Source organism: Alcanivorax sp. IL2 (assembly GCF_047495475.1).
Taxonomy (GTDB): Bacteria; Pseudomonadota; Gammaproteobacteria; order Pseudomonadales; family Alcanivoracaceae; genus Alcanivorax.
In genome coordinates this window covers 3139562-3197232 of record NZ_CP179932.1, presented here as the reverse complement: position 1 = coordinate 3197232, position 57671 = coordinate 3139562, and the positions used below count along the sequence as shown (strand labels likewise).

Annotated in this window: 43 protein-coding genes (2 of these 43 running past the window's edge); 17 read left to right on the top strand and 26 right to left on the bottom strand. The window is 59.8% G+C overall.

Features of this window, described 5'->3' with window-relative positions:
• From ACMG4N_RS14715 to ACMG4N_RS14690, 6 genes are all read left to right on the top strand, one after another.
• On the top strand, positions 1 to 843 hold the 3' portion of the coding sequence (locus ACMG4N_RS14715; RefSeq protein ID WP_414432220.1) for an aminopeptidase. Its footprint begins 168 nt before the window's first position; 843 of the gene's 1011 nt are visible here — the last part of the coding sequence; its start codon lies beyond the left edge, outside the window; it ends in the stop codon at positions 841 to 843.
• Entirely contained in the window at positions 834 to 1655 is an 822-nt protein-coding gene (locus tag ACMG4N_RS14710) for a rhomboid family intramembrane serine protease (RefSeq protein WP_414432218.1), read from the top strand. Before ACMG4N_RS14715 ends, ACMG4N_RS14710 begins: the two co-directional genes overlap by 10 nt.
• A gap of 72 nt (positions 1656 to 1727) precedes the next feature.
• The gene (locus ACMG4N_RS14705; protein ID WP_414432217.1) at positions 1728 to 2579 is read left to right on the top strand and encodes a TRAP transporter TatT component family protein; all 852 of its coding nucleotides are present in this window, start codon (positions 1728 to 1730) and stop codon (positions 2577 to 2579) included.
• Between the two features lie 8 nt (positions 2580 to 2587).
• Positions 2588 to 3577, top strand: coding sequence for a TRAP transporter substrate-binding protein DctP (gene dctP / locus ACMG4N_RS14700; protein WP_414432215.1), 990 nt, complete (start codon positions 2588 to 2590; stop codon positions 3575 to 3577).
• Between the two features lie 59 nt (positions 3578 to 3636).
• A complete protein-coding gene (locus ACMG4N_RS14695) occupies positions 3637 to 4083 on the top strand; it encodes a TRAP transporter small permease (RefSeq protein WP_414432213.1) in 447 nt (148 codons plus the stop codon).
• Entirely contained in the window at positions 4080 to 5369 is a 1290-nt protein-coding gene (locus ACMG4N_RS14690; protein ID WP_414432212.1) for a TRAP transporter large permease, read from the top strand. Before ACMG4N_RS14695 ends, ACMG4N_RS14690 begins: the two co-directional genes overlap by 4 nt.
• 127 nt (positions 5370 to 5496) lie before the next feature.
• On the opposite strand, the gene ACMG4N_RS14685 is transcribed toward ACMG4N_RS14690, so the two are convergent.
• From ACMG4N_RS14685 to ACMG4N_RS14650, 8 genes are all read right to left on the bottom strand, one after another.
• Positions 5497 to 6261 carry an NYN domain-containing protein gene (locus tag ACMG4N_RS14685; RefSeq protein WP_414432210.1) on the bottom strand — a complete coding sequence of 255 codons (765 nt, stop codon included), beginning with the start codon at positions 6259 to 6261 and terminating at the stop codon, positions 5497 to 5499.
• A gap of 254 nt (positions 6262 to 6515) precedes the next feature.
• Positions 6516 to 7322: an SDR family NAD(P)-dependent oxidoreductase gene (locus ACMG4N_RS14680; protein WP_414432208.1), complete on the bottom strand. Its 807-nt coding sequence runs from the start codon at positions 7320 to 7322 to the stop codon at positions 6516 to 6518.
• A 13-nt stretch (positions 7323 to 7335) separates the two neighbouring features.
• Positions 7336 to 8217, bottom strand: coding sequence for a fatty acid desaturase (locus ACMG4N_RS14675; RefSeq protein ID WP_414432205.1), 882 nt, complete (start codon positions 8215 to 8217; stop codon positions 7336 to 7338).
• Positions 8218 to 8346: 129 nt separating this feature from the next.
• Positions 8347 to 9348 (bottom strand): AraC family transcriptional regulator, encoded by a 1002-nt coding sequence (locus ACMG4N_RS14670; protein ID WP_414432204.1) that lies wholly within the window; start codon positions 9346 to 9348, stop codon positions 8347 to 8349.
• A 343-nt stretch (positions 9349 to 9691) separates the two neighbouring features.
• On the bottom strand, positions 9692 to 10120 hold the full coding sequence (locus ACMG4N_RS14665; RefSeq protein WP_414432202.1) for a GNAT family N-acetyltransferase: 429 nt from the start codon (positions 10118 to 10120) through the stop codon (positions 9692 to 9694).
• A 173-nt stretch (positions 10121 to 10293) separates the two neighbouring features.
• On the bottom strand, positions 10294 to 10572 hold the full coding sequence (locus ACMG4N_RS14660) for a hypothetical protein (protein WP_297768186.1): 279 nt from the start codon (positions 10570 to 10572) through the stop codon (positions 10294 to 10296).
• Positions 10573 to 11057: 485 nt separating this feature from the next.
• On the bottom strand, positions 11058 to 13802 hold the full coding sequence (acnA, locus tag ACMG4N_RS14655) for an aconitate hydratase AcnA (RefSeq protein WP_414432200.1): 2745 nt from the start codon (positions 13800 to 13802) through the stop codon (positions 11058 to 11060).
• Between the two features lie 313 nt (positions 13803 to 14115).
• Positions 14116 to 14613, bottom strand: a complete 498-nt coding sequence (locus ACMG4N_RS14650; protein WP_414432199.1) for a M48 family metallopeptidase — start codon at positions 14611 to 14613, stop codon at positions 14116 to 14118.
• Positions 14614 to 14712: 99 nt separating this feature from the next.
• Between ACMG4N_RS14650 and ACMG4N_RS14645 the strand changes: the two genes are divergently transcribed.
• On the top strand, positions 14713 to 15327 hold the full coding sequence (locus tag ACMG4N_RS14645) for a lysophospholipid acyltransferase family protein (RefSeq protein ID WP_414432197.1): 615 nt from the start codon (positions 14713 to 14715) through the stop codon (positions 15325 to 15327).
• 209 nt (positions 15328 to 15536) lie between these two features.
• On the opposite strand, the gene ACMG4N_RS14640 is transcribed toward ACMG4N_RS14645, so the two are convergent.
• The 3 genes from ACMG4N_RS14640 to ACMG4N_RS14630 all read right to left on the bottom strand — a co-directional run bounded on the left by ACMG4N_RS14640 (position 15537) and on the right by ACMG4N_RS14630 (position 23020).
• The gene (locus ACMG4N_RS14640; protein ID WP_414432196.1) at positions 15537 to 18551 is read right to left on the bottom strand and encodes a parallel beta-helix domain-containing protein; all 3015 of its coding nucleotides are present in this window, start codon (positions 18549 to 18551) and stop codon (positions 15537 to 15539) included.
• A gap of 38 nt (positions 18552 to 18589) precedes the next feature.
• Positions 18590 to 21082 (bottom strand): hypothetical protein, encoded by a 2493-nt coding sequence (locus ACMG4N_RS14635; RefSeq protein WP_414432195.1) that lies wholly within the window; start codon positions 21080 to 21082, stop codon positions 18590 to 18592.
• 345 nt (positions 21083 to 21427) lie between these two features.
• On the bottom strand, positions 21428 to 23020 hold the full coding sequence (locus tag ACMG4N_RS14630) for an ABC1 kinase family protein (RefSeq protein ID WP_414432193.1): 1593 nt from the start codon (positions 23018 to 23020) through the stop codon (positions 21428 to 21430).
• 359 nt (positions 23021 to 23379) lie between these two features.
• Here ACMG4N_RS14630 and ACMG4N_RS14625 point away from each other — a divergent pair, with 359 nt between their 5' ends.
• Entirely contained in the window at positions 23380 to 24639 is a 1260-nt protein-coding gene (locus ACMG4N_RS14625; protein ID WP_414432191.1) for a hypothetical protein, read from the top strand.
• 12 nt (positions 24640 to 24651) lie between these two features.
• Positions 24652 to 25068: a hypothetical protein gene (locus ACMG4N_RS14620; protein WP_414432190.1), complete on the top strand. Its 417-nt coding sequence runs from the start codon at positions 24652 to 24654 to the stop codon at positions 25066 to 25068.
• Between the two features lie 177 nt (positions 25069 to 25245).
• On the opposite strand, the gene ACMG4N_RS14615 is transcribed toward ACMG4N_RS14620, so the two are convergent.
• The 9 genes from ACMG4N_RS14615 to ACMG4N_RS14575 form a co-directional block, all read right to left on the bottom strand.
• A complete protein-coding gene (locus ACMG4N_RS14615; protein ID WP_414432188.1) occupies positions 25246 to 27198 on the bottom strand; it encodes a monovalent cation:proton antiporter-2 (CPA2) family protein in 1953 nt (650 codons plus the stop codon).
• Between the two features lie 102 nt (positions 27199 to 27300).
• Entirely contained in the window at positions 27301 to 28092 is a 792-nt protein-coding gene (locus ACMG4N_RS14610) for an endo alpha-1,4 polygalactosaminidase (protein ID WP_414432187.1), read from the bottom strand.
• A gap of 120 nt (positions 28093 to 28212) precedes the next feature.
• A complete protein-coding gene (locus ACMG4N_RS14605) occupies positions 28213 to 29301 on the bottom strand; it encodes an OmpA family protein (protein ID WP_414432185.1) in 1089 nt (362 codons plus the stop codon).
• A 56-nt stretch (positions 29302 to 29357) separates the two neighbouring features.
• Complete coding sequence (locus ACMG4N_RS14600; protein ID WP_414432184.1) at positions 29358 to 29834, bottom strand: spore coat U domain-containing protein; 477 nt, start codon at positions 29832 to 29834, stop codon at positions 29358 to 29360.
• Between the two features lie 14 nt (positions 29835 to 29848).
• A complete protein-coding gene (locus ACMG4N_RS14595; protein ID WP_414432182.1) occupies positions 29849 to 32113 on the bottom strand; it encodes a fimbria/pilus outer membrane usher protein in 2265 nt (754 codons plus the stop codon).
• A 131-nt stretch (positions 32114 to 32244) separates the two neighbouring features.
• Positions 32245 to 33039 (bottom strand): molecular chaperone, encoded by a 795-nt coding sequence (locus ACMG4N_RS14590; protein WP_414432181.1) that lies wholly within the window; start codon positions 33037 to 33039, stop codon positions 32245 to 32247.
• A gap of 11 nt (positions 33040 to 33050) precedes the next feature.
• The gene (locus ACMG4N_RS14585) at positions 33051 to 33761 is read right to left on the bottom strand and encodes a hypothetical protein (RefSeq protein WP_335626484.1); all 711 of its coding nucleotides are present in this window, start codon (positions 33759 to 33761) and stop codon (positions 33051 to 33053) included.
• 340 nt (positions 33762 to 34101) lie between these two features.
• Positions 34102 to 35535, bottom strand: a complete 1434-nt coding sequence (locus ACMG4N_RS14580; protein WP_414432180.1) for an aldehyde dehydrogenase family protein — start codon at positions 35533 to 35535, stop codon at positions 34102 to 34104.
• Positions 35536 to 35652: 117 nt separating this feature from the next.
• Complete coding sequence (locus ACMG4N_RS14575; RefSeq protein WP_297768244.1) at positions 35653 to 37293, bottom strand: acetolactate synthase large subunit; 1641 nt, start codon at positions 37291 to 37293, stop codon at positions 35653 to 35655.
• Between the two features lie 293 nt (positions 37294 to 37586).
• On the opposite strand from ACMG4N_RS14575, the gene ACMG4N_RS14570 reads away from it, so the two are divergent.
• Complete coding sequence (locus ACMG4N_RS14570; protein ID WP_414432179.1) at positions 37587 to 39296, top strand: amidohydrolase; 1710 nt, start codon at positions 37587 to 37589, stop codon at positions 39294 to 39296.
• A 50-nt stretch (positions 39297 to 39346) separates the two neighbouring features.
• Here ACMG4N_RS14570 and ACMG4N_RS14565 read toward each other — a convergent pair whose 3' ends face one another.
• The 3 genes from ACMG4N_RS14565 to ACMG4N_RS14555 all read right to left on the bottom strand — a co-directional run bounded on the left by ACMG4N_RS14565 (position 39347) and on the right by ACMG4N_RS14555 (position 44169).
• Positions 39347 to 39559, bottom strand: coding sequence for a hypothetical protein (locus ACMG4N_RS14565; RefSeq protein ID WP_035248960.1), 213 nt, complete (start codon positions 39557 to 39559; stop codon positions 39347 to 39349).
• A 302-nt stretch (positions 39560 to 39861) separates the two neighbouring features.
• The gene (locus ACMG4N_RS14560) at positions 39862 to 41151 is read right to left on the bottom strand and encodes a ribonucleotide-diphosphate reductase subunit beta (RefSeq protein ID WP_414432177.1); all 1290 of its coding nucleotides are present in this window, start codon (positions 41149 to 41151) and stop codon (positions 39862 to 39864) included.
• 135 nt (positions 41152 to 41286) lie between these two features.
• A complete protein-coding gene (locus tag ACMG4N_RS14555; protein ID WP_414432176.1) occupies positions 41287 to 44169 on the bottom strand; it encodes a ribonucleoside-diphosphate reductase subunit alpha in 2883 nt (960 codons plus the stop codon).
• A gap of 646 nt (positions 44170 to 44815) precedes the next feature.
• Here ACMG4N_RS14555 and ACMG4N_RS14550 point away from each other — a divergent pair.
• The 5 genes from ACMG4N_RS14550 (at position 44816) to ACMG4N_RS14530 (ending at position 51306) form a co-directional block, all read left to right on the top strand.
• Positions 44816 to 45538, top strand: coding sequence for a response regulator (locus ACMG4N_RS14550; RefSeq protein ID WP_062816885.1), 723 nt, complete (start codon positions 44816 to 44818; stop codon positions 45536 to 45538).
• Between the two features lie 35 nt (positions 45539 to 45573).
• Entirely contained in the window at positions 45574 to 47190 is a 1617-nt protein-coding gene (locus ACMG4N_RS14545; RefSeq protein WP_414432173.1) for an ATP-binding protein, read from the top strand.
• A gap of 221 nt (positions 47191 to 47411) precedes the next feature.
• Positions 47412 to 48902 carry a glycerol kinase GlpK gene (gene glpK / locus ACMG4N_RS14540; protein WP_414432172.1) on the top strand — a complete coding sequence of 497 codons (1491 nt, stop codon included), beginning with the start codon at positions 47412 to 47414 and terminating at the stop codon, positions 48900 to 48902.
• Positions 48903 to 49075: 173 nt separating this feature from the next.
• Complete coding sequence (locus ACMG4N_RS14535; RefSeq protein WP_297768273.1) at positions 49076 to 50206, top strand: sensor domain-containing diguanylate cyclase; 1131 nt, start codon at positions 49076 to 49078, stop codon at positions 50204 to 50206.
• Complete coding sequence (locus ACMG4N_RS14530) at positions 50203 to 51306, top strand: GGDEF domain-containing protein (RefSeq protein ID WP_297768276.1); 1104 nt, start codon at positions 50203 to 50205, stop codon at positions 51304 to 51306. The genes ACMG4N_RS14535 and ACMG4N_RS14530 overlap by 4 nt, the downstream gene beginning before the upstream one ends.
• A 156-nt stretch (positions 51307 to 51462) precedes the next feature.
• On the opposite strand, the gene ACMG4N_RS14525 is transcribed toward ACMG4N_RS14530, so the two are convergent.
• From ACMG4N_RS14525 to ACMG4N_RS14515, 3 genes are all read right to left on the bottom strand, one after another.
• Entirely contained in the window at positions 51463 to 52515 is a 1053-nt protein-coding gene (locus tag ACMG4N_RS14525) for an ABC transporter ATP-binding protein (RefSeq protein ID WP_414432170.1), read from the bottom strand.
• 100 nt (positions 52516 to 52615) lie between these two features.
• The gene (gene argF / locus ACMG4N_RS14520; RefSeq protein ID WP_297768283.1) at positions 52616 to 53524 is read right to left on the bottom strand and encodes an ornithine carbamoyltransferase; all 909 of its coding nucleotides are present in this window, start codon (positions 53522 to 53524) and stop codon (positions 52616 to 52618) included.
• A complete protein-coding gene (locus ACMG4N_RS14515) occupies positions 53521 to 54702 on the bottom strand; it encodes an aspartate aminotransferase family protein (RefSeq protein ID WP_414432168.1) in 1182 nt (393 codons plus the stop codon). Before ACMG4N_RS14515 ends, argF begins: the two co-directional genes overlap by 4 nt.
• A 226-nt stretch (positions 54703 to 54928) precedes the next feature.
• Between ACMG4N_RS14515 and ACMG4N_RS14510 the strand changes: the two genes are divergently transcribed.
• On the top strand, positions 54929 to 56479 hold the full coding sequence (locus ACMG4N_RS14510) for a hydantoinase B/oxoprolinase family protein (RefSeq protein WP_297768289.1): 1551 nt from the start codon (positions 54929 to 54931) through the stop codon (positions 56477 to 56479).
• Positions 56480 to 56575: 96 nt separating this feature from the next.
• Positions 56576 to 57671: the 5' end (the start) of a TonB-dependent receptor family protein gene (locus ACMG4N_RS14505; protein ID WP_414432166.1), read on the top strand. Its footprint extends 1121 nt past the window's final position; the window shows 1096 of its 2217 coding nt (coding positions 1-1096); its start codon is at positions 56576 to 56578; the stop codon falls past the right edge of the window.

The window sequence follows — 57671 nt, the reverse complement described above, 5'->3', positions numbered from 1 at the left end:
GGGGACCAGCTGGCCCTGCCCGCCGAGGATGTCTATCACCAGTACGTGGCCCTGGAGCAGGACGCGGTGGTGTGGAATGTGCTGGCGGCCCCGGCCTGGTCACTGACCCCCAAGACCTGGTGTTACCCCCTGATCGGCTGCGTCAGCTACCGGGGTTACTTCCGGCGTCCGGCGGCGGAAAAGGCCGCCACAAGGCTGGCCGATCAGGGGCTGGATACCTACGTGGGCGGTGCCATTGCCTATTCCACCCTGGGCTGGTTTGCCGACCCGCTGACCACGCCCATGCTGCAACGCTCCCAGCCGGCGCTGGCGGAACTGCTGATCCACGAGCTGGCCCACCGGCGCCTGTATATCAAGAATGACACCCGTTTCAATGAATCCTTGGCTACCCTGGTGGGCCGTGAAGGCGCGGTGGATTTCTTCGCCGCCAGTGGCGAGCCGTTGCCGACGGATTTCTGGCAGCGCCGCGAGCAGGTCCGCCAGGCCTTTATGGCCATCGTCACCGATACCCGTGAAGCGCTGAAAAAGCTCTACACTGCTGAGCAGGGTATGATGGTGCTGGCCCGGGAAAAGGCCCGCATCCAGCAGCAGGCCCGAGAGCGCTTTGCCCGTGAGCAACAAAGCCTGCCGGCCCTGGCCGGTTACCAGGGCTTCTTTGACGGGCCGCTGAACAATGCCCAGTTAAACGGTGTCAGTGACTACAATGATCATGTGCCGGCCTTTGCCCGCCTGCTGGAACAATGTCGGCGGGACTGGGACTGTTTCTGGCAGCAGGTGGAAAACCTGGCTGCGCTGACGCCGGCACAACGTAACAACGCCCTGGAGGGCCTCGTATGGAACTGATCCGCACCCCGCAACCGGAACTGGCCGAGCTGTTTGAGCATACCCTCAAGCGCAATGGCTTTGCGGTGGCGCGCCGGGAGGAGGGCAGTGAGCAGATCATCGAGCTGCAGGACCCGGCGCAGTACAACCATGCCAAGGCCCTGCTGGAAGAGCTGATCACTGATCTCAAACATCAGCAGGGTCGCCAGCCGGTGGAGCCCCTCACCGGGCGTCCCCAGCCGTTGATGTCCGGGGGCTGGTTCGCCAGCCTGGGCTGGGTCACCCGCATCGTGCTGATTGTCAGCGTTCTGGTGTATCTGACGCCGTATCTGATGGGCGATGGCGTCTACCGGGCGCTGCTGTTCCCGGCGGCACTGGACGGGCTGGAGAACCAGCCTTGGCGGCTCGTGACCCCCATGTTGCTGCACTTTTCCCTGCTGCACCTGCTTTTCAACCTGCTCTGGTGGTCGGATCTGGGCCGCCTGATCGAACGCTTCCAATCCAGCGGGCAGCTGGTGCTGGTTACCCTAGTCACCGGTATTACCGCCAATGTGGCCCAGTTTTTCCATACCGGGCCCATGTTCGGTGGCCTGTCCGGGGTGGTTTATGGGCTGCTCGGTTACCTGTGGATTTACGGCAAGGTGAATCCCGAGTCTGGTTACCCCCTGCGCCGGGAAATCGTTATCTTCATGCTGGCCTGGATGGTGATCTGCTTTGTGGGGCTGTCCAGTGTGGTGGCCAATGCGGCGCATCTGGCGGGGCTGGTCAGTGGTTGTCTGCTGGGGGCCGGTTTCGGCCTCTGGCGGCGGGCCCAAGGGGCCGGGGGCGTTTGAGTTACCCCGGTCGTACTGCTATAAAGACTGCCAAAACAAATGATCACAATCATGAAAGGATACCGGCGACCTATGCAGTGGCGCTTCCTACCCGGGTTTGTCCCCTCACTCCTTGTTGCAGCGGTGGTTTCCTTGCAGGGCTGTTCCCTGGCCAGCATCGACGACAACCTGCCCTATGGCGTACTCAACAACAATGACCTTGAGCTGGTGGCTGAGGGCCTGCCCACCTATCTGTTGATGGTGGATGGGCTGATCGAAAACTGGCCTGACAGTGCCTCCATGCTGGCCAGTGGGGCAGACCTTTATGGCGCCTATGCCGGCCTGTTCGTGGAAGACCCGAAACGGGCCCGCAAGCTCAGCGACAAGGCGCTGGGTTATGCCTTCCGTTCCGCCTGTGCCCACGATAGCGATTACTGCGACCTGCGTGATTTGTCCGTGCCCGAGTTCGAGGAATTGCTGGAAGATGCGGACAAGGGCGATGTGCCCATGCTTTTCACCCTGGGCAGCGCCTGGGCCGGTTACATTCAGCAGAACACCAGCGACTGGAATGCGGTGGCTGAACTGGGCCGCGTGGAAGCCATCATGGAGCGCGTAGTGGTGTTGGATGAGGGTTACCAGTATGGCCAGGCGCACATGTACCTGGGCGTGCTGAGCAGCATTCTGCCCGCTTCCCTGGGTGGCAAGCCGGATCAGGCGAAGGCCCATTTTGAGCAGGCCATGACCCTGTCAGAAGGCAAGAACCTGCTGGCGCCGGTGCTTTATGCCGAAAAGTACGCCCGTTTGGTGTTTGACCGTGAGCTGCATGATAGCCTGCTTGAGGATGTCCTTGCCGCTGATCCGCAGGTGCACGGTCTGACCCTGCAGAACACCTATGCGCAGGAGCAGGCCGAAGCCCTGCTCGCCGACGCTGACGATTATTTCTAGGAGTACTTATGCTGCGTCTTGCCACGATTCTGGTCGCGTTGTTGCCGGTCTGGGCTTCGGCCGCCAACACCCTGAAAATTTCCACCCTGTACCCGGACGGCACCACCATCGTCACCGGCCTGAAGGATGCAGGCAAAGAGATCGCTGAAAAGACCGAAGGGCGAGTCAAGCTCAAGGTGTATCCCGGCGGGGTGATGGGCGATGACCGGGCGGTACAGCGCAAGATTCGCATCGGTCAGCTCCACGGTCAGGTGGCCCAGGGCGGCGCCTTTGCCTCCGCCTACAAGGACAGCCAGATTCTCAACGTGCCACTGGCCTTCAACAACTACGACGAAGTGGACGCGGTACGCGCCGAACTGGACCCGGTGATTCAGCAGGGCCTGGAAGAGGGCGGCTGGGTCAGCTTCGGCCTGATCGACGGCGGCTTTGCCTATGTGATGTCGGAGAAGCCGGTGAAAAGCATTACGGATCTGCGCGATCAGAAGCTGTGGCTGCCGGCCAACGATGAAGGCTCCGCCAAGGCCGCCAAGGCGTTTGAGTTGTCGCCCATTCTGCTCAATATCGGTTCGGTGCTGACCTCCCTGCAGACCGGTGCGGTCAATGCCTTCGCGGCCCCGCCGGTGGCGGCCCTGACGTTGCAATGGTACTCGCGGGTGAACTACCTCACCGATATGCCATTGCTGTATACCTTCGGCACCCTGGGCATCCACGAAAAATTCTTCAAGCGACTCAGCGCCGAGGACCAGCAGGTAGTGCGTCAGGTGCTGGACAGCACCTTTGCCAAGCTGGATGCGCAAAGCCGTGAGGAAAACCTGAGTGCCTTCCAGGCGGTGAAACAGCAGGGCCTGGAAGTGGTCGAGCCCTCCCCGGAACAGCTGGCCGAATGGCGGGACTACGCCAAGCGCGCCACCGCAGAACTGGTGGAAGAGGGTGAAATTTCCCAGGGCATGCTGGACCGGCTTAACGCCATTCTGGCCCGGCAGCGCGAAGGGCAGTGATGGCAGCCTTGTTACACAGGCTCCACCGTACCCTTCACCAAATCGAGGACGGCCTGATCGTGGCCGTCCTTTTGTTTATGGTGCTGCTGGCGGTGGCGCAGATCGTGCTGCGGAATTTCTTTGGTACCAGCCTGGTGTGGATCGAGCCGCTGCTGCAAAACGCGGTGCTGTGGATCGGCCTGCTTGGTGCCATGATCGCCTCGCGCAATGATGAACACATCCGTATCGATGTGGCCTCGTCGCTGCTGCCGGAAAAATACCATCCTTTCCTGACCACCGTTGTGGACCTGTTCACCGCCTTTATCTGTGTACTGGTGGCCTGGTACAGCGTGGGGTTCGTGATCGAGGAATACGACTACGCCGGTGCCGCCTTTTCCAATGTGCCGAGCTGGCTGCTGCAGAGCATTATCCCGGTGGGTTTCTCGGTGATGGCAGTGCGTTACGTGGTGCTGTTCGTGCTGGGGTTGCTGGGTAAGCGGCCGAAGATGCAGGAGCCGGTGCCATGATACCCATTGCGATTGTCCTGCTGGTATTGCTGGCGCTGATGGGCGCCCCCCTGTTCGCGATTATTCTCGGCGCGGCGGCCTTGGGGTTTTATACCCTGGGCATCGAAATGTCGGTGTTGCACATCGACATCTACCAGCTGAGCAATTCGGTGGTGCTGATGGCGCTGCCGCTGTTCACCTTTGCCGGTTTCCTGCTCAGCGAATCGAAAACGGCGGACCGCATGTTACGCCTCAGCCAGGCGGCCTTTGGCTGGATGCCCGGCGGTATGGCCTTTGTGTCGCTGATTGCCTGTGCTTTTTTTACTGCCCTGACCGGTGGCTCCGGGGTCACTATCGTGGCGCTGGGTGCGCTGCTGTTGCCGGCGCTGGTAAAAGGCAATTACCCGGAAAAATTCAGCCTGGGTCTGGTGACGTCATCAGGGAGCCTGGGCCTGCTGCTGGTGCCTTCCGTGCCGCTGCTGATCTACGGCATTATTGCCCAGCAGATGTCCCAGCAGCTGGACATGCCGTCGGTGGAAATCGTCGATTTGTATCTGGCCGGCCTGGTGCCGGCGCTGCTGATGGTCGTGCTGATGTACGGCTATTGTGTGTGGGCGACGCGCGGCACCGAGGTGCCACGTCAGAGTTTCGATTTCCGTGAACTGGTGGATGCCCTCTGGGAAGCCCGCTGGGAGCTGCCGCTGCCGCTGGTGGTGCTGGGCGGGATCTTCTCCGGCTTTCTGGTGATCAGTGAGGCGGCAGCGGTGACGGCACTCTATGTGCTGGTGGCGGAAGTGTTCCTGTATCGGGAAATTACCCTGCGCCGGCTGCCAGGCATCATGCGTGATTCCATGATCATGGTGGGGGGGATCCTGCTGATTTTGGCGGTGGCCCTGGCCTTTACCGATTACCTGGTTTACGCCGGGGTGCCGGAGAAGTTGTTCACCCTTATCCAGACCCACGTGGAGAGCAAGATCACCTTCCTGATCCTGCTCAACATCCTGCTGCTGTTGCTGGGGGCGGTGCTGGATATCTTTGCGGCCCTGGTGATCATGGTGCCGCTGATCCTGCCGGTGGCGCTGCGCTACGGGATCGACCCGGTGCATCTGGGGATCATCTTCGTCGCCAACATGCAGATCGGCTATATCACCCCGCCGGTGGGTATGAACCTGTTCATCGCCAGCTACCGGTTCAAGAAGAAAGTCACCGAGCTGTTCGCAGCCACGCTTCCCTTCATGATGGTGCTGATTATCGCCTTGTTGATGATTACCTATATCCCGCAGCTCAGTCTCTGGTTAGTGCGGTAAAAGGCAGTTAATAGTTAACAGTGAATAGTTGCGCGATCAACTGCGTTGAGAGTCGGATAGGCAAGAGGCCGCGTCCATTGTTTGGGTGCGGCCTCTTGCGTTTCAGCTGGTTGGTGAAGGAAAAACGTTATTTTCGTAGCGTTTTTACCTGAATGCTCTTGCCTTGTCCTTTCTGGATCTGGAACCACTTGGGGTAGGCGCGGATCATGTCGCTGAGTTTCTTGTGGCCAAACAGGCGGGTATCAAAGTCCGGTTTGCGCTTGCTCAGGTGCTGGCCCACGGTGCCCAGGTTGGCCCAGTCGTCTTCGTCGGAAATGTCGTCGATCACGTTGGCAATCAGCTGCAGCGGTGGCGGTTCCTTGCTCACCGGTTCGCTGGGGGCGGGCTCGTCGGTTTTACCGGCGGTGTCTTGCGGGGTGTGATCCGCACGCAATACCTCGGTGTAGATGAACTTGTCGCAGGCGGCTACAAAGGGGCCCGGGGTTTTGCGTTCCCCGAAGCCGTAAACGGTCTGCCCCTCTTCGCGCAATCTGGCCGCCAGGCGAGTGAAGTCGCTGTCGCTGGATACCAGACAGAACCCGGACAGTTGTTTCGTGTACAGCAGATCCATGGCATCGATGATCATGCTGCAGTCCGTGGCGTTCTTGCCTTGGGTGTAGGCGAATTGCTGAATGGGCTGTACGGAGTGCTTCAGCAGCACATTTTTCCAGCCACCCAGGTTGGGTTTGGTCCAGTCGCCATAGATGCGCTTGACGCTGGCAGTGCCGAATTTGGCAATTTCCTCGAACAGGCCATCGACGATTTTCGGGGGCGTATTGTCCGCGTCGATAAGCACCGCCAGCGAGGTGCTGCTGATAACGGAAGAGTCCGTGTCACTGTTGCTGCCTGCCATGATGCATTCCTTTTGCGTGGGATACCGCCAACATAACGGATTCGGTGGGGAGTGGACAGGCGCGGATGGGGCGGCTGTAGGAGCGGCGCTTGAGCCGCGAACCGAGCGTAGCGAGGCTGCAGAGATGTCTGCGTCTCGTGACCTTTCTGGATAGACGTGACTTGAACTGAATCGCCTGATCGCCCGCTGGGCGATTCCTCCCCTTGAAGGGGAGGTTCGCGGCTCAAGCGCCGCTCCTACAGCGGCTTCGTCGATCAGCTTTCCATTTCTTTCACCGATTTTTTGTACACAAAATTGGCCATGGCACGCAAAGGCATTATTCGGATCCAGATGCTTTGCAGGGTCACGGACAGGCCGGGGAGGGCGTAGCGCTTGCCCTTGTTGAGGGCCGCGTAGCCGGCTTTGGCTACCTGTTCCGGGGTGGCAATTTGTGCCGAGACAAACTCTCTGATGCCGCTGGAAGAGGTGTGTTGGCTCTGGGCGGTATCCAGAAAGGCGGTCTTGGTGGTGCTGGGACAGAAGCAGGTGACCTGCACGCCATGGGGTTTCAGCTCTTCGTGCAGGGAGGCGCTGAAGTTGATCACGAAAGCCTTGCTGGCGCTGTAGGCAGCGAAGAAGGGCATGGGGCAGAAGCCGGCCAGTGAACCGATGTTCATGATCTTGCCGTGGCCACGGGCTTTCATGCGCGCGCCCACCAGCATGCACAGCTTGCTGAGCAGGATGTTGTTGAGGGTGAGCATGCGTTCCAGCGTCTGGCTGTCCTGTTCCACGTGTTCGCCCATCATGCCGAAGCCCACATTATTGACCAGTACGTCCACGTCCAGCTGTTGCTGGTCCAGCCACTGCATGATCGCTTCGGCGGCACCGGGTTGGGACAGGTCCATCTGCACGGCATGGTATTCCACATCAGGGCGTTGCGCCTTCAGATCGTTGCCAAGCGCGTCCAGTTCCTCCTGCAGCAGGCTGAACACCACGATGCGATAGCCGTCCGCGTTGAACAGCTTGCAGAATTCCCGACCAATGCCGCCGGCGCCGCCGGTGATCAGAACGGTTCTTGTCATGGAGGTTCTCCTGTCAGGCGTTGCCGGGTTTGTCGTCGGGGCCAAGCTGGAACGGGCGGATAATCATGCTGCCGGAATGCGCGCGGTGATATTGCTCACGGGCCTTCCAGGCCTTGCCGTAGCGGTAGAAGGGAATGGTCGGGTAGAGGTGATGGATCAGGTGATAGTTCTGATACATCAATACCGGCGTTAGCAGCCATTCCTTGCCCATGCGCATCAGCGCGGTGGTGTGCGGGTCCACGTCCTGGCGACCGGTGTGCGGGTAGTGGGGCAATACCATGAACACCAGGCACATCAGGTAGAAGGAAAAATAGGACGGGATTAGCCACAGCATCATGGCTTCATAGGGGCGCCAGAGAAACAGGGCGGTGAGCGCCACGCCGGCTACGGCCAGTTCCCGCCAGATTTCTGCGGGTTTCACATTGGGCAGCACCTGCGGATTGCGCAGGAAGTTGATCAGATAGAGGAAGGGCCAGAAGCCCCACAAGGGCATGGTCCACAGGCTGCTGGCCATCCAGTGATCCGGATCTTTCTGCGGATCATTGGCAAAGCGGTGATGGCGCATGTGCATCAGCCGGAACATCTTGCCCTTGCCGAACGGCACCGCCACAAAGGTGGCAATGGCGAGGACCAGGTCGTTGTGCTCCGGTTTGCGGGCGGCACAGCGGTGGATGGCTTCATGGGCCGGGGTGAACATCACATAGCCGGCGATGCTGTTGATGATCAGTCCCACCCAGGCGGGCCAGAGGCCGTTGAGCACCATCACCCAACTGAGGATGTTGGCCCCGTGGGACAGCACCATGAGGGTCACGGTGGGCCAGGCGATCCGGGGGGATACCTTGAGCCGGCTCAGGGTCTTCAGTTCGTCGTGTTGCGGGGCGGTTGTCGTTGTCATGGGCGCTCTCCTGCAAGATGCTGAAACAGAGTGTTTACTTTTTGCAGGGCGAAGATAAGAGCGGAAAATGCCAAAAGGGGGGATAAATAATGACAACTATCAGGCGCAGAGGTGAGTAACTACGGAACCCTATTGCTCCCCACTGCGAAAGCGGCCGGGGCTGGTGCCAAACCAGCGCTGGAAGGCCCGGCGGAAGCTGGCCACGTCGGTATACCCCAGCTCCTCGGCCACCATGCTGACGGTGTAGTGGGGCAGGCTGAGTAACTGAGTGGCCCGGCGGCTGAGGGTCTGGTCCCGCAATTGCTGGAAGCGGGTGTCTTCCCGTTTCAGTTTACGGATCAGGGTGCGCGGGCTGAGATGCAGGCGCTCGGCCATGGCGTCCAGACTAGACTGGCCACGGCACTGATGCAGCAGGGCGAGCACCTGATCGCTGAGAGTGCCCTGTCGCCGCAGGCTTTCCTGGCGGGCTTCACATTGCTGCACGGCCATCCACATCAGGTCGCGGTCATGGCCGGGCAAGGGCTCGTCGCCATAACAGGATGGCAGGCAGAGCGCCACGGCCGGGGCATCAAAGACGATGCGGGTGCCCTTGAAGGTTTGCGGATAGAAGTCGGCGTGGGGTGGCGCCGGGTAATTGAAATGGGCCTCGCCTTCCTCGATGGGCTTGCCGCGCAGCACCAGATGGCAGGCATAGGCGGAGGCCATGGCGGACTCGGTGAGAAAGCGCACCACCTCATCCTGCGGGTAGGCGAATGACAGCACCAGCTTGAGGCGGTCATCGGTTTCCTGCATCTCGGAGCTGAATACCCGGGTGCGGGTGTTGTTGAAGCGGGCAAACAGCTGCATGGCGTCACGCAGGGTGGGGCTGGCCATGGCAGCAATGCCCATGGGGCCGTGCATGGCGGGCAGGGCGCGCAGGCCGGTTTGCAGGGCGATATCCGGGTGCTTGCTGAGCTGCAGGGCGTTACGGATCAACTGACAGGCACCGGGCCAGTCGATAAAGCCGTCGCTGTGCTGCAGGGTCTCCACATCCACCCCGGTCCCCGCGACCAGTGACTGCAGCCCGGCCTGATCCAGCCCCAGGGTCTGGGCGATCATACGGCAGTAGGTCATTGCCAGGTCCGGAGTCATGGTCGAGCGGGTCCTGTGCGGCGGTGATGATGCGGATCTGAGGAGAAATAGATAGTCGCACCTGGGTTTCGGGCAGGCAATGACAGAACCGCGTGGCTCATTGAGCGGCAGATCAAGGCAGACAAAAAAACGGCCGTCAGGGGTGACGGCCTAAGGGGGGGAAGCATGAACCCTCACGGGTTCCGGGTATCTCTATCTCAGAATCAACGCATGGATGTCTGTTCGGACGGCGATGGCGCCATCCGATAGATACACAATAGCGACAGGCGCGGGGAGAACCCAGAAGGCTGGATTGAGCGATGTGATCAGATTTTTCGATCAATTAGAGGGTTTGGGGCGGATTTCAGACCAGAGACTTGCGCATGGCATGGCGAGTGAGCGTGATGCCGTCCCGGTCTGCCTGCTCCTGGCCTTCGCTGGCGAAGCCCATATAGGCAAAGAAATCGTGGGCGGTGAGGCTGGCGTGGGTGGTCAGTTCGGTGATGCCCTCGATGCGGGCGCCGTCTTCCAGGTGCTGGTAGAGGAGGGTGGCGATGCCCACCCGGGAGGCCTCCGGGTGCACGAACACCATGTTGATGTAATCGCGAATGCGGTGGGCAAACCCCACCAGCTTGTCGTCCCATTCCGCCACCACGGTATCGCCTTCGCTGAGTACCGAGATCAGGCTGTCGTAGCTTTGAGCCCGGCTCCAGGCATCCCGTTGCTGCTGGTCATAATCATCCGCCGCACTGACCTGGATGGCCTCGCGGAACACGCCCAGGAGCTCAGACATATCGCTGCTGTGCAAGGGGCGGATCTGGAAGGGCATCAGTGCGGCAATGGGATCTGCCTCTGAAACGGGGGCGGCCGTGCTGACCACGTCAGGCTGCTGCCGGTTTTCCGGTTTATGGGGGGCCGGCTTTGAGGGTGTCCGGCGGTGAAAAAGCTGGCGTAGCCATTGCAACATCACTGATCTGCCTGGGCAGTGTTATCTGCCTCTTCTGAGAGTTTTTTGAGTGCCTGGATTTCTTGCTGTAGCGCGTCCAGGTACTGGTCCTGTTGGCGGAGAAGTTGTTGCGCTGTGTCCTGGCGATCTTGTAATTCTGCCGCCCGCTCTGACAATTCCTGCTGTTCACGCAGGCGAGCGTCGCGCTCCTCTTCCGTGAGCAGACGGGCGTTGCTGTCCTGCTCGGCAAACAAAGTGCCGGACAGGATCAGCGCGGTAGCAGCAAACAGGTAACGCACGGACTTCCCCCAAACTGGCCGTGAAGGGAATCAGCATAGCAAAAACGGGGCGCCAAGGGGGAGGGCTAGCTACGCTCGACAGGATAGGGAAAGGGTGGAGGGTTCCCCGGATCCCGTCATTTCTACGAAGCCGCTTGTAGGAGCTATGCTTGTCCCCCAGGGGATCTGCGACATGCGAACCGCGCTTGCGCGGAAATCGCCCGCAGGGCGATCAGGAATCTCAGAGCTCGACAGGTTCCAGAAAGAACGGCGGACAGACCTTTGCCTCTGTCGCCTCGCGACGCTCGGTTCGCACCTCAAGCGGTGCTCTTACGGGGGAGGGGGTAGAGCGGTGCAGTTCGCCTGAGGCTCAGTGCACCCTACGGTGGGGCCACAAATGCAGGAGGCCGCGTCCGGTGTTCGGGCGCGGCCTCCTGGGTCAGAGCAAGCGACACGGCTTGCCCGCGTTCCTGCTCGCAGCTAGCAGCTCGAAGCTAGCCGCTTCTCTACATCATCTGCCGCAGCACATAGTGCAGGATGCCTCCGTTCTTGTAGTACTCCACTTCGGCGGCGGTATCCAGCCGTGACAGGGCCTCGACTTTCTGTTCCTTGCCGTCCTTGCGGAATACCACGGTGACGGTGTCACTGGGCTTCAGGCCATTGGTCAGGTCGGGAATGTCCACTTCCTCGCTGCCGTCCAGGTTCAACGTCTTGCGGTCGGTGCCCTCCGGGAACTGCAGTGGCAGCACACCCATGCCGATCAGGTTGGAGCGGTGAATGCGCTCGTAGCTTTCCGCGATCACCGCTTTCACGCCCAGCAGATTGGTGCCCTTGGCGGCCCAGTCACGGCTGGAGCCGGTGCCGTATTCCTTGCCGGCTACGACGACCGTGGGCACGCCATCCTTCTGGTAGCGCATGGCGGCGCCGTAAATGGAAATCTCCTCGCCGCCGGGCAGGTGCCGGGTGAAGCCACCTTCGATATCCGGGGTCATCTCGTTGCGGATGCGGATATTGGCGAAGGTGCCACGCATCATTACTTCGTGGTTGCCCCGGCGTGAACCGTAGGAGTTGAAGTCGAGGGGCTCCACGTCGTGCCCCTGCAGGTAATGGCCGGCTGGGGAATCCGCCTTGATTGCCCCGGCGGGGGAGATGTGGTCGGTGGTGATGGAATCACCCAGCAGCGCCAGGATGCGGGCATCCTTCACGGGTGTTACATCGTCCACTTTTTTGGTCAGCCCATCGAAGAAGGGCGGGTTCTGGATGTAAGTGGAGCTGCTGTCCCAGTCGTAGGTTTCGGAATCCGGGATCGGCAGGCTTTGCCAGACCTCGTCGCCTTCAAACACGCTGGCGTACTGGTTGCGGAACATGGTGTTGTTGATCTTCACCAGTTCTTTCTGGATTTCCTCTGAGCTTGGCCAGATGTCTTTCAGGTAGACTGGCTTGCCATCCTGGTCCTTGCCGATGGGGTCCTTGTCCAGATCGATTTTCACGGTGCCCGCCAGAGCATAGGCCACCACCAGCGGCGGCGAGGCCAGCCAGTTGGTGCGTACGCTCTGGTGTACCCGGCCTTCGAAGTTACGGTTACCGGAGAGGACCGAGGCCACCACCAGGTCGCCGTCGCTAATGGCCTTGTCGATTTCTTCGGGCAGCGGGCCAGAGTTGCCGATACAGGTGGTACAGCCGTAGCCCACCAGATCAAAGCCGATATCGTTGAGCGGTTTTTGCAGTCCGGTCACGTCCAGGTAATCGGTGACTACCTTGGAACCCGGCGCCAGGGATGTCTTCACCCAGGGCTTGCGGTTCATGCCTTTCTCGGCGGCTTTCTTCGCCACCAGACCGGCGGCCAGCATCACGCTGGGGTTGGAGGTGTTGGTGCAAGAGGTGATGGCGGCGATTACCACGTCGCCGTGGCTCATGAAGTGTTTCTGGCCGTCGATCACCACCGGCACCTGGCTGCCGCTGGGTTCGTGGTTACCTACCGCGGTCTGGCCGCCTTCGCCTTCCAGCTTGCTGATTTCGTCGTCGTTGAGCTTGAGGGTCTCGGTGACCACATCAATGAAGGTGCGCTTCACGGCGGTGAGCGGCACCCGATCCTGGGGCCGTTTGGGGCCGGCCAGGCTGGGCACTACATCGCCCAGATCCAGTTCCAGCACGTCGGTGAATTCCGGGTCCGGGTCGCTACTGGAGCGCCACAGGCCCTGGGCCTTGCAGTAGGCTTCGACCAGGGCAATGGTGTCCGCGTCGCGGCCGGACAGCTCCATATACTCGGTGGTGCGCTCATCAATGGGGAAGAAGCCACAAGTGGCGCCATATTCCGGCGCCATGTTGGCGATGGTGGCGCGGTCGGCCAGGGTCAGGTCGGCCAGGCCGTCGCCGAAGAATTCCACGAACTTGCCCACCACGCCGCGGCGACGCAGCATCTCGGTGACGGTGAGTACCAGGTCGGTGGCAGTGATGCCCTCGCGCAGTTTGCCGTTGATCTTGAAGCCGATTACCTCGGGAATCAGCATGGCAATGGGCTGGCCGAGCATGGCTGCCTCTGCCTCGATACCGCCCACACCCCAGCCCAGCACGCCCAGGCCGTTGATCATGGTGGTGTGAGAGTCGGTACCTACCAGGGTGTCCGGGTAGGCGTAGGTATTGCCGTCCTCGGCCTCGGCGGACCACACGCCCTTGGCCAGGTATTCCAGGTTCACCTGGTGGCAGATGCCGGTGCCCGGTGGCACCACGCGGAAGTTGTTGAAGGCTTTCTGACCCCAGCGCAGGAACTGGTAGCGTTCCCGGTTACGCTGGTATTCGATGTCCACGTTTTCGGAGAACGCCTGGGGATTACCAAACTTGTCCACCATTACCGAGTGGTCGATGACCAGATCCACCGGCGTCAGCGGGTTAATGCGCGAGGGATCGCCACCGGCCTTTTTGATGGCATCGCGCATGGCAGCCAAGTCGACCACACCGGGGACACCGGTGAAATCCTGCATCAGTACACGGGCCGGGCGATAGTTGATCTCTTTGTCAGAGCGCTTGTTTTCCAGCCAGCGCACTACGGCTTCCACGTCAGCGCTGGTGACGCTGTCGCCGTCTTCAAAACGGAGCAGGTTTTCAAGAAGGACTTTCAGGGAGAAAGGGAGCTTGCTGAGATCACCCCAGCCTTTGTCGGCGACCGTATTGATATCGAAGTAATGATAGGTCTTGCCGTTGGCTTCCAGCGTTTTCTTGCTGTTCAGGGTGTCCTGGCCAATCCGTGTCACTACACACCTCCTGGGCTCTGATTGGAGTCCCGCGCAGGCGGATAGAGCGACCGCCAGCGGGAACACTGGCGCAGGATCAGTACAGCATTGCCACAAACCGAGGCACTGATGACCCTGCGTTATGACGTTAAGTCATTTCATACTACGCCCTTATGGCGGGGACATGAAACTGCCGGGCAAGGTCTTTGGCGATATCCTGGATTTGGAATGTAACGGCTTGTTGAATAAAGGGGTTTTGACGTTGCGGGGGGTGTTGCCTTGCCTGGGTAAGGGGCGGAAAGAGCCCTTGCCGGCGTTGAGAAAAGCAGGGTTGTCAGCCGCTTGCGATGTCCTGCCAGAGTAGCCAGAGGCGGGTGTCCAGCTCCAACTGGTGGTAGTCCGGCGCCATGTGCGAGCAGAGCTGGTAAAACGCCTTGTTATGCTCCGTTTCTTTGAGGTGGGCCAGTTCGTGGACCACGATCATGCGCAGAAAGGCTTCCGGCGCCGCCTTGAATTGGCTGGCGATGCGCAGGCTGTTATGGCTTCGCAGTTTGCTGCCGTGGATACGGGTTTGCCGGGTGTGCATGCCCAGCGCCTGACTCAGCGTCTTCAGCTTGGCGTCGTAATGGGCCTTGCCCAGCGGCGGTGCCTTGCGCAGGTACTGTTGCTTCAGGCTGTTGGCATACTGGAACAGGGCCTTGTCGCCCTGAATATCATGTTTGTCAGGGTAGCGCTGTTGCAGATAATCACCCAGCTGCCCGCGGTCAACCAGGGTTTGGGCCTGCTGCTGGATCTGGGTGGGGTAGCCGGTCAGGTAATGCAGGGGATTCATGGGCCGGTTATCGCTTCATGGATGCGTTGGGCGTTAGTGCCAATGTGATCATTGAGCCGCGTGGGTATGATCGCCGCTCTCTTTGCAATGGACAATCCCATGTCGTCACCCCAGGACTCTGATTATCCCCGTCGCGGCAATGCCTTTTCCCGGGCGCTGGCCCGTGGTTTTTTGCGCCTGGCAGGCTGGCGGGTGACCAATTCGATGCCGGCAGTGCCCAAGGCAGTCATCATCGGCGGGCCGCATACGTCCAACTGGGATGGTATCTATACCCTGGCGGCGATGATGCAGCTGGGGCTGGATGCTCACGTGATGATCAAGGATAGCGCCTTCAAGGGGCCGTTTGGGGCAATGCTGCGCTGGATGGGAGCGTTGCCCATTGCCCGCCACAAGGCGGGAGGGGTCGTCGAGCAGACCGTGGCGCAGTTCAACAGCCGCGACAAGCTGGTCATGGTGGTGGCGCCGGAAGGCACCCGGGGTGGGGCCACACAATGGAAAACCGGTTTCTACCGTATCGCCGAGCAGGCCGGTGTGCCCATCGTGTTGGCCACAGCGGACTACCAGAAAAAAGAGATTACCTTTGCCCGGGTGATTGAACCCTGTGGGGATGTGGAAAAGGATCTGGAGCATATTTTTCAGTGTTATGCCCAGGTCGAACCCCGTCACCCGGAAAAGCTGTCAGCGCCGTTGAAGGCGATTAGAGACAAGCGCTGAAAACCGCCGGGGGAGTCTGGGAAAATAAAAACCCTCCCCTTGCGGGGAGGGGCCAAACGCTCCTCCCGGAGACAAGGGGAGGAGGGAGGGGGAACTGATGTTGATGCGCCAGGCGGACTACTAAAAGCCCCTCTCCCTGTCCCTCTCCCGCAAGCGGGAGAGGGGACCTTTCTGGAAAGGTTCGGGCGTCATCGCTTTTCGGCGCTTTGCTAGTTGCAGGCGCTGCCGTTGGTGTAGCTACTATCCACGACCTGATTGATCCACTGATCCAGTAGCGTGGTGGCTTCGTCGTGGGCCACGCTGCGGGCGATGGGGGGCATCATCCGTTGCGGGTCGTTTTCCGCGGCCAGGCGGCAGGAAACGATGGAGCTGTTCGCGCTGCCCGGGACCACCACATGCTGGCGACCACAGGAGCCGCCGCCGGTGGCGGTGGGTTTCTTGCAGATGCCGTAGCTGGCGTCCACTTCACGGAAATGATCCAGGTAGTAGCCCGTGTTGGAGGCGGCGCCCTTGTCGTTGTGACAGTGCTGGCAGTTCACTTCCAGGTAGGCTTTTACCCGACTTTCAATATCCGCATCGGAGTTGGCGGTGTTGCCGCTGTCGCCGGGCACGTTCCAATGCGGCAGGCGCTCGATGTTGCTGGCCACGCCGTTGCTGATCTGCAGCTCCGGAGTGCCACTGAGGATGCCCACGTCAGTCCAGTACTGCAGCTGGTTGAGGCGCGGGAAGCCGGCCTGTCCAGTGTTGCCTATGAAGGCGGATTCCGGTTTGTAGGCACGGTTCAGGTTGCGCGGCTTGGGACCGATAGGGGCGCTGCCGCCGGCCTGGTCGTCGTTGCCATGACAGGTGATGCACTGGTTGGCGTTGGGTACGGAGTAGTTGTCAGTGCTGCCGGTGAGCAGGGCGCCTGAGTCGCTGTCGCGGTAATGCCAGCTGGCCGGAGTGCTGCCACCGCCCATGCTCAGAAGTGCTACCGGTTTGCCATCTTCTTCGCCCCAGATATAGGGGAGTCCTTCCCAGAAAGGTTTGCCGCTACTGCTGGTGCGTTTGATCAACAGGCGGGTCTCCACCAGCGTTTCATTGCTGTTGGCCTCATCGGTGAAGGCGAAGCTCTTGGCAAGCACGGTGCCGGTGGGGAAGTGAATGCCGCCATTGGGGTTGCTGCCGCCCTGGCCGTCCCGGTACACCGCCTTGGTGCCGGGAGGAACAAAGGCTACACGGTATTTGGTGGCGTAGTCGGAGAACAGTTTGGTGTTCAGCACATAGGGCACGCCGCCTTCATTGGGCAAGCTGCGTGGGTCGCTGGCATCGGCAAACAGGTTGTACTGTTCCAGGCGCGGGCAATTTACTGCCAGGGCGTCGCGATTGATTTCACCGCTGGCCACGTCGGTGTTGCAGAGTGCTTCCACCACTTCCGGTGACGGCGCAGGATCGAAATCACCGCTGGGTTCGAAGGGGGGGATTTCCACCCGTGGCAGTGACGGTAACAGTTTGCCGAAACGGGCCTGACAGTCGTGGTCGGACAGGTTGGTATCCGAAGGCATATTGAGTAGACCCTCCAGGGCATCAAGCAGACCACCGGGGGAGAGAATCGAGAAATCCTGCTCTGCCAGCGCCAAGACCAACTCCAGTCCATCGGTACCGTGGAAGTTCAGGTAGGGTTCGCTGTCCTCGGAAAAATCGTTGTCGTGGAAACAGGAGCCCCAGGTGGGCTGGATACGTGCATTGTTTTCATCGAATTTGTAGGCGTTGTAATGACAGGCCGGGTTGGGGTGCTCATTGGTGTGCAGCGGCTTGCCGTTGCTGTCCATGGGCACCGGGTCGCCGTTACTGTCCACCGGGTAGGGGCAGTCCGCATCCAGGCCATCACGAAGGCCGTCCCAGACTATGTGGGCGCCTTTGCCCAGGTTGAGGATGTTGTCCAGGCTGCCCAGCAATTGGGTGGGATCATTGATGATGGGCAGGTTCTTCAGGCCGATCAGGGTGGGTAGTACGCTTTCCACTTCACCGTTGGCCAGTTTTTCCAGGTCGGGTGGCGGAAGGTCGTAACCGGAGTTTTTCATCACATTGTTGTGGATGTGCAGCCCTTCGGTATAAGGGTCCAGTTTCTTGTCGGCGGTGTTGTCTTTGCCATCAATCAGCTCATAGCTGGTATAGATGACGGCGGCGGTGCTGTGGTCTTCAAAGGTGTTGTTGAAGACCTCAATGTTGTCGTAGCCCAGGGTGATAAAACCGGTGCCGCGCGGCACCGCTGAGACCAGCCCGCTCTGGGCAAAGTTGTAGGTATTGTTGTTGCGGGCCAGGTTGTTGAGCATCACCGAGGTGTCGCCGTACTGGGTGATATTTTCCAGATCGTAGATCAGGAAGCCGCCGGTATTACATTCGGCCACGTTGTTGTCGTATTCCCCGCCTTGCACATTTTCGATTTCGAAACCCATGACGTTATAGATGGCACGGCTGTCGCGAATGATGGCGGTGTTGGTCTGGCCCACGTAGATGCCGGCATCGGAGGCGCCCACGGATTCACTGCCTTCCACCAGAATGTTTTCCGATTCCACCGGGTAGATACCGTAGCGGCCGCTGGTGGCACTGGGTACGTAGTCGGGGGTAGGGTCACCTTCGTTGAAGGGCGGGTTGGTACAGGCCACATGCAGCCGGTCGCCGTAGTTGTCGGCGGTGATCGGCTCGCCGCCACCAGACCACATGGCGCGCACATTGCGCAGGGTGCCCCATTTCACGCCCTTGAGTTTGAAGGCGTCGCCGGGGGAATCCAGGATGGTCAGGTCTTCCACGGTAATGCCGCGAATGTTGAGCGCTTCCAGGCCGGTGACGTTGGCGCTGTTCTTGAAGGACAGTACGGTTTCGTCTTTGCCGCAGCCTTCAATAAGTACATCTTCGGTGGCCTGGATCAGCAGCCCCTGATCCAGATCGAAGTAGCCGCAGTCGAATTGCAGTGTGTCGCCGGGGCGCAGCTGAATCATGGCGTTGACCATGTCTTCAGTGGCGCTGTCGCCGGGGGAAATTATAAAGGTGCGGCCTTCCCCGGTGGGCGGGGTAATCGGGTCGCCACCGTCATCGCCGCCATCACTTCCTCCCCCGCCATCATCGCCGCTGTTGGCGGTGGGGGTGTTGGCTGGGGCGCTGCTGCCGCCACCACCGCAGCCGACGACGACGGTGGTGGTCAGTAACAGCAGAAAGAGTGACCGGGCTGTTAGTGTTTTCATGGTATTCCCCAAAGTCTTGTTATTTGTCGGCGGCGCGATTACTGCGCCGCCTGTTCAAGCCGTTCCCACATGCGCAGGTAGGCTTCCGCCGAGGTGAATAACTGGTTGATGGCGTCGTCGATCTGTTCCGGCGGGCGGTCACTGTTCGCCACCATGTCGGCGATCTGGTCCGGGTAGAGGCCGTAGTGGGCCACACCCCGGCCTTCATACAGGCTGAAGGCGTGGTCACCGGTGACTTGCTTGTCGAACACCACACGACCATCCACGGAGGTGAACGGATAGAGGCTGTCTTCCTGATCCGGTGTCCCCGGGTTACCGGCCAGGGCGGCGATACCGTTCACATCGGAGGCAAAGGGAGCGCCGCCGAAGGGCCCCACCTTGAAGGCATCCGGGCGCGGGCGGTTGCCATCGCGGGTGAGCTGGTCCACCCAGTCATCGCGGACACTGCCGAAGGAGGCGCTGATACCGCCCTGGGCGGCGACACGGTCACGCAGGGTTTCGGTGCCGCCCCAGTTGCCGTGGCTGTTGATGATCGGGTAGCCACGCGGGGCGGTCAGGTCGAGAATCTGGGTGGCGGCCTTGCGGCTGATGTGGTCGGTTTCAATCATCATGCCGCGTTTAGCCAGCTCTTCGATCAGGAAGAAGCCCAGGTCAGTCAGCCCGCGGGTGTTGCACAGGTGGTCGGTGCCCCGGCGCGGGTCGAGTTCGGCCAGCTCTTGCGGGCTGGCCGGGAATCGCTCGCCCACATAATCCAGCTGGAACAGCAATTGCTCGAAAATGCCGTAGGGTTGTAGCGGGTCGGCCAGCGGGCTGTCATTCACCGCGTGGTCGTGATCCGGGCATTCTTCGAATTCCACGGTATGACCGGTTTCCAGCAGGTTGCCCCCGTACAGTACGGCGCCAATGCCGATGCCGTCGGACAGATCCGGCAGGTGGCCACCGAAGGCGTTATCGAATTTGTGCACCGGGAACAGGCTACGCACATCCATGGCATAGAGGCGATCCAGCCGCTCCACAATTTCCTCGCGGCTGCATTCGGCCACCCCCAGGAACTCGCCACAGTTGAGCGCCTTGGAGGCTTCCACGCCGAGGATCACTGCCATCTTGCCTTCACCGATAACCTGGCGGGCCTCGCTGGCGCTGGTGACGATGCGGAACCAGCCTTCGCCGGGGCCGCCCTGTTGGGCGTCGATGTAATCCTCCATGCGATGCATCAGTTCCGCCTGCTGCTCAATGGCGGCCACGGTGTCGCAGTCATTCTGTTTCTGCGGATTGATCTGGCAGAGGATTTCGTTGTGCACCAGGTGATTGACCAGAATCTTCAGGCCGGACAGGTGGGCCCGTTCGATCCATTTGTAGTAGCTCTGATGGTGTTGCAGGGAGTCGTTGCGCGGCCAGAAGGGAAAATCCGGCCAGCCTCGGGTTTCGTGGGGGCCCGGATTGCTGGTGACCTGTTCCACCAGGCCGGTGAGGCCCTGGGGGCCATGGTTTTCTGCGCAATCGTGGAGGGCGTGATCGACACCGAATTTGTGGAAGGGGTCGCCATAGTTAACCCGGCCGCCGATGAATTCGTAGGCGGAGATATGGCTGTGGGCATCCACGTAGCCGAACAGGTCGTCGTTATCGATGCCCGGGGTGCCGCGGAAGCGATCCACTTCTTGCAGGTAAATGGCCGGGCCGCTGTCGGCCACGGTGGCGTTCAGTTCGGCTTCCGGGTAGCCGCTGCAGCCGTCGGCGTCGTTGAGCACAAAACGGGTGTCGGCGTTTTCCAGACTCGGTGAGGTAAGGGTCAGCCCGTCGTCGCTGGCGGTGAGCAGCAGGCCGGTGACCTGGGAGGCCAGGGTAAAGCTGTCGCCCTCGCTGGGATTGAGGTTCCATACCGACAGATCATTGGCGCTGGATACCATAGCCAGGGAGGGACGCAGGGTGGTGTTGCCCAGGGAATCGCCGATACCTTCCAGGCTTTCCCCCAGTTCCCGCAGCAGGCCGCCCAGCGGCGCTACCGGGTCCAGCACCAGATTGAGCGTGTCGCCCAGGCCGGCCACTAGGTAGCTGAGTTCGCCGACGAAGTTGCCGCCCTGATCCAGCAGTTCCCCGGCGGGATCGCTGATGCCGAGCAGCTCCTTTTCCCCGGTGCTGCCGGTGGTGCGCTGGTAATCGGACACCAACAGATAGCGGCCCAGGTCGGTGGGTTTGAGGGTAAAGGCCGTAGCTTGTGCCGCCTCTGTGGTCAGGCTGTAGGCACTGCTGGCGGTGTCCGCCTGCAGGAAGCGTCCGTCGCTATTCAGGGTGTAGCAGCCATTGGCGAACTGGAAGCGATTGAGCGGTTGTGGTTCTGGTGCCGGTTCCGGGCCGGGTTCCGGCGTGGGGGCCGGGTTCTCGGTATCGGGTTGGCGCGGTTGCTCTGCGGTAGTGGTGGCGGAAGTACCACCACTACCACCACCACAGCCGGCCAGAAGGCTGGCGGCCAGTAGCAGCGAGCAGGGCAACGCAGAAGCAGTCAGGGCCGGAGCCCGGGTCAGTTGTAGCATGGCTAACCCCTTAAGGGAGTCCTCGCGATGCGGGGCGCCCGTTGTTGTTATGGGTACGTACGTTCTTATTGGTACGTTTGTACAGCTAAAGGCTTGGGGGAGGCTGTAGCGTTATTGTCAAAAAGGGGGAGGGGTTTGTTACTGGAGGGGCTCGGGGGGAGATCTAGCGATAACTGTGTAGGGTGCACTGAGCCTAGGGCGAACTGCACCGATCAGACGCCGGGATGGTGCAGTTCGCCCTAGGCTCAGTGCACCCTACGGAGAGGGGGAGAGTGGGTTGGGAGAGCGGTCGCCCCTACAGGGCGTGGCAGACGACCGCTTACACAAAAAACGAAAAAAGGGAGCTTACGCCGCCTGCTGGTTATCCAGCGGACGGGTCAGGTAGCCCAGCACCAGAGCGGCGATATCCACCTTGGGCTGGTAGTGCAGGAAAAAGCCGCCCAGGGTGCCGAACACCCGCGCCAGCATGATGAAGTCGCCGGGCATTTTTTCCACCGGGTCATGTTCCAGCCGGCCCAGCAGGTGACTGACCTGCTGCATCATTTCCTCGGCGCTGGGCCAGCCCTTGTCCGGGTCCGGGTAGATGATGGCGTTGCGCACCTGATCGAGAATGGCGGCGACGAACGCCAGCAGGGTATCCGGGTTGCCGCTGCGGGTGGTGAAGCCCATGGCGGTAAGGGTGTCGGCAATCACTTTCTGATCATCCACCACGCAGGCCTGCAAGACCCGGAAGTAGCCGTGCCGTGCCGCATCGCTGAGGCTCTGGGCACAACCGAAATCCAGCAGTACCAGGGTATCGTCGTCGGTGATCATGATGTTGCCCGGGTGCGGGTCAGCATGAAAGACGCCACCATGCAGCACCTGGGAGAACCAGGCATCCAGCAGCCGATGCAGCACTATACCCAGGCGCTCCGGGTCGGTGTGGTGCAGTTCATCCAGCACGGTGGTGAGCTTGCGCCCGTGTACGAATTCAGTGGTCAGCACATGGCGGCTGCTGTGTTCTGCCACCAGGGCTGGTGTGGTGATGCCGGTGACGCCGGCCAGCTGCTCGCCGATCTGTGTCATCACCCGGGCTTCGCGCTGATAGTCCAGTTCTTCGCGTACGGTGCGCTGGATTTCACTGACGATGGTGTCCATGTCCATGGGCGGCAGGGCGGATTTCACCGCGTCCATGAACACTTTTAGCAGGGTCATATCCAGCTCTACCACTTCGTCCAGGCCCGGACGCTGTACTTTGACGGCGACCTCGCGGCCATCGTGCAGCTGTGCCCGGTGTACCTGCCCGATGCTGGCTGCGGCCAGCGGCTCCGGGTCGAAATCGGCAAACAGTTCACCCAAGGGCTGACCGAACTCCTGTTCCAGCACCCTGGCAATGTCATCGAAGGGCACCGGGCTGGCTTGATCCTGCAAGATCGTCAGTTCATCCACCCAGGCCTGGGGCAACAGGTCCGGTCGGCTGGACAGCAGCTGGCCGATCTTCAGGAAGGCGCCGCCCTGCTCCAGGGAGGTATCGCGGAAGCGGCGGGCATTGCGCTGGTGCAGGCTCTCCAGGGCGGCCTCGCGCATGCTGGTTGGCAAAAAGGCAGAGCGGGTGCCCCACAGGCGGTAGCTGGCCACCACCTTGGTGAGCATCCAGCCGGTTTTGCTCAGCCGTTTGAGGCGGGTCGGCCAGCGGCGCGCCTCGTCAGCCAGGATCTGCATTTCCTCGTTCACGGCGTTGGCGCCCCGGCCCACCGCCTTGCAGGCCTTGAGGGCCTGGTCGGCGATGTCGCGACCCTGCCAGGCGGTTTTCTCGATGGCCCGGATACAGCCCTCCACCACGGACAGCCAGGCCTTCAGGCCACTGTCTTTCTGCTTGCGCTCGGCAAAGTCGTTGAGCGGCTGCCAGTTGGGCTCTGCCGGGGTGGTCGGGGTTTGTTGCAATGACGTGTTTTTCATAAGGCACGCCTCCGCTTTGTGAATAGGTGTTCACAAAATAGGGATGAAGGGCTCGATTGGCAAGCAAAACTGTTTACGACCGTTCACTTTGTAGGGCAATTCAGGTCGGGGCGTTGATGCAACGGGGTTCCAGTGCGTCAGGGAATGATGGCTTGGTGCTACCACGGGTAACCTTTCTTTGGTTCTTTCGTACTAAATTCAAAGGGTTACGTGTTTCGGTGTGATGGGCGGTACAGCCATATGGATAACCGGCACTGCAGGCAACGTCTCCCTCACCCACAGTGGACAGACTCCGATACCGTTTGGGAACGGCGGGTCGGTGCCCTTAACGATAATAACAACGTAATCAGAGGAACCTGATGACAACCACTACCAGGATGTTGGTACCAGCCGTGTTGTTGCTGGCACCGGTGGTCCAGGCGCAATCTCCTGCGTCGCTGGAAGACATGGAGCGGCGTCTTGAGCAACTGGAAATGCAGCAGTACGAAAAGCAGAACAACTGGAGCGACCGTATCTCCGTTAACGGCTTCATGACCTATGGCGTTACCCGTCACGATGTTCATGTTCGCGCTAATAACGGTGACCCGATCGATTACATTGATCGTACTAGCGACGAGATTTCCCACCGGGAGCTGTCACGGGCGGGGATTCAGTTCAATGCAACCATCAGCGATGAGACCAGTGCTACGGTCCAGGTGCTGGCCCGGGGGCGGGATGATTACGATGCACAAGTGCAGTGGGCTTACCTGAGCCATGATCTGTCGCCGTCGGTGACGGTTCGGGCCGGCCGTATGGTGTTGCCATTTTTCATGCACACCCAGTACAACAATGTGGGTTACACCTACCACTGGGCGACCTTGCCCGGTGAGGCCTATGACGTGGTGCCGTTTGACACCATGGAAGGGGTAGACCTGAGCTGGAATCTGAACACCGGTCCCGTCTCCCATCGTCTCAATGTATATGGCGGTGCCACCGATGTGCCCAGTTTTTCGCTGCCGGCCCCGGTGGTGTATGAAGTCAGCGAGTTGACCGGCATCAATCTGACCAGCCAATGGCGGGACTGGACCAGCTGGCTCAGTTACAGCCACGCGGAAGTGACCCTGGATCTTACCGACCTTGCCGGCCCTACCGGTTTGCCGGTGGCGGCATTGGAAGAGCCGGTCAGCCTGGATGAGGCTCAGACCTATATCAGTAGTGTGGGCTTGCAGTATGACAATGGTGCCATGGTGCTGATGGCAGAGCGCACCCAGCTGGGTATCGAGGGCTGGTTTCCCACCAAGTGGGGTGGTTATGTCAGCGCAGGGTATCGCTTTGGGCCGTGGATGCCGCACGTGACCTGGGGCGCTGCCAATGCCCACGGCGTCAGTGAAGCACAAAGCGAAGGACCGGTAGCTGCCAATTTCTCTGCGGCCAATCAGGTGCGCAGTAAAAGCTGGACGCTGGGTTTGCGTTACGAATTGGAAGTGGGCGTTGCCGTGAAACTGGAAGCGCAGCGCTTTTATGACATGAGCAACGACAAGATCATGACTAACGGTCTGTTCACTCCCCAGGGGTCGGCACCTTCCATTGAAGAGGAAGAACCGACGGTATTCCGGCTCACTGTCGATGCGGCCTTTTAAGGGAGAATGATCATGTTGAAAAAAGTGTGTGCTGTCTTCCTTGTTCTTTGCTGCCCCGCGTTATCATCCGCCGGCATGCTGGTGATAGTGGCGGAGTCTTCGCCATTGGCGCAGATGGATCGTCATGAAGTCCGTCAGCTTTACATGGATAATGCGTCCCGCTTCGAGGGTCATACCGTGACCGTGCTGGATATGCCGGAGGGCAGCCAGCAGCGCGAACGCTTCTATGAGGGGGCCACGGGCAAGTCCGCGTCTCAATTGAAAAGCTACTGGGCCAGAATGATTTTCACCGGCCAGGGTATGCCTCCACGGCAGGTGAAAAATGCCCGGGACATGGTTCAGCAGGTAAAACAGAACCCGGGTGCCGTAGGTTATGTGCATGAATCGGATCTGCAGGAGGGATTACGGGTGTTGTTGCGTTTGCCATGATGGTCAGTGGCAAGTTGCAACGCGCGACCAGTGTGCCAATCGATAACCACGACCGCCGCGTTCCAGCGGCGGTTTTTTAATGATGTGATAACTCGCGCTGAAGCGCGGCCACTGTCGGTGCTGCATCGACTATAGCTATCGCGCGTTGCAACTTTCTACTTGTAACTTGCTACTGCCTTACCCTCCCAGCAAGCGGTTTTCCGCAGCTTCCACTGCTTCCAGCGGACCATAAAGAATCACCGTATCTCCCGGCTCGAGGACCAGCTCTGGATCAGGGCTTTCCAGTGTCCGCTCATCCCGTTTTACCGCCCGGATTTCCACATCCCGTAATGCACAGCGTGCAATGCTCCGACCGATGCCCCGGGCCTTGTCGGATAACGTCACTGCATGCAACAGCCGGTACGGGTTACCGGCACTGTCGGTAGTGGGCAGGGTGTCGCCGTGATAATACCCCTGCAACATACGGTAGCGTTCCCGGCGGGTCTTGCGCAGCGTGGCCATGACCCGGTCGAAGGGCACATCCAGCATCATCAGGGCATGGGCAACCAGCATCAGCGAAGCTTCCAGTACTTCGGGGACCACTTCTTCCGCACCGGCATCGATCAGCGCATCAAGGTAAGTGTCGTCCCGGGTACGTACCAGGATGCGGATATTGGGATTGAGCTCCCGAGCGGTGTGCAGGATGCGCTCTGCCAGGCGCGGATCGTCAAAGGTCACCACCAGCAGGCGAGCGTGCTGAATACCGGCATTGACCAGGATTTCCTTGCGGCTGGAATCACCAAACAGGATGTGTTCACCGGCGGCGCTGGCTTCCTGTAGCCGTACCAGATCTCGATCCACCGCCACCGCCTTGAGGTGGAAACTGTTCAGGTAGCGCATCAGGTTCTGACCCACCCGGCCATAGCCGCAGAGGATCACGTGGTTGCGGGTTTCATCGGAGATGGGCGTGTCTTCGGGAATCTTTTGCCAGCGTTGCAGCAAGCGGCGGGTAAGGCGCCCGCTGTTGTCCAGCAAGGCGGGCGTGAACACCATGGTCAGCACCACGATGGAGACCAGCAAGCCAGCCTTGTCCGGCGTAATCAGCTGATGAGAGACCCCCAGTGCAACCAGCACAAAACCGAACTCCCCCGCCTGGGAGAGAATCAGCCCGCTTCGCATTGCGGTATCGCTGCGCTCTTTCAACAAGCGCAGCAGCGTAAATATCAGCAGCCCCTTGAACAGCATCAATGCCGCAGCGGCCAGTATGATCCAGTGCCACTGATCGGCGAACAGGTTCGGGTCCACCAGCATGCCGACACTGATAAAGAACAAGCCCAGCAGCAGATCCCGGAAGGGGCGCAGGTCGGCTTCGATCTGATGGCGGAAGTGACTTTCGCCCAGCATCATGCCGGCCAGAAACGCGCCCAGTGCCATGGACAGGCCCAGCCAGTGGGTCACCCAGGCCGCCAGCAATGCCAGCAGCAGGGCGGTCATGACAAAGACTTCATCGGAACGGGCGCGGCCGGTTTCTTCCAGCATGCGTGGCAGCACCCAACGGCCGATCACATAGATACCGGCAAACAACAGCAGGGATTTACCCAGCGTCAGTGACGCCACGGACCACATAGGGTCGCTGTTTTCCTGTGTGAGGATCGGCAACATCACCAGCATGATCACCGCGGCCAGATCCTGGAATAGCAGAATACCGGTGGAGGTTCGGCCGTAGCCGGTATTGACTGATCCCCGGGAGATCAGATCGCGGATAACAATGGCAGTGGAGGACAGCGACAGGGCGCAGGCGGTAATCAGTGATGGCGTGTAGTCAAACCCGAGCAACCGCATGATAGCGAACACGGCCAGGCCGGTTAGGGCGACTTGCAGCGGGCCGGCGCCGAACACAATGCGGCGCAGGGTCATCAGCCGGGGAATGGAAAATTCCAGCCCCAGGGTGAACAGCAAAAAGACGATGCCAAACTCGGCCAGATGCTGAATACCTTCAGTATTACTGACCCAGCCAAAGCCGAATGGGCCGGCGGCCAGGCCGCAGAGCAGGTAGGCCAGGATGGGCGGCATGCCAAGGCGCCGAAACAGCACCACGGCCGCCACGGCGGTGCCGAGCAGGACAACAATGAGTGTCAGGGCATCATGCATAAACGTGTCGGGTTCCCCAAAATCCAGACTACCAGTGTAGCAGCCCGGTCATGGCAGGCCAGAACCGTATCTTGATCGGTATCAACAGGATTGGGGAAGGATTCAGAAACAGCTGAAACGGAAGCTGTCGTCCAGTGCCAGGGGCAGGGTCATGGAGCGGTAGCCCAATACATCCATATGTTCGCAGTGGAATGCTCTCTCTCCGGCATCTTGGCTGAACCGGTAGTCGATGTGCAGCACCGGTTTGCCGGCATCAATGAAGGGTTGCAGCAGATGGCATTCGCGCCATTCATGGCAGGATTCGTTGATGGCAAAGTCGGCGTAGTCCACCAGCTCATCCACTTGCTGCAGGTCGTTTTTCAGGGACACGGCCAGGCCATGCTGGTGGGCGGTGCGGAACAGGAAACGGTTATAAGACAGTTGCTGTTTGCCATTCAGGGGGAAGCCGGTTTCATTGGTGTAGCCATCCACATTGTCCGGATCGACCCCGTCGCAGCCTTTTTCAGCAGCCAGTTCAATGCGGTCCGCCATGCGCTTGCGAACATTGAGGGAGCGGATATCCAGCCAGCGCTCCCCAGGCCAGTTGCCCAGCCGCCGACCCTTGTCGGTGGGCAGAAAACGGTAGCGATCCGGGCGCCAATTCTCGTAGGTGCCGGCAGAAAAATAACAGATCACCTTTTTGCCGGCGGCCTGCAGGTCATGAATGACACTCTCTTGGGTATCGAACAGGTCCACCAGGTACAGTTCCACGTCATAGCCGGTGTTGATCGCACCTTGCAGCTGGATCTGCCACTGCACATCCACGGGCGGCTGGTACCACTCGGGCGCCAGATTGCCGCCATCGGTGGGTAATGGCAGTAGCAGAGCGGAGACGAGACTGAGCGAAAGATGCATGGCGACATACCGGAATTGAACACCTGGATGCTAGCGGGTTTCCGGGTCGGCGAATGTTACGTTATGAGATTTCTTTGTAAGAATGGGGCAGGGTGCGCGGCCTCATCAGAGGCCCCGTTATTATCTCTGTTCCATGATTTCCCGGGATGCCTCGATGATGGCTTCCACACGCCGGTTGCGGGCACGGCCCTCTTCGCTGTCGTTGTCAGCCACCGGCTGGCTCTCGCCCAGGCCGAGCGTATCAATGCGGGTTGCATCAATCTGGAAGCGGTCAATCAGTACTCGCTTGACCGCCCCGGCTCGGGCCTGCGAGAGGGCCTGGTTGTAGACGGCGCGCCCTACGCTGTCCGTATGCCCCTCCAGCATGAGCTGGCTATTCGGGTATTTCACCATCACGGCGGCGATTTTTCCGATGTCAGTCAGGTAGCGCCCCGGGACCTCGGTACTGTTGAATGAAAACTCGATATCCAGGGTGATGTTGACCGATTCGGTCAGCATGATGGGGCAACCTTCCGCATCCACTTTGGCGCCCTGTGGTGTGTCAGGGCATTTGTCCTTCCGGTCTTCTACCCCATCACCATCACTGTCGACCCAGGGGGCAGGTTGCGGTGCCGGCTTGGGCTCAGCTGCGGGCGCGGGAGGATATTGCTGACCCAGACGGTAATTGAGGGCAACAAAGGGGTGCTGGTCGGTAAAGTTATCGCCGGTGTCGACCAGGTGACGGTAGCCCACATCCAGCATAAGGTGTTTACCCAGCAAACGTTGCACGCCAAGCTCCAGCAGGACCATGTTTTCCTTGACCGGGTTCTGCGACTCCGTGGTCAGTTCGTGACGTGCATAGCCCAGCCCCAGGTAGGGATGGGTGGTGAACAGATTGATGCCACTGCCGTGTAGCCTGGCCTGCAGGCTTACCTGGCTGTGTTCCACTTGCCGTTCTTCGTCGCGCAGGGCTCTGTCGGCCTCTCCATACTGAAACTGGGCTGAGACATACCGATTGAAACGGCGGCCAACCTGGAAGGCCGGGCGCCAGAAATCCGGCAGTTGACCTGTTCTTTCGTCATCCTGCTCGATCATGTAATAGCCCACTTCACCCCCCACGTACCAGTAGGAAACAGGCTTCTTTTCGTGGTTTCCCATGTCAGCGAATAAAGTGACAGGAGCCAACAGAATGGCCAGGGCAAGACGCCGGAAACCGAAGTGCGTATTCATTGTGGAGTTGCCGCCATAAAGAGACCTTCAAAAGCCTGCCGATAACATGTTCGGGGTTAGTTGAACTCCAGGGTGACGATCACTGTGTCACTGTACTGTCCTGCCGGTCCCCACTGATTGGTCGGGATCCGGCCATATACGATGAGAGGAGTGCAAACGATACGACAGCGACCAGATACCGTCTCGGTTCCAGCCGACCCGTCGCCAAGGATTTTCCTCCGTTGTCGGTCAGAATATAAATTGTAGTCGAGGGTTGCCCCCGAAGAGTGCATCAGACGACGTGGTGTAAAGGTACTGGAATTGCCCGTACCAATGCTCATTTCATAGCTGACAGGGCGCGGATCCAATCCATCCTGTGTGCAGGTGAATATAATTTGTCCCTGACCATCAGCGGGTGTGGTTTGTAATGACATCACTGTACTGAAATTGACCAGGGTGCTGCCATCCGGGGTGATGAAACTGCAGGAGGCGGCAAACAGTGGCAAAGGCAGGCTGCTGGCGAGAAGCGCAAGTAGAACAATGAATCTTGGCATGCTGTAGTTCCTCGTCATGGCGCCATTACGCAGTATGCCGGAGAAAGCTGTGGAGTTCGTTCGCCGGCCGGGGGGATCGCCACAGTGATTTCACATGGCCGGGTTCCGTTATGGGTTACAGACAGTGTGACCTTTTCCTCGGCGGTTTTCACATAGACCAGGCCATCAAACCCGACAGGGTAGGGCTCCGCATCAGGAGTATTGGCGTTGGTAACTAGCGCCGCGGCAGACAGCGGCTCGCTGACGCCATTGGGCTGGATAACGACAACGGGCACCAGCGCATCGCGATAGATGATGAAATCCGGGGTAACACGGACTAGCGACAACTCTTTGGGGGCGGCCAGGACTTTCTTGTCGCCCAGTGTGGTGTTGTAGGGAAGGTCGCGTTGGTTGATATGCAGTTCGGTTTCCTGGAAAGGAGGGAGCCCGACCAGCATGGACCGGCCTTTCTTGTCGGTGGGAATGGCGTTGACACGAACGCCGGCAAACTCCGGTCCAAGATCAATCAGGGCAAAGCCGCCGTTGGCAAAACGGGTGGGTTTGATGAAATCCTTGCTCATTACGACACCGCCGGCCACACCGGCTCGATAACTGCGAATGCCTGCTGCATCCACGGCAGAGGCAAAGGCGCCATAGGCAGGGCGTTCCATGGATGCGGAAATGGCTGTCAGGTCACCGCCCTGCAATCGGTGCCTCACCTGCACGCTGGGATACCCTGCCTTCCCCAGTACCCGCAATCGTGCATCTACCACGGCTTCTTCATCGCGCGCCTTGCTGGCTTCCAGGCTGCCGCGGGTGCGGGGCCTGCTGGACAGGGGCATTTCGAAGCTGGCCAGGGTCAGGCCGTCCCTGTCGGGTTTCAGCTGTTCGGTATGGGAAAGGCGAACACGCAGTTGTCGGCGGATATGGAAGTAGATGCCGGTGGTCAGGGCAGTTCGCACGGGGGCACTGTCCGGATCGCGATACTGGAAGCCGAAACGCAGCCCCACACCCTGCCAGGGCTGGCCGGCAATACTGCCAACCCATTGCTGGAAGCCGTCCGTATCTAGCGGGGTGGTGTCCAGCGAAGGGGTAAAACCATTCTGCTGCTGTTCGTAGGAAAAGGCGTAGCTATAGCCCTTGTACTGGTTGCTCAGCGTAGCGGCTGCGGCCCAGGGCTGGTCCGCATCGGGCAAATCCCGGGAGGTGGCAAGGTGGGTTTGCAGGGCGCCGATTCGAGGCAGGGTGGTTTGCGCGAAGATCCCGCCATTGACGTGCTGCTCCGAGGCGGCGGCTGCGCCGACCCCGAGGGTGAGCCAGCGGCTCATGCCCCGGCGATAACTGAATGAAGAGACCAGTTGATCGTAGTCATTGCTGAAGCCCTGACGTTGCAAGCCTGCCGAGATCTCGAAATCATCAAAGCCCTGTCGCAGCTGGCCCACCGTGAAGTAGGAAGGAATCTCAAGCGTACTGATGGTTCCATCCGCTTCACGCACGGTCAGGGTCTGGATGGTGTTGCTGAAAAGGGGCTGGTTGATCACATCCACGGGACCGGGAGGAACTTGGTATCCGCTGCCGAAGTAGGCATTGCCGATGACTTCGGGTTGGTCGAGCCCTCGCTGGGCGAGCAGCAATTGCGCCTGAGTATCGACGATAGCCTGGAAATCGATCACCGGCCCGGTGACCAGCTCGGGGCGGGTGGCGTAGTTACGGGTAATCTGGAAACCGGCCAGCGCGGCACCTGTGCGCCATGGCGTGCGCCCGGCAAAGGCATCGCCGATACGGAAGGTGGTGGTTTCATCCGGGTTGTCGAATTGCCAGTAGGTGGCAATGCGTTGTGTCACGGTGTCATCGCCGATGACATAACCGGAATGCTGGCTTTGCAGCACGCCCCAGTCGCCAAAGGCGCCCAGGCCAAGAAAGCCGTTATAAGCGGTGTCAGTATTTTCTGTCTGGCTGGCAGTGAGGTTGTAGTTCACAAAGCCACCGGTTTGAGGCTCTCCCAATCTGGCTCTTGGCGTTTGCGCTGACATATCAATGCGGGTGGGGCAGAAAGAGTCGGCTGTCGCACTCAGGATGAGAGTCTGGTTGCTCTCATCAATATGCAGCGCAATGCCATCCTGTTGATCAAGGCGTCGATAATGGCGCTGATCAACGGTGATGACAGGAGCGGTTTTCAGGGCACAGAGTCTGGCCTTGCGCAGGTCTTCGGTCAGTGCGAGGACGGCGCCACAGTTATCACGCAGGATAAAGTGCTCCCCCAGGTCGCGGCCGTTGACGATCCATTTCAGCAGGCGCATGGACGAGTCGTCGTAGCGGGTGCTTTCCCGTTGCGGGTTATCGCAACCTGGCTGTGGACCTGTCGAGTCTGCAACGGCGCCTTGATGACCGGAAACGCTTAACAATAAAAGCAGAACCGGTCCGGTCAGCGTCAGGGACCTTTTTTGTTTTCTGGCTCTCCCAGCCATACAGTCCCTCTTTCATCAAACCCCTGGCTGCGATACCCGTAAATATCGGTACGAAGGCGAATCTGGGCGTTAGCCGGGGCTTTCACGTGCCATTCCCGGGTCTGGTCGGCAAACACATAGGGAAAGCCTTGAACGGGCTGGGTGGACTGTTCCAGCAAATCGTTTTTTGTCAGATCATCACGGTCGGCGTTAGCTCGAAAGGCATCCAGACCGATAACCCGAAAGTTGGCACTGCCGACATTGCTCACACGCACTTGCCAGATGCCGTTCTGGTAACCGGTGACGATTCTGGGTTCTGGTTCAATGTTGTCAGGCGATACAAAAACAGGAAGGCCGATGCGCACTGCCATATTAGCGCCACCGGATTGCCGGGCCCGGGCGGCGGTGTCCTGAAGGTAAAGCCGGTAGCTTTTCTCTTTATCGGGCATGGCCGGCATATGGCGTAAACGGATGACCTGACGGCCCCCGGGCTTCAGCATCAGAATCGGCGGCGAGACGAAGATGTCATTGCTGGGCGTGAGATTGTCCTGATCACCGTCCTGTTGCCATCGCATCACCGTGGTTTGTAGCGTCACGGTGCTGTCGCTGTTGTTCTCGATGCTGAGTTGCGTGGTCGGGTTGTTGTCGTCGAACTGAACCCGCAACGGCGTGATGCGAAAACTGCCGGCTTGTGAGGAACAAGCCAGCAGGAATGACAACAAAAAAACAAGCAGGCGCGGGCGAAATGCCAGGCAATACCTGGCTCCGGCGACGGGCATCCAGAGACTCCTCAGAATTCTACTGTGGCAGTCAGAACGTCCGTATAGTTACCCGCTACGACGGTGTTGCCGGTTTGATCCCCGGGAATGCTGCCGATAGAGGTATAGAGGCCAGTGAAGAGATTGACCAGCCCAAGCACATCCTGGCTGACCACGGTTTCCGTGAAGCTCAGCTCGTAGTTGACCTGGTTGGTCGTGGCGACCGCACCGCCACCCACACCATCCATGATGCTGGTCACGATCGGGCCCTGTGAACCTGCGGTAGTGGTGGTGGTGAAGTTGACTGACCCGCCTGTCACTCTCGGGCCTTCCAGGGTAACGCTGACTGGTGAAGTGGTGCAGGCCACGTAAACCCCGGGTATCGTCAAGGCTTGCGCTGTCAGGGGATCCAGAATGGCGGCAAGGGCAGTGTTGAGCACGCCGATGGGGGTGTTCAGCGTCAGCGTATCATCATTGCCTGCCCCGCCATCTGCGCCAGCATTGGGATGCGCATCGTTACCGGTAATGGCATTGCCGGTAGCGGTATTAGCGGTGATCACGTTGTTCACACCTCCTGACGGGATCGGCGCGGACAGCACACCAAAGTCAGTACCAATAGCTGCCACGTCACAGGCATCTGCCAGGGTCACGATATTGGTCATGGTGTTGGTGACGGCCGTAGCATTCATGGAAGCGGCTACCAGAATGGAGCCAACGCCGGCTAACTGGATATGTTTTTTCATCACAACAAGCTCCTTGCCTGGAGGTTTCCCTGCGCACATGGTGGTCGGCACGATCACAAGTGGTCGTTAATCTGCCGCTACTTTCCGATTGCGCAATACACGAAAAATAGTGAACTACTTCACAAATAGCATAAGTCTATTGATGTACAGAAAAATAGTTAAAGATTGTGTTTTTCGTATGAATGGCGTTCGCCTGACGTTTGCCGCGTGCGCTGATGGAGGGTTGAAGCAGGGTAGAGGGGGCGCGGTTAACTAGCCTGTTCGGGTCGGTATCATAAAAACGGGCCCGCCATCTTGCGATGACGAGCCCGTGCTCCCTGGTCCTGAGGGAGGTAACCGATCAGGGCTGCGGTGTGCGAATCACCAGCAGCCGTTCTTCTGTCATGTCATTGATGGCCCAGCGGATGCCTTCGCGGCCCAGGCCGGAGTCCTTCACGCCGCCGTAAGGCATGTTGTCTACTCGCCAGCTGGGTACGTCGCCAATCACCACGCCACCCACTTCCAGCTCGTCCCAGGCTTTCTGGGCCTTGTACAGGTCGCGGGTGAAGATGCCGGCCTGCAGGCCGAACTTGGATTCGTTGACGGTGTTCAGGGCGTCGTCGAAATCACTGAAGCGGCTGATCACTGCCACCGGGCCGAAGGCTTCCTCTTCGACGATGTTGGTGCCCTTGGGGGCATTTTCCAGCAGGGTAGCCTGCAGCATGGCGCCGTCGCGCTTGCCGCCCACCAGCAGGGTGGCGCCGGCATCCACCGCTTCATTGATCCAGTTTTCCAGGCGGGTGGCTTCGCCTTCGGAAATCACCGGACCGATAAAGGTGTCTTCGTCTTTCGGGTCACCCATTTTCAGGGAGGCGGTTTTTTCCACCAGTTTGGCTTTCAATTCGTCGTAGATGGCGTCGTGGATCAGGATGCGCTGCACGCCGATGCAGCTCTGGCCAGACTGGTAGAAGGCGCCGAAGACGATACGTTCCATGGCATCGTTCAGGTCTGCATCTTCATCGACGATCACGGCGGCATTGCCGCCCAGCTCCAGGATCACCGGTTTCTTGCCAGCGCGGGCTTTCAGGTCCCAGCCCACGTCCGGGCTGCCGGTAAAGCTGAGCAGTTTGAAGCGCTCGTCGGTGGTGAACAGGTCGGCGCCTTCGCGATGACAGGGCAAAATAGAAAACGCGCCCTTGGGCAGATCGGTCTCCGCCAACACTTCACCGATGATGATGGCGCCGATGGGCGTGCGGCTGGCCGGCTTGAGCACAAAGGGGCAGCCGGCGGCGATGGCCGGGGCGACTTTGTGAGCCGCCAGGTTCAACGGAAAGTTGAACGGGGAAATAAACGAGCAAGGGCCGATGGGTACGCGCTTGACCATGCCCCGGTAGCCCTTGGCACGGGCGGAGATTTCCAGGTTGGGCATTTCGCCATCGATGCGCACGGCTTCTTCGGCGGCCACCCGGAAGGTGTCGATCAGGCGGCCCACTTCGCCGCGGGCATCCTTGATGGGTTTGCCCGCTTCAATACACAGGGCCAGGGCCAGCTCTTCGTAGCGTTCTTCAAAACGTTTCACGCAGTGGTAGAGGATCGCCTGGCGCTCGTAGGGAGCCAGTTTTGCCATGGCGTCAGCGGCTTTGTCGGCGGCGTCGATGGCTTTATCAATAGTGGCCGCATCGGCCATGGCCACTCGCGTGGCGACTTCACCGCTGTACTTGTCGGTGACATCCAGATCCTGGTTGGCGAAGACCGCTTCGTTGGCCAGGTAGTAGGGGTAGGCGTCTTTTAGCATGTCGGTTCCTTAATGGTGTTGCAGGCCACTACCATTCGCGATGCAAGCATCGCTTCCCACGGGGTGCTGGTGTTTGTGGGAAGTCATGCTTGCATGACGAAGCCAGTGGCACCTCGATCACAACTTGCTGCTTAATTCGCGGATTTCCTGATTGAGAATGCGGCTGTTGTCGCGGTAATCCACCATGCAGTCGATCACATGCACGCCGCCGGTCTGGTAGCACTCTTCCACCAGGGGCCCCAGGCCGGCGGTGGATTCCACTCGGTGGCCATAAGCGCCGTAGGAGCGGGCGTAGTCGACGAAATCCGGGTTGCCGAAATCCAGACCAAAGTCCTGGAAATCCATGTCGTTCTGTTTCCACTTGATCATGCCGTAGCCATCATCGCGCAGAATCAGTACCACCAGATCCAGCCTCAGGCGTACGGCGGTTTCCAGTTCCTGGCTGTTCATCATGAAGCCGCCGTCACCGACGATGGCCATGACGCGGCGGTCCGGGTTCACCATCTTGGCGGCCATGCCGGAGGGCAGGCCTGCGCCCATGGTGGCCAGGGCATTGTCCAGCAGCACGGTATTGGGTTTGGTGGCCGGGTAGTTACGGGCAAACCAGATTTTGTACATGCCGTTATCCAGGGTGAGGATGCCATCCTCGGGCATGATCTTGCGGATCTCGTCCACCAGCCGCTGGGGGCGGATCGGGAAGCTGTCGTCTACGATGCCTTCGCGGATGTGTTTCTGCAGCGCATCACGAATGCGGTGGAAGTCAGAAAAGCTCCAGTGCTCCTGGGGATCGAGACGTTCCTTGAGCTGCCACAGGCTGTTGGCGATGTCGCCCACCACTTCGATCTGCGGGAAGTACACCGGGTCTACCTGGGCGGAGTTGAAGTTGATGTGAACCACTTCGGCGCCACCGGGGCGCATGAAGAAAGGCGGCTTTTCTACCACATCGTGGCCCACGTTGATGATCAGGTCGGCCTGGTCGATGGCACGGTGTACAAAGTCGCCGTCGGACAGCGCGGTGTTGCCCAGGAAGTGCGGGCCGGTTTCGTCGACCACACCTTTACCCATCTGGGTGGTGATCACCGGAATGCCCAGTTTTTCCACGAACTGGCGCAGCATCTTGCTGGTCAGCTTGCGGTTGGCGCCGGCGCCGGCCAGCAGCAGTGGCTTGCGGGCGCCCTGGATGGCTTCGATGGCCTTGCAGATGGCCTTGTCTTCGGCAATCGGGCGGCGGGTTGAGCTGGGCTCGGTGACCGGCATGGTGGAGTGTTCGCGGGCAATATCTTCCGGCAGCTCCAGGTGAGTGGCGCCGGGTCGCTCTTCCTGGGCCAGGCGGAAGGCCTCGCGGATGCGGGTGGGGATGCTGTCGCCGCTGACCACCTGTTTGGTGAACTTGGTGAGCGGGCGCATCATGTCCACCACATCGATAATCTGGAACTGGCCCTGCTTGCTGGTCTTGATCGGCTTCTGGCCGGTGATCATGACCATGGGCATGGCGCCCAGCTGGGCATAGGCAGCGGCGGTCACGAAGTTGGTGGCGCCGGGGCCCAGGGTGGACATGCAGACACCGGCCTTGCCGGTGAGTCGACCATAGGTGGACGCCATGAAACCGGCGGCCTGCTCATGGCGGGTAATCACCAGTTTGATTTTCGAGCCGCGCAGGGACTCCAGCAGGTCCAGGTTTTCTTCCCCTGGGATGGCGAAGACGTGTTCAACCCCTTCGGCTTCCAGGGCGCGAACGAACAAATCTGATGCTTTCATGGTGCGTTGTCTCCAGTTGATCCCGCTATCGGTTTTGTCTGTCAGCGGGAGTCCACGATGCGTGGCTGTCAAAATTCACCGCGGTTAATGCAAGGATGGTGCCGCATTTTCCTCATGCTGGTGCAGGAAAGTTGCTTTAAGTTGGTGCGCCACCTGCACGACGGGCTTCACTATAGCGCGCCGGGGCCGGGAACAGGTATGGGGTAATCTGATCTGTTTCATTAACAAATGTGATATTCCCGCTTGAGGCCGCAGGCGGGTCACGGCAGAGTCTGCGCAAAGGAGCGATCACTATGAAAAAAATCTGGTTTATCGGGGCCGTATCGCTACTGGCGTTGCTGGCAGCGGGGGTAGCGGGTGTGCATCGCTGGTTCAATCCGCCACCGCCACCGGTGCAGCTGTTTACCAACGGTACCATCATGACCATGGACCCGGGCAATCCTCAGGTGGATGCCATGCTGGTCAAGCGCGGCGAGATCGTGGCGCTGGGTGACAGCGATGCCCTGCGTGATCAGGTGAGTCGCGATGTGCGGGTGGTGGATCTGCAGGGTGGGGTGTTGATGCCCGGCTTTATCGAGGCCCACGGCCATTTCCCCGGAGAGGGACTGTCGGCGGTGGCAGTGGATGCCAACAGTCCGCCAATTGGCGACCTGGACAGTATTGCCACCTTGCTGGAGCGGTTGCGCACCCTGGCCCAGCGACGCCCGGACGGGACGCTGATGGCCTTCGGGTTCGACGACACCACCGTTAGCGACCAGCGTTATCCCACCCGGGCGGAACTGGATACCGTCAGCGACAGTCGACCGATCATGGTGATGCACATCTCCGGCCATCTGGGGGTGGTAAACACGGCGGCCCTGAAGGCCATGTCCATCACTGAGAACGTGCAGGATCCGCCCGGTGGCTATTATGGCCGCGACAGTGAAGGCCGTCTCAACGGCTTGCTGGCAGAGACCGCGTTCAACCCGGTGCGTGCCAACCTGTTGAAGCTGTCGGCCATGGATGGCTACCGGGTCATGCGCCGGGCCTCACGGTTGTACCTGTCACGGGGGATTACCTTTGCCCAGAACGGCCTGGCCGATACCACCACCATCAAGGCGTTGGTGCCGGCGTTGCGGTTCGGACTGATCCCGCTGCGGCTCAGTGTCTGGCCGGATGCGGCCGCCGAGCAGGCACGGCAGGACGGCCAGTGGACCCTGCCGGAGGGTGAGCGAGTTCATCTGGGGTCGGTGAAGCTGGTCAGTGATGGTTCTTTGCAGGGCTATACCGGTTTTCTCAACGATCCTTATTTTTCCGTGCCCGAGGATCACCCGCCGGAATATCTGGGTTTCCCCAACCAGTCGCCGCAGCAGCTCTCCGAGCAGGTGGTGCAGTTCCATTGTGCCGGCCGGCAGACCGCGATCCATGCCAATGGTGATGCGGCCATCAGCATGAGCCTGGATGCGGTGGCGGCGGCCCGCCAGCAGTGCCCGGACGTGACCGTGCAACCGGTACTGATCCATGCCCAGATGGCCACCGGCGAACAACTGACGCGAATGCAGGCGCTGGACGTAATTCCCTCTTTCTTCAACAACCATGTGTACTACTGGGGCGATCGTCACCGGGATATTTTCCTGGGGCCTGAGCGGGCAGCACGCATCAGCCCACTGGCGGAAGCGGCGGATGCGGGGCTGCGCTTTACCCTGCATGCGGATTCACCGGTAGTGCCGTTCCAGCCATTGCAACTGGTATGGAATGCCACCCAGCGTCGCACGGCATCCGGCGCCATGCTGGGGCCGGAGCAGGCGATTGCGGTGGAGCGGGCCCTGCAGGCGGTGACCGTAGACGCCGCCAGTCAGCTGGGCGTGGCAGATCGGGTCGGGCAATTGCGTCTCGGCATGCGCGCGGATCTGGTCTGGCTGGATCGCGATCCGCGAGAATTTATCGGTGACTGGCCGTCTATCCAGGTGCGAGGGACCTGGGTGGATGGGGTACGCCGTTATCCGGAAAGGATCGCGGAGTAGGTGAGAGTGGGGCCATCGGTGCGGCCCCTGTCACTTCACACTGAGAGGAACTAGTGCCAGGTGCCTTCCAGGTTCTCGCACTGCTCCAGAAATTCCTCGGCGCTCATTTCAACCGTGTACGGGTCAAGGTGTGAGGCCACCTGTTCCTTTAGCTGCCCGACTACTTTGGACATGACTGTCAGGGTTTCTTCTACCTGCTCAATCGTTTCCAACAGGTCTTCGGCTTCTTGCTGGTAATCATCTCTGTCGTCGTAATCGCTCATGCGAAGCCTCCTGCAGTTAAGGTGAGCCAGTTTGTTGTGCCTTGTCCAAGCTCCACTCCATGTTGCCAACGATGCCGGCACAAAACAAACGGGAAATACCCGGTGTTGGTGAATGTTTCGCCACTCGGGACAGGTGGTCGCAGTTTCTGTCTCAGCGTGTCGATGGTTGATTGCCGCACAGAGAGCAGGAAATACCCGGATTAAAATGGCAGGCCAGATTCACGTTTGGGCTGTTTTCTCTGTGATCTTCTGTGCTGGAAGGCCAAAAAAAAGGGCGCCGAAGCGCCCTTGGTGTACCACGATCACTCCCAGGAGAGCGCGCCGCCCACCTGGTATTCGGTCACCCGCGTTTCGAAGAAGTTTTTCTCCTTGCGCAGGTCCATGATTTCGCTCATCCACGGGAAGGGATTGTTCACGCCCTTGAACTGCTCCGGCAGGCCCAGCTGGACCAGACGGCGGTTGGCGATGAACTGCAGGTACTCTTCCATCATGGCGGCGTTCATGCCGAGCACGCCGCGGGGCATGGTGTCGCGGGCATATTGAATTTCCAGCTCGGTGCCTTCCAGGATCATCTGGGTGGCCTTGTCGCGCATCTGGGAATCCCACAGGTGCGGGTTTTCCAGTTTGATCTGGTTGATTACGTCGACACCGAAGTTCACGTGCATGGATTCGTCACGCAGGATGTACTGGAACTGCTCTGCCACACCGGTCATCTTGTTGCGGCGGCCCATGGACAGGATCTGGGTGAAGCCGCAGTAGAAGAAGATGCCTTCCAGTACGCAGTAGAATGCGATCAGGTTTTCCAGCAGCGCCTTGTCGGTTTCCACGGTGCCGGTGGTGAACTCCGGGTCGGACAGGTCGCGGGTGTACTGGATGCCCCATTGCGCTTTCTTCGCTACCGAGGGAATCTCCTGGTACATGTTGAAGATTTCGCCTTCATCCATGCCCAGTGACTCGATGCAGTATTGATAGGCGTGGGTGTGGATCGCCTCTTCAAAGGACTGACGCAGGATGTACTGGCGGCATTCCGGGTTGGTGATCAGCCGGTAGATGGCCAGCACCAGGTTGTTGGCGACCAGGGAATCGGCGGTGGAGAAGAAACCCAGGTTGCGCTTGACGATACGACGCTCGTCGTCGGTGAGGCCGTCGGTTTTCTTCCACAGCGCCAGGTCGGCGTTCATGTTCACTTCCTGGGGCATCCAGTGGTTGGCGCAGCCATCCAGGTATTTCTGCCAGGCCCAGTCGTACTTGAACGGTACCAGCTGGTTCAAGTCGGCGCGGCAGTTGATCATGCGCTTGTCGTCGACTTCCACGCGGCCGGCGGTGCCTTCCAGCTCGGCAACGCCTTCGCTGGCATCCATTTGCGACACAGTGGCGCGGGCGCGAGCTACGGCGTCGGTGGTGTCTCGTTCGGTTCGTCCTTGTCGCTGTTCGTCGGCTCCGCCTGTAATCGGCGTACTTCCCGCTCCCGGTGCTTTAGCTTCAGGTGCCGCTTGGTCAGATACCGTCTCAGGTTGCGGCGGCGTTGCGGGGCTTGGCTGCGGTTTGGCGACAGGCGTCTCTTGCGCATTAAATTCGTCCCAGTTCAGCATGTGCTCTCTCCATATTCTTTCAGGGATGACGCCGTGGCGTCATCGATGGTGCATTGTTTTAAGTGGCCTGGGGCCGGAAGCTGGACGCCTGACGCTTAAAAAATGCTAAGCATCGAGCGTCCGGCAGCTGGCACCTTACTGACAAGCCTCGCAATCCGGGTCATCAATGGAGCAGGCCTGCGGTACGTCAGCAGCCTGGTTGAATTCGGCAGGGGCCTGCGGGGCGGCGGAGACCCGGTTGAGCTTGCCGTCATTGATGGTGGATTTTTCTGTTTGAGTTGCCCCGATGGCGCGCAGGTAATAGGTGGTTTTCAAACCCAGCAACCAGGCCATCTTGTAAGTCACGTCCAGCTTCTTGCCGTTGGCTTCGGCAATGTACAGGTTCAGGGACTGCGCCTGATCGATCCACTTCTGGCGACGGCTTGCTGCTTCCACTAGCCAGCGCGGTTCCACTTCAAAGGCGGTGCGGAACTGCTCTTTCAGGTCGGCCGGGATCCGCTCGATGGGCTGTGCAGAACCATCGTAGTATTTCAGGTCGTTGACCATTACGTTGTCCCACAGGCCGCGATCTTTCAGTGCCTTCACCAGGTAGGGATTGACCACGGTGAACTCGCCGGACAGGTTCGATTTCACATACAGGTTCTGGTATGTGGGCTCAATGGACTGTGAAACCCCGGTGATGTTGGCGATGGTGGCGGTGGGGGCGATGGCCATGACGTTGGAGTTGCGCATGCCTTTCTTTGCCATCTCGCGCACGTTGTTCCAATCCAGGGTCTGGCTGCGATCCACCTTGCAGTATTCCTCGCCACGCTGCTTGACCAGGATGTCGATGGAGTCGATAGGCAGTACACCCTGGCTCCACAGGGACCCTTCAAAGGTCTGGTAGGCGCCACGCTCTTCGGCCAGTTTGGCGGAGGCCTGGATGGCGTAGTAGCTCACCGCTTCCATGGAGTTGTCGGCGAATTTCACCGCGCCTTCGGAGGCGTAGCTGATGCCCTGCTTATACAGCGCGTCCTGGAAGCCCATGATGCCCAGCCCGACCGGACGGTGCTTCATGTTGGAACGTTCTGCCTGGGGCACGCTGTAGTAGTTGATGTCGATCACGTTATCGAGCATGCGCACGGCGGTGTTGATGGTGCCTTGCAGCTTCTCGATATCCAGGCCGTTTTCGTCCACGTGCTGGGCCAGGTTCACGGAACCCAGGTTACACACGGCGATTTCTTCCTGGTTGGTGTTCAGGGTGATCTCGGTGCACAGGTTGGAGGAGTGCACCACGCCCACGTGCTGCTGCGGGCTACGCAGGTTGCACGGATCCTTGAAGGTGAACCAGGGGTGGCCTGTTTCAAACAGCATGGAGAGCATCTTGCGCCACAGGTTGATGGCGGGGACGCGCTTGAACAGCTTCATTTCGCCGCTGCGGGTTTTCGCTTCGTATTCCAGGTACGCCTTCTCGAACGCTTCGCCGTACAGATCGTGCAGGTCCGGGGCGTCGTTGGGGCTGAACAGGGTCCACTCTTCTTCGTTGATCACGCGCTTCATGAACAGATCGGGAATCCAGTTAGCGCTGTTCATGTCGTGGGTGCGACGGCGGTCGTCACCGGTGTTCTTGCGCAGCTCCAGGAATTCTTCGATATCCATGTGCCAGGTTTCCAGGTAGGCACAGACGGCGCCTTTGCGCTTGCCACCCTGGTTAACGGCCACGGCGGTATCGTTGACCACTTTCAGGAACGGTACCACGCCCTGGGAGCGACCATTGGTGCCCTTGATATAGGCGCCCAGTGCACGTACCGGGGTCCAGTCGTTACCCAGGCCGCCGGCAAACTTGGACAGCATGGCGTTGTCCTGAATGGCGCCATAAATGCCGTGCAGGTCGTCGGGCACGGTGGTCAGGTAGCAGCTGGACAGCTGCGGGCGCAGGGTGCCGGCGTTGAACAGGGTCGGCGTGGAGCTCATGTAGTCGAAGCTGGACAGCAAGTTGTAGAACTCGATGGCGCGGGCTTCGCGGTTGTCTTCTTCCACGGCCAGGCCCATGGCCACACGCATGAAGAAGCACTGGGGCAGCTCGATGCGGGTGTCGTTGTGGTGGATGAAGTAACGGTCGTACAGGGTCTGCAGGCCCAGGTAGGAGAACTGCAGGTCGCGGTTGCCATCCAGAGCGGCGCCCAGCTTGTCCAGGTCAAACTCGGCCAGTTGCGGAGACAGCAGTTCCAGCTCAATGCCTTTGCCGATGTAGGCTTTCAGCGCTTCACCGTAAAGGGCGTTCATTTCATCGTGGCTGGCGCGCTCGGCGACATTCAGAAACTGCAGGGCTTCGGCGCGGATCTTGTCCATCAGCAGGCGTGCAGTGACCTGGGAGTAGTTGGGCTCCACTTCGATCATGGTGCGGGCAGTGATCACCATGGAGGTGTTCACGTCATGGATGGACACACCGTCGTACAGGTTCTTCACCGTTTCGGTGATGATCTTGTCGGCGTTTACGTCTTCCAGGCCGGAGCAGGCCGCGCGAATCAGGTGCTCCAGGCGTGCCATGTCCAGCGGTGCCTTGCTGCCGTCTTCCATGGTGACGCTCATGTCCACCTGATGGGTGGGCTCGGGCAGGTCGTGGCTTTGTTCGGCGCGCTTGGCGGCCTGGCGCTCACGATACAGCACGTAATCACGGGCCACTTTCTGTTCGCCGTTACGCATCAGGGCCAGTTCTACCTGGTCCTGAATTTCCTCAATGTGGATGGTGCCACCGGAGGGCATGCGACGCTTGAAGGTGGCGCTGACCTGCTCGGTGAGGCGCGCCACGGTTTCATGGATACGTGAGGAGGCGGCTGCGGTGCCGCCCTCTACCGCCAGAAACGCCTTGCTGATGGCCACGGTGATCTTGTCGTCATCGTAGCCGACCACTTTGCCATTGCGCTTGATAACGCGAAGCTGGCCCGGGGCGGTGCTGGCAATGGACTGGTCCTGGCCGCTGTCGTCGCCTGCCGGGGAGCCGGCGTGGTTGGGGTTTTGGCTCATATCCGTCTGCATGGTGCGCTCTCCGTTGTTTGTGCTGTTCTGTCTGTTGTCGGATTTGTGTGGTGGTGCCGGCGTGGTCTGGTGCCGCGTATGGCAACACCACGCAAAACGCCACAGCCGTCAGGCTATGGCGCAGTAAAATCTGTGTTGGATGGTGCCTGGTGGTCTAATTTGGATGTGGACCACTATATCTTGTGTCTTGTCCATGACGCTGATCTTGCCCCTGGTAGCCCGAAAAGCTCTAAATGGCTGATGTGACTCTATTTTTCGGTACGCTGGATGGTGTTATCCTGGGGTGGCAGCGATTTTACAAAAACCCAATATGTTGGGGTCGCCGCCTGACTTCAGTACAAGTTATAGTTGCGTCCGCGGATTTGCAAGCACTTCGCCTGGGGAAATTTTGTGGATAAGTTGTGGACCATTGTGGGTGCATTTAGCGCGCGCTTTTCCGGGGCAGGCCAGTACTAGATATTGTGTTTGTCAACTGTAAAAACTCTGCCGTGAAGCGGCTTCAGTGTACCTTTGGTATCAGCAAGGTTGCCGTGGACAGTGTCTATGCGTATAAACACCTGATAGGGATACGTTTGTTACAGTTTGCCGCCTTGTGCACTGTGTACGACGACAATAATGATACGAAGTGAAAAAGGATAAGGACGGGATGACAACGGTGCAGGATAACCCGCCAGCAATCATGATCGTGGAAGACGACGAACGACTTGCCGATCTTACCTGTGAATATCTGCAAACCAATGGTCTCAATGTGACGGTTGTCAGCGATGGCGAAGAAGCCATTCGTCGCATTCGTGCCGAGCAACCGGATCTGGTGGTACTGGATTTGATGTTGCCCGGGGCCGACGGCTTGACCGTCTGCCGCGAGGTTCGCAGCGCCTACAAGAATCCCATTCTCATGCTCACCGCCCGCACCGATGATATGGATCAGGTACTGGGCCTGGAGATGGGGGCCGATGATTATGTGGCCAAACCGGTAAAACCCCGGGTGCTGCTGGCACGCATTCGTGCCCTGCTGCGCCGGGTGGAAACCGATAGCGAACGTGACAGCTCACCGGCGCGCCTGGAATTTGGCGCCCTGGTGATCGATAACTCTGCCCGGGAAGTAACCCTGGCCGGGGAATCGGTGGACCTGACCAGTGCCGAGTACGATCTGCTCTGGCTGCTGGCGTCCAATGCAGGCACGGTGCTGTCTCGGGAAACCATCTTCGAGAAGCTGCGTGGCATTCAATATGACGGCCAGGATCGTTCTATTGATGTGCGCATTTCCCGTATCCGCCCCAAGGTAGGGGATGACCCGGAAAACCCCAAGCGTATCAAGACGGTGCGATCCAAGGGCTATCTGTTCGTCAAGGAAATCGGCGCGGCCTGAGCGTTTCTGTGCCGTGGCGTGATGCTGGGTGACGCTTGAATAGTATTTTCCTGAGGCTCTACGGAGGCTTGTTGCTGGCGCTGTGTTTTATCGGCGCCATCACCTATGCCGCCGTACAGCTGGTTAACAGCTATCGCTCGGATATCTACCGGGAAGAAATGGCGCGGGGGACCTTCTACCTGATGGCGGAAGGGTTCCAGCGCTATGAACCCGGTGAGCGCGATCGCTGGAGCCAGGTGCTCAGCAAGCTGTTCAGTGCGGATATCCAGTTGCAGTCAGCCGCCGATCTGGAGTTGGGCTACCGGGAAACCCTGCAGCTGGAAGACGGCCTGGTGGTCATGCGCCTCAATGATGAAAAAGGGTATGCCGATATCCTTTTTCAGCTTCCCGGTGAGCCCGAGTACATCACTACCCGCATGACCAAGGTCTCCGAGCAGCAGGCCCGGGCCACTGCGGTGCTGGTGCTCAACCACCTTTCCCATTTCCCCGAAGACGAATGGGAGCAGGCCCTGGGGCGGCTCCAACAGCACTTCGGTTACCCTCTCAGTCTGGTGTCCCGGGACGATGTGCCCCTGGATCCGGAGCAGGAACAGCGCCTCAACCGCCGCGAAGTGGTTATCGGTCTGGATGACAGTACTCGTAGCGACTCCAGCATCCGTATTTATGCGCCGGTGGCGCAGACCGGCAAATTGCTGGTGATTGGCCCGCTCAGTCTTTTCGATCAGTTTCCCATGGAGTTGCTACTGGTAGCGGGGGCTCTCAGCCTGCTGGCGGTGGCGCTGGCGACCTACCTGCAAGTGAGCCCGCTGCAACGCCGGCTCAAGCAGCTTGACCAGGCGGTAAGTCAGCTGGGCAGTGGTGATCTGGGTGCTTATGCAAACATTGAAGGTAATGATGCCATCGGCCAGGTGGCGGCCACCTTTAACGGTATGACCGCGCACATCCGTCGCCTGATCGAATCCCAGCGGGAAATGACCCGGGCGGTGAGCCATGAACTGCGTACCCCGGTGGCGCGGTTGCGTTTTGGTTTGGAGATGCTGGCGGATATCGAGTCGGCGGAATTGCGCCGGGAAAAGCTCAATGCCCTGGATCATGACATCGAGCAGCTGGATAAGTTGATCGACGAAATCCTCACCTATGCCCGTCTGGAGCAGGGTACCCCCAATATCGAATTCAAGCCGGTGCTGCTGGGAGAGCTGTGCGAACAGTTACGCGAAGAGCTGGAAACCATTCGCGGCGACACCGTGATCACAGTGGACTGTGATCAGCCGGCCCTGGAAGTGGAGGCGGAAGAGCGCTACCTGCATCGGGTGCTGCAGAACCTGGTTACCAATGCTCTGCGCTACGCCGGCTCACAGATCGTCATGGTGGTTGGTGGCGACGAGGACCAGGTTGTTATCCATGTGGATGATAATGGCCCGGGCATCCCTGAGCATGAGCGTGAGCGGGTATTCAAACCCTTCGCCCGGCTGGACAAGAGCCGCCACCGCGCCAGCGGGGGCTATGGCCTTGGCCTGTCCATCGTCAAACGGATTGTCGACTGGCATGGTGGAGACATCCGCGTGGACGAGAGCCCCATGGGCGGGGCCCGGTTTACCGTCATTCTGCCGCGCAGCCAGCAGGGCCAGCATGTGCTGGGCCGGGTGAATTGAGCTACGAGCTACGCTCGTTGGATGGCATCGTAGGGTGGATTACGCCTTCGGCTAATCCACCCTACGTTCAGCGGCTCCTCAATCGCCGATAAGGTCTATTCGGTTGTCCGATATCGTTCAATCTGTCATCCGGCCTTCATGTAAAATACGTTGCCCGACACATCCCCGGGGATCGTCTGTCTGATCCAGCCACCAATACTGATAACAGGGTTAGCCGAGCCATGTCTTACATCCTTTCCATTGACCAGGGCACCACCAGTTCCCGCGCCATTGTGTTCGACGGCAGTGGGCGGGCCTGCGGTCAGGCGCAGAAAGAGTTCCGCCAGCATTTTCCCCATGACGGCTGGGTGGAACACGATGCCATGGAGATCTGGAACGATACCCTGGCGCTGTGTCAGCAGGCCCTGCGCAATGCCCATTTGGAAGCCCAGCAGCTGGCGGCCATTGGCATCACCAACCAGCGGGAAACCACCGTGCTGTGGGATCGCAAGACCGGTGACCCACTGGCCAAAGCCATCGTCTGGCAGGACCGGCGAACTGCCGGGCTCTGCAAGAGTCTGCGTGAGGGTGGCCACGAGGACATGGTGCGCAACAAGACCGGCTTGCTGCTGGATCCCTATTTTTCCGCCACCAAACTGGCCTGGCTGCTGGATAATGTCCCCGGCGCCCGGCCGCGCGCCGAGGCGGGTGAGCTGGCGTTCGGCACCATCGATTGCTGGCTGCTCTGGCAACTGACCCGTGGCAAGGTGCATGCCACCGACGCCACCAATGCCTCGCGCACCTTGTTGTTCAATATCCATGAACAGGCCTGGGATACGGCACTGCTGGAGCTCTTTGATATTCCTGCGGCGGTATTGCCGGAGGTGCGTGACAGCGCCGGGGAATTCGGGTCCACCTGTCCCGAGCTGTTGGGCGCCGCGGTCCCTGTGGCCGGCATTGCCGGGGACCAGCAGGCGGCGCTGGTAGGGCAGGCCTGTTTCCAGCCGGGTATGGTGAAAAGCACCTATGGCACTGGCTGCTTCATGGTGATGAATACCGGTGAGGCAGTGCAATCCCATAATCGCCTGCTCACCACGGTGGGTTACCGGCTTAATGGCAAAACCACCTATGCCCTGGAGGGCTCCATCTTCGTGGCCGGTGCGGCCATTCAGTGGCTGCGCGACGGCCTCAATCTGATCCGTGATGCCAGCGAAACCGAAGCACTGGCACGCCGCGCCGGTTCCGCTGGGGGCGTCTATCTGGTGCCGGCCTTTACCGGACTCGGTGCTCCCTGGTGGGACCCCCACGCCCGGGGTGCCTTATTGGGATTGACCCGCGATACCGGGATTGCCGAAGTGGTAACGGCGGGACTGGAAGCAGTGTGCTACCAGTCCCGGGACTTGCTGGATGCCATGGCAGCGGACTGCGGTGCCCGGCCGACTACCTTGCGGGTGGATGGCGGCATGGTGGTCAATAACTGGCTGAGCCAGACCCTGGCGGATGTGCTGGGTGTTTGCGTGGACCGGCCCATGGTCACCGAAACCACGGCGCTGGGTGCGGCCTATCTGGCGGGGCTGGGGGTGGGTCTGTACGACTCTCTGGATGCGGTGGCCGAACAGTGGCGCTGCGAGCGGGAATTTACGCCGCTACTGGAAGAAGGCGAGCGCCAGCGGCGCTACCAGGGATGGCGTGAGGCGGTGGCACGGGTCTGCCAGAGCCCGGCGAGTGAATAGGCTTTGAGGTAAGTGCCCGAAAAATCAGGGACTTTTGTGCCACTTTTTTCATTGGCATGGCGATGGACGGTCCGGTTTCAGGGATGAAAACTGTGACGCGGTAGACATTTAGGGTTAGAGTTCACCCAACAATAATACTAAATTGCTACCAACGGGTGCGACTGATAGTGGGGATGGTCGCACCGGATCGGGAATCCGGCATGGATCAATCGTTAACGCTTAACCCTGCAGCCTTGCAGTCCCAGCGACTGCGCCGGGTACTGTTCGCCATACTGGCCGGTGGCAGTGCCCACACCCTGTTGTGCTGGATCTCCCTGCAGCTGGACTTCTTCCGTGGCGGCTCCTCCCTGTTTTATGCCTTGTTCGGTGCCATCTGGGTGGGGCATCTGGGCTTCATCCTGTTTATGTTGCTGGGGCTCAATCGTCGTCTTTCCGAACCGTCCATGATCATGCCGCTAATGGTCTGGTCCACCACGGGTATCCTGTTGACGGCCCTGGTGGTGGACCAGGTGCGCCTGTGCGTGATGATGATTTTCTTTGCCATTGTCCAGATGGGGGTGTTGCAGGCGTCATTCCGGCAATTTGCCAGGCTGGCCGCCTACTGCGTATTTGGTTATGCGGTGATTCTCGGTGTCGTCTCCGGGTACTGGCCGGAGGTGGTGGACCTGCGCGGTGAATGGATTCAGTGGGGCCTGTTTTCGGCCATGGTACTGGCGGTGATTCTGCTGGCATCGGAAATCTCCACCATTCGCTCCCAGTTGAGCCGACGCAACCTGCAACTGGCCGACATTGTCGAGCGTATCCACGACATGGCGGTGAAGGACGAGATGACCGGATTTTATCGGCGCCGCCACGCCATGGAGCTGTTGGGCAAAGCCTGTGGGCAAGCAGCCCGGGGCGCCTACCAACTGGGCGTGGTGTACCTGGACCTGGATCACTTCAAGCGCATCAACGACCAGTATGGCCATCGGGTGGGGGATCTGGTGCTGGAGCGGTTTGCCGAGGTGTCACGCCGTCATTTGAGTGGCCAGGATTTTGCTGCTCGTCTGGGCGGTGAAGAATTCATGCTGGTCTTGCCGGTCAGTGATCCGGAAGAGGCCAGCAATCTGGCGGAGGGGATCCTGCTGGGCATGCGCAGCCAGCGTTTCAAGGAAGCGCCGGGGCTCAGCGTCACGGTGTCGGCGGGCCTGGCCATGTACCATCGCGAGGAAACACCGGAGCAAGTGGTTCTGCGTGCGGATCGGGCTCTCTATCAGGCCAAGGAATCCGGTCGCGACAAACTGGTGGTGGAGCAGGGCGCATGAATCAGGATTTGCGGCAGGCGGAAAAGCTGACCCTCAGCGAAAAGCGGCTGTTAAAACGACACAGTCGTTCGGCCATGGCGATCATGGCCATGCATACCTTGCTGTGTGTGGTGTATTTCCAGTTCGGTTATTTTGCGGTGGAACTGGAGCAGGGATTGCTGATGCTGTTTGTGGTCTGGGCATCGCTGTTTGCCTACCAGTTACTGCTTGCCACGGGTTGGACTCTGCGCCTCAGTGAGCCCAGTCTGTCGCTGCCCATGGTGCTGCATTTCATGGTCGTCTTCATGGTCTCCGGCTACTACGTGGACGAGTTTCGTCTCAGTGTCGTTACCCTGTTCTTCGCCGGTTTGTTGCTGGCGTCGTTCCGGCTTTCCGGCAAGGTGATGATCGGAGTGGCGATGCTGGCCAGCGTCGCCTACGCGATGATGTTGTGGCTGGCCATGAATGACCGCTGGGTGGAGCTGAGCTTTTCCGTGGAGGCCTTGCAGTGGCTGGTGTTCTCCATGATTTCGGTAAGCTTTGCGATCACCGGTGGTGGCATCAATCGTCTGCGCGATGCGCTGGCCGACAAGAATCATCAACTGGCCCGTGCGGTGGAGCAGGTCCGCGAAATGGCGATCCGTGATGACCTGACCGGCTTGTTCAATCGTCGCCACCTGCTGGAAATACTGGAGCGCCAGCGGGCACTGTTCAGCCGCAAGGGCCTGCCCTTTGCCATCTGCTATGTGGATCTGGATCACTTCAAGCAGATCAATGACCGCCATGGCCATGATTGGGGCGACCGGGTATTGCGTCGCTTTTCTGCGCTGGCGCTGGCGGGCATGCGTGACGGGGATTTCTTCGGCCGTCTCGGCGGCGAGGAATTTCTGCTGATCCTGCCGCAAAGCAATGAACAGGGCGCCTTGCGGGTCGCCGAGCGGCTGCGTGAGCGTTGGCGCGAAGAAAGCTTCGGCCAGGAAGGCGGCCCCAACGTCGTGAGTCTCTCCGTCGGCGTTGCCGCCTGCCAGGAAGACGAAACCGTGGACGAATTACTCAATCGGGCGGATCAGGGACTGTACAGGGCCAAGTCCGGGGGGCGGAATCAGAGCCGAGTGGCGTGAAAAAAGCAGTTAATAGTTAATAATGAATAATTAATAGTTATGCGGAAAAAAGTTGGTGCTTTCGAACGGTAAGAGGCCGCGTCCAGAGCTTGGGCGCGGCCTCTTGGTATGTGCAGACAACGATTAGTCTGATCGCGAGTTATTAACTATTCATTATTAATTATTAATTGAAAAAGCGACAAGGTGCTTGGTCGCCAACCGCACATGCAGCGCGTCGCCTTCCACCACATTAGTGTGGCTGTCGGTCTGGCAGAGCAGGGTTTCTGCGGCGCCGACGCGCAGGTGGTAGAGGATGGTGGCGCCGGTGAACTGGCGGCGGGTGACAGGTAGCGCCAGTTGCGCGCTTTCGTCGGCGATCACATCTTCCGGTCGTAACAGTACGTCGACGTTGCCCCCGGGGGTCAGGGTCGTCTTGCTGCGTCCGGTGAGCTCTCCCAGGCTGGTCCTGACCGTGTTTTCATCCACTACCTCACCACGCAGAAAAGAACCATAGCCGGCGAACTCCGCCACGAAGCGGTTGGCCGGGGCGTGGTAAATGTTGTACGGCGTGTCCCATTGTTCCAGCTGACCCTGGTGCATTACGCCCACTCGGTCGGCCAAGGCAAAGGCTTCTTCCTGATCGTGGGTGACCAGCAGGGCGGTGACGTTCTCCTGGCGGAGAATGTCGCCCAGCTCGCGGGCCAGTGCCCGGCGCAGGTCCAGGTCGAGGCTGGCAAAGGGTTCATCCAGCAACAGCAGGGCCGGGCGAGGTGCCAGTGCCCGTGCCAGTGCAACCCGCTGTTGTTGGCCGCCGGACAGTTCATGAGGGTAACGGTCTTCCATCCCAGATAGGCGCACCCGCTCCAGGCATTCGCTGACCCGCAGGCGCTGTTGCTCACGGGGTTGTTTGCGCAGCCCGAAGGCCACGTTGTCGGCCACGGTCAGGTGAGGGAAAAGAGCGTGTTCTTGGAACACCATCCCCAGTCCGCGTTTTTCCGGGGGGAGCTGGCGACTACGGCTGGACACCTGGCGTCCCTGGATATGAATGCTGCCACCGGTGACCGGTTCCAGCCCGGCAATGGCGCGCAGGGTGGTGGTTTTGCCACAGCCGCTGGGCCCAAGCAGGCAGGCAATTTCACCGGCTGCCAGTTCCAGGCTCAGATCTTTTACCACGGCCTGCTGGTGGTAGCCGCAGGCCAGGTTGTCGAGGGTAAGCAGCGGCGGGTTCATAGCGTTGGCGCCTCTCGGGATGTTGGAGCCTGGCCTCGCGGGGCAAAAGCCGTAAAGCCTTTGCCTTGCAGGCAAGGCTCCAACAGTTTTCGGGGGAGTGTCAGTGCTGACCTGTCAGCAGGAACTCCAGCAGGGCCTTCTGGGCATGCAGGCGGTTTTCCGCTTCATCCCACACCACTGAGCGCGGGTCGTCCATCATCTCGTGGCTGACTTCCTCGCCGCGGTGGGCAGGCAGGCAGTGCATGAAGAGGGCGTCCGGATCGGCCCGGTCCATCAGTTCCGGGGTGACCTGGTAGCCTTCAAACGCATTGAGACGGGTCTGCTGTTCGTCTTCCTGGCCCATGGATGCCCACACGTCAGTGACCACCAGATGCGCCCCTTTTACCGCTTCGGTGACGTCTGCTTCGAGACTAACCCGTTCCGGGTAACGGTTGAGCAGTTCACCGTCCGGTTCAAAGCTGGTGGGGCTGCTGATCACCAGCTCGAAGTCAAACTGGTTGGCGGCGTTGATATAGCTGGCACACATGTTGTTGCCGTCGCCGACCCAGACCACTTTCTTGCCCTGAATGCTGCCGCGATGCTCCACAAAGGTCTGCATGTCGGCCAGCAACTGGCAGGGGTGAAAATCGTCGGTGAGCGCATTGATCACCGGCACCGCCGAATGCGCGGCAAAGGTTTCCACGGTGGCGTGGTCGAAGGTGCGGATCATGACCGCGTCCACCATGCGTGACAGCACGCGGGCGGAGTCTTCGATGGGCTCACCACGACCGAGCTGGGTGTCCCGTGGCGACAGGAAGATGCTGGAGCCGCCGAAGTGGGTCATCGCCACTTCAAAGGACACCCGGGTGCGGGTGGAGGATTTCTCGAAGATCATGCCCAGGGTCTTGCCCTGCAGTGGCGTATGGCTCTGGCCATTGCGCAGCATGGTTTTCAGTTCAATGGCGCGCTGGATCAGGTAGCCCAGCTCGTCCCGGCTCAGATCGGTGAGCGTCAGGAAGTGGCGGGTCATGCGACCTCCTGTTCGTTGGCGAAGTCATGAATGATCTGGGAGAGGGTATCTACCAGGTGTTGCATTTCTGTCTGGCTGATCACCAGTGGCGGCAGCAGCCGCACTACAGAACCTGCAGTGACGTTGATCAGTAGCCCGGCTTCCCGAGCCCGGTTGACCAGCTCGGCGCAAGGGCGATCCAATTGGATTCCCATCATCAGTCCACGCTGACGGATTTCGGTAATCATAGGCAGATCGGCAAAAGACCGGGTGAAGGCCTCTTTGAGCCAGGCACCCTTGCCGGCCACGCCATCCACCACGTCGTCGGTGAGGGTGTTGACCACGGTCAGGGCGGTGGCGCAGCCCAGCGGGTTGCCGCCGTAGGTGCTGCCGTGGTTGCCTGGGCCGAACACGCCGTCGGCCTTGCCGGCCACCAGGCAGGCGCCGATAGGGAAACCATTGCCCAGGCCCTTGGCGGTGGTCAGCACGTCCGGGGTGACCTTGTCGCCCAGGCAGGCGAAGTAATCGCCGGTCCGGCCATTGCCGGACTGGATCTCGTCCAGCATCAGCAGCCAGTCCTGTTCATCGCACAGGGCTCGCAGGCCGGGCAGATAATCGCTGGCAGGGATATTGATGCCGCCTTCGCCCTGTATCGGCTCGACCAATACGGCGACAACATCCGGGTTGTCGGCCAGGGCGCGCACCGCGTCCAGATCGTTAAAGGGCACCCGCACAAAGCCGTCGAGCAACGGGGCAAAGCCTTCCTGCACCTTGGCATTGGCGGTGGCGGACAGGGTGGCCATGGTGCGGCCATGGAAACTGCCTTCCATTACCACCACGGTGGGCCGGCTGACACCCTTGCGCTGGCCGAACAGGCGAGCAATCTTGATCGCGGCCTCATTGGCTTCAGCGCCGGAGTTGGAGAAGAACGCACTCTGCATGCCGCTCAGTTCGCACAGTCGCTCTGCCAGCGCTTCCTGGGTTGGAATCCGGTAGAGGTTGGAGGTATGCATGAGCTGCCCGGCCTGATCGGTCAGAGTGCGGGTCACCGCTGGATGGCAGTGCCCCAGGTTGCAGACCCCGATACCTGAGATGGCATCCATATATTTGTGGCCGGCTTCATCAAAGAGCCATACCCCTTCACCGCGCACAAACGCCAGTGGCTGCCGTGCGTAGGTGGGAATCAGATATTGCGACATAACAGGCAATTAATAATTGGTAATAGAGAATTGATAACGGGCACCGGACCGTTGATCACAGCACCGTCTGTACGCGTCCCAAATAAAAAACGGCAGCCCAAGGCTGCCGGAACCGCTGATAATAGCGCACAATTCAGTGAATAGTTAACAGTGAATGGTGAACAGCGGTAGGCTGTTGTTCTGTTTTTAGTTATTCACTATTCACTATTAACTGTTAATTGCCTCTATGAATCCTGTCCAGCTGAGTATTTTTGCCAATCGCCTGTCAGGGGTCTGTGATGAGATGGGCGCAGTGCTGAGACTCAGTGCCCTGTCTCCCAATATCAAGGATCGCCTGGATTTCTCCTGCGCCATTTTCGATGCACAGGGCCGGCTGTGTGCCCAGGCGGCCCATATACCGGTGCATCTGGGGTCCATGGCCTACGCCATGGCGGATTTGGTCAGCGATCGGGATTGGCAGCCGGGTGACCTGCTGGTGGTCAATGATCCGTATCTGGGGGGCACTCACTTGCCGGATGTCACCGTGGTGGCCCCGGTGTTCGGGGCTGCCAGCCTGATCGGCTTTGCCGTGACCCGGGCCCACCACGCCAATATTGGCGCCCACAGCCCAGGCTCCATGCCGGTGTCCACCTGCCTGGACCAGGAAGGGATCGTTATTGCTCCCAGTTGGTTGAAACGGGCGGGCCAGTGGCAGGTGCCCTTGTGCCGGGAGTTGGCCGGGCTGGAGGAGAGCGGGGCTCTGCCGGTGGAGAGTCGCCGCTTCGCCGACTTTGTCGCCCAGGCCAGTGCCTGTGAGGCTGGTGCCCGGCGCCTGACGGAGTTGGCCGGCCAGCAAGCGGATCTGGTCGCCGCCTTTGATGCGCTCAACCGCTATGGCGAAAAGCGCGCCCGGGCCCGTATCGCGGCGTTACCGGATGGCTGTTTCCGGTTCCAGGATTACATGGACGACGATGGTCAGGGCCAGCAGGACATCGTCATTGCCGTCACCCTGACCATCGCCGGGGAGCAGGCAAGTCTGGATTTCTCCGGTACCGCTGACCAGGTGGCAGGCAACATCAACTGCCCGCTGTCGGTGGCGGCAGCCGCGGCCTATTACTGCTTTCGTTGCCTGATGGACGATGATGTGCCGGCGTGCGATGGCTTGTTCCGGCCCATCAGCCTGTCCGCCCCGCAAGGTTCTTTGTTGAATGCCAATCGTCCGGCGGCAGTGGCTGCGGGCAATGTGGAAACCAGCTCGCGGGTGGTGGATGTGGTGCTGGGGGCGCTGGCCCAGGCGGCACCCCAGGCGATCCCCGCCGCCAGCCAGGGCACCATGAACAATGTCGCCATGGGCGCGGCGGGTGACGATGGCTGGGACTATTACGAAACCATGGCTGGCGGCACGGGTGCCCATGCACGCGGAGCGGGGCTATCGGCGGTGCACAGTCATATGACCAATACCCTCAATACTCCCATCGAAAGCCTGGAATCCCATTATCCACTGCGGGTACACCGTTACCAGGTGCGTCGGGGCAGCGGCGGCCACGGCCAGTTTGTGGGCGGTGATGGCCTGGTGCGTGAGCTGGAGTTTCTGGGTGATGCCCAGGTGACTCTGCTCACCGAACGTCGTCGTCATGCTCCCTGGGGGCTGGCTGGCGGAGAGAGCGGTGCGGTGGGGGAAAATCGCCACAATGGCAAGTTAATGCCGCCGAAAATCAGCTTTACTGCTCGCGCCGGTGATCGTTTGCTGGTGGGGTCACCCGGTGGGGGCGGTTATTGCGATACGAAATGTAAATGAGAATGATAGTGGATTGCCATTGATTCTTTTTCATTGTATCTTCCCTGCGCTTACCATCTTTACAATTTTTGCAATTGCGTTGGGAAGGACAAAATCATGCATTTACAGCGTCGCTTGCTTTGCTGTGCCATCGCCTCCGCCGTGGCCTCCGCGGCTGCTCCGGCTTTTGCCGACCAGGCCAATGAGCTGAAACCGGTACAGATCCTCGGGGATCGTCAGGACACCTTCAGTGTCAGTGGCTCAGCCCACGTGATCTCTAACGAAGATCTTGAAGAAAAAGAATATACCGACGTGCACCGTATGCTGCGGGATGTGCCCGGTGTGTACTTCCAGGAAGAGGAAGGCTACGGCCTGCGCCCGAACATCGGTATCCGTGGTTCCGGTCGTGACCGCTCCAACAAGATCTCTCTGATGGAGGACAGCGTACTCATTGCTCCGGCTCCTTATGCTGCTCCGTCTGCCTATTACTTCCCCAGTGCCGGTCGTTTCTACGGTATTGAAGTGCTTAAAGGCCCGGATACCCTGCGCTACGGCCCCTTCACCGTGGGCGGTGCCATTAACTTGCTGTCCACCCCGATTCCTGATCGTGCTTCCGGCATGGTGAATGTGGAAGGTGGTGAAGACGGTGCCCAGCGTGCTCACGCCTACTATGGCGCTACCGAAGGCCAGCTGGGCTTTCTGCTGGAAGCTCACCAGCAGCGCACCCAGGGCTTCAAGGACATCGATCGCTCCAACCGCGATGCGGGTTTCGACAAGCGTGACTACGTCGCCAAGCTGCGCTGGCAGGCGCCGGAAACCGCTGATATCCAGCAGGCGTTTGAACTGAAGCTAGAGCATTCCAGTGAAGTCTCAGACGAAACTTACCTGGGGCTGACCGACCGTGATTTCGCGCGGGATGCCAATCGCCGTTATGGACTGACTGATATCGATCAGATGGATAATGATCGTGATGCAGTTTCCCTGCGCCACACTCTGGCAATTGATGAAAATACCACTTTGAATACCGTGGCTTATCGGAACGAGTTCCAGCGCAACTGGTTCAAGCTGGATAAGATTGGCGGCGTCGGCATTGGCAGTTATGTGAATACAGCGAACACTTCTGGCGGCGTCAATCAGTCTGTGTTGCGTGGTGATACAGATGCCACCGGGTTGGAGTTCAAGAACAACAATCGTGAGTACACGTCTCAAGGTG

Excerpts from the sequence above, each read along its gene's own strand:
- ACMG4N_RS14710 (WP_414432218.1), top strand. The coding sequence starts at position 834 with ATGGAACTGATCCGCACCCCGCAACCGGAACTGGCCGAGCTGTTTGAG.
- ACMG4N_RS14705 (WP_414432217.1), top strand. The coding sequence starts at position 1,728 with ATGCAGTGGCGCTTCCTACCCGGGTTTGTCCCCTCACTCCTTGTTGCA.
- dctP (WP_414432215.1), top strand. The coding sequence starts at position 2,588 with ATGCTGCGTCTTGCCACGATTCTGGTCGCGTTGTTGCCGGTCTGGGCT.
- ACMG4N_RS14690 (WP_414432212.1), top strand. The coding sequence starts at position 4,080 with ATGATACCCATTGCGATTGTCCTGCTGGTATTGCTGGCGCTGATGGGC.
- ACMG4N_RS14685 (WP_414432210.1), bottom strand. The coding sequence starts at position 6,261 with ATGGCAGGCAGCAACAGTGACACGGACTCTTCCGTTATCAGCAGCACC.
- ACMG4N_RS14680 (WP_414432208.1), bottom strand. The coding sequence starts at position 7,322 with ATGACAAGAACCGTTCTGATCACCGGCGGCGCCGGCGGCATTGGTCGG.
- ACMG4N_RS14675 (WP_414432205.1), bottom strand. The coding sequence starts at position 8,217 with ATGACAACGACAACCGCCCCGCAACACGACGAACTGAAGACCCTGAGC.
- ACMG4N_RS14670 (WP_414432204.1), bottom strand. The coding sequence starts at position 9,348 with ATGACTCCGGACCTGGCAATGACCTACTGCCGTATGATCGCCCAGACC.
- ACMG4N_RS14665 (WP_414432202.1), bottom strand. The coding sequence starts at position 10,120 with ATGTCTGAGCTCCTGGGCGTGTTCCGCGAGGCCATCCAGGTCAGTGCG.
- ACMG4N_RS14650 (WP_414432199.1), bottom strand. The coding sequence starts at position 14,613 with ATGAATCCCCTGCATTACCTGACCGGCTACCCCACCCAGATCCAGCAG.
- ACMG4N_RS14645 (WP_414432197.1), top strand. The coding sequence starts at position 14,713 with ATGTCGTCACCCCAGGACTCTGATTATCCCCGTCGCGGCAATGCCTTT.
- ACMG4N_RS14640 (WP_414432196.1), bottom strand. The coding sequence starts at position 18,551 with ATGAAAACACTAACAGCCCGGTCACTCTTTCTGCTGTTACTGACCACC.
- ACMG4N_RS14635 (WP_414432195.1), bottom strand. The coding sequence starts at position 21,082 with ATGCTACAACTGACCCGGGCTCCGGCCCTGACTGCTTCTGCGTTGCCC.
- ACMG4N_RS14630 (WP_414432193.1), bottom strand. The coding sequence starts at position 23,020 with ATGAAAAACACGTCATTGCAACAAACCCCGACCACCCCGGCAGAGCCC.
- ACMG4N_RS14625 (WP_414432191.1), top strand. The coding sequence starts at position 23,380 with ATGACAACCACTACCAGGATGTTGGTACCAGCCGTGTTGTTGCTGGCA.
- ACMG4N_RS14620 (WP_414432190.1), top strand. The coding sequence starts at position 24,652 with ATGTTGAAAAAAGTGTGTGCTGTCTTCCTTGTTCTTTGCTGCCCCGCG.
- ACMG4N_RS14615 (WP_414432188.1), bottom strand. The coding sequence starts at position 27,198 with ATGCATGATGCCCTGACACTCATTGTTGTCCTGCTCGGCACCGCCGTG.
- ACMG4N_RS14610 (WP_414432187.1), bottom strand. The coding sequence starts at position 28,092 with ATGCATCTTTCGCTCAGTCTCGTCTCCGCTCTGCTACTGCCATTACCC.
- ACMG4N_RS14605 (WP_414432185.1), bottom strand. The coding sequence starts at position 29,301 with ATGAATACGCACTTCGGTTTCCGGCGTCTTGCCCTGGCCATTCTGTTG.
- ACMG4N_RS14600 (WP_414432184.1), bottom strand. The coding sequence starts at position 29,834 with ATGCCAAGATTCATTGTTCTACTTGCGCTTCTCGCCAGCAGCCTGCCT.
- ACMG4N_RS14595 (WP_414432182.1), bottom strand. The coding sequence starts at position 32,113 with ATGCGCCTGCTGAAATGGATCGTCAACGGCCGCGACCTGGGGGAGCAC.
- ACMG4N_RS14590 (WP_414432181.1), bottom strand. The coding sequence starts at position 33,039 with ATGCCCGTCGCCGGAGCCAGGTATTGCCTGGCATTTCGCCCGCGCCTG.
- ACMG4N_RS14585 (WP_335626484.1), bottom strand. The coding sequence starts at position 33,761 with ATGAAAAAACATATCCAGTTAGCCGGCGTTGGCTCCATTCTGGTAGCC.
- ACMG4N_RS14580 (WP_414432180.1), bottom strand. The coding sequence starts at position 35,535 with ATGCTAAAAGACGCCTACCCCTACTACCTGGCCAACGAAGCGGTCTTC.
- ACMG4N_RS14575 (WP_297768244.1), bottom strand. The coding sequence starts at position 37,293 with ATGAAAGCATCAGATTTGTTCGTTCGCGCCCTGGAAGCCGAAGGGGTT.
- ACMG4N_RS14570 (WP_414432179.1), top strand. The coding sequence starts at position 37,587 with ATGAAAAAAATCTGGTTTATCGGGGCCGTATCGCTACTGGCGTTGCTG.
- ACMG4N_RS14565 (WP_035248960.1), bottom strand. The coding sequence starts at position 39,559 with ATGAGCGATTACGACGACAGAGATGATTACCAGCAAGAAGCCGAAGAC.
- ACMG4N_RS14560 (WP_414432177.1), bottom strand. The coding sequence starts at position 41,151 with ATGCTGAACTGGGACGAATTTAATGCGCAAGAGACGCCTGTCGCCAAA.
- ACMG4N_RS14555 (WP_414432176.1), bottom strand. The coding sequence starts at position 44,169 with ATGCAGACGGATATGAGCCAAAACCCCAACCACGCCGGCTCCCCGGCA.
- ACMG4N_RS14550 (WP_062816885.1), top strand. The coding sequence starts at position 44,816 with ATGACAACGGTGCAGGATAACCCGCCAGCAATCATGATCGTGGAAGAC.
- glpK (WP_414432172.1), top strand. The coding sequence starts at position 47,412 with ATGTCTTACATCCTTTCCATTGACCAGGGCACCACCAGTTCCCGCGCC.
- ACMG4N_RS14535 (WP_297768273.1), top strand. The coding sequence starts at position 49,076 with ATGGTCGCACCGGATCGGGAATCCGGCATGGATCAATCGTTAACGCTT.
- ACMG4N_RS14530 (WP_297768276.1), top strand. The coding sequence starts at position 50,203 with ATGAATCAGGATTTGCGGCAGGCGGAAAAGCTGACCCTCAGCGAAAAG.
- ACMG4N_RS14525 (WP_414432170.1), bottom strand. The coding sequence starts at position 52,515 with ATGAACCCGCCGCTGCTTACCCTCGACAACCTGGCCTGCGGCTACCAC.
- argF (WP_297768283.1), bottom strand. The coding sequence starts at position 53,524 with ATGACCCGCCACTTCCTGACGCTCACCGATCTGAGCCGGGACGAGCTG.
- ACMG4N_RS14515 (WP_414432168.1), bottom strand. The coding sequence starts at position 54,702 with ATGTCGCAATATCTGATTCCCACCTACGCACGGCAGCCACTGGCGTTT.
- ACMG4N_RS14510 (WP_297768289.1), top strand. The coding sequence starts at position 54,929 with ATGAATCCTGTCCAGCTGAGTATTTTTGCCAATCGCCTGTCAGGGGTC.